Here is a 53,016-nt window from a genome sequence, read left to right on the forward strand (position 1 = left end):
GCCTTGCATGTCGACGCTGAGCCCCACCGCGGGGGTGTACCATTCGGGAAGCAGCGCCGCCTCGCGCTGATATTCGGCGCGGTCATAGGGCCGGATGTCCGCCGCGTCGTGCTGGCCGAGCCGGATCAGCAAATCGACCGCCTCCTCGTAGAAGCGCAGCTCGCTCTCGGGCGCGGCATCGACCGTCTCGCGCAGCCGCGCATCGCCGAAATCCTCGAGCAGGACGAGGCCGTGCTCGAGATTCTCCGAAAGGATCGCCGGCGCCGCGAAGCCATTGCCGGTCAGCCAGCGCGCGATCTTGATGAACGGGCGCGGATCCTCGTGCGGCGGCGGCGCGTCCATCAGGATCGCGCTGCGGTCGTGATGGACGACGCGGAAATAGCGGCGGAACGAGGCATCGCCGGCGAGCGGCCGGATCTCGGCCCCCTCCCATCCGGCGGCGATCAGGAAATCGGGCGCCGCGGCGGGCGGATTCATGTCGGTCAGGGGAGAGATTGGGGCCATCGATCCTTCCATGCCGCCGGCACCTTCGCTGTCAAGGCGCGCGCGCCGTCCGGCGTAAGTTCCAGGCTGAGCCACAGCGCATCGTGCCACCAGTGATCGCTGAGCCGCTCGGGCCATTCGACGAGCAGCAGCGAATCATGGCGGGCGTCGTCGAGCCCCAGCTCCCCCGCTTCCTCGGGATCCTCGATCCGGTACAGATCGACATGGAGCACCGGAAAGCGCACCTCGGGCGGCGCATAGGGCTGAACGATCGCGAAGCTGGGGCTCGGCGCCTCTTCCTCCAGCCCCAGAGCGGCGAGCAACCCCCGCGCGATGCTCGTCTTGCCCGCGCCGAGCGGACCCGAGAGCGCGATCACGTCGCCCGGCCGCGCGACCTCGGCCAGCCGCGCGCCGAGCGCGAGCGAGTCTTCGGGGGAAGCGAGCCGCACTCTACAATCCTCCCCCGGAGGGGGAGGGGGACCAGCGAAGCTGGTGGAGGGGTAGTAGCCACAGGCAATGCGCTCGCTTGTGGAGGCTACCCCTCCACCGCTGCGCGGTCCCCCTCCCCCTCCGGAGGAGGATCGCCTCAACGCAGCCCCTCACCGCGGCAGCTCCACGGTCACCAGCGTCCCCTCACCCGGCTCGGAAATCAGCTCGATCCGCCCGCCATGCGCCTCGACGAACTGCTTCGCCAGCGGCATGCCGAGCCCCAGCGCGCGCTCGCCGCTGCGCGAGATGCCGTGCTGGGCGAAGCTGTCGAATGCCTTGGCGACCGATTCCTTGCTCATCCCCGGCCCATTGTCCGAGACGATCACCCGCGCGACCTTCCTGTTGCCGTCGAGATGGAGCAGTACCCGCCCCTCCTCGGGCGTGCAGGCCACCGCGTGGCGCAGCAAATGCTCAATCACCTGGCGCAATCGCCGCAGATCGCCGGTCACCGTCCCCGCGGTCCCGGCGTCCTCGACGACCAGTTCGATCCTCTTGGCCTTGGCGAGGTGCGCGATCGCCTCCGCCGCGGCATTAGCGGCGAGCTCGAGATCGACCGGCATCTTCTCGAGCGGCGCCCCTTCGCTCTGGGTCAGGTCGAGCACGTCGTCGACCAGCGCGCTCAGCCGGTCGACCGAGACGAGGATCGCCTCGGTATATTCGACCGCGCTTTTGGTCAGCTTGCCCGCGAAGCCGCCGTGCAGCATCTCGGTGAAGCCCTTGATCGAGGTCAGCGGGGTGCGCAGCTCGTAGCTCATATTGGCGACGAACGCGGTCTTCACCCGGTCCGCCGCGACCAGCGCCTCGTTACGATCGCGCAGCGCGCTCTCGGCGCGGTGATGATCGGTGGTGTCGAGCATCGTCACCAGCGCATTGCCGTCGGGGAGCGGCACCGCGGTGAGGTCGAAGTGCCGCCCATCGGCGAAGGCCACCGTGCTGCCGCGCGTCTGGCGGTCCTTCGCCGCCAGCCGGATCAGATCGCCCAACACCTCGGCGCGGCCCGAATTGGTGAGCTTCGGCCCCGCCGCCTTGACCAGCTGGCCGATCTGCGGATGCCCGTCGAGGAAGCTGTCCTCGAAACCCCAGACCTGGCGGAACTTGCGGTTCCACAGCTGCAGCCGGCCCTTGCCGAACACTGCCACCGCCTCGGCGAGGCTCTCGAGCGTCGCGGTGCGCACCTGCTGCATCTCGCCATGCTCGCGCTGCAGCTCGAATTGCTGGGTGCGATCCTCGAAGATCAGCAGCAGCCCGCCCTCGGGGAGCGGCTGGGCGACGACGCGGAGATGCGCCCCGGCCACCGTCCACGTCTCCTCGACGGCGTCGGGCGAGGTGAACCATTCGCGTCGCTCGGCCTTCCAGGCCGGATAGTCGCGCACCTCGGGAAGCCGATTGGCCTCGCGCATCCGGTCGAGCACGCGGTCGAACTCGGGCCGGTCGGCCAGCCATTCGTTGCGCATCGCGAACATCCGCTGGAACGGCTGATTGCAAAAGGCCAGGCTGCGATCGGGCGCGAACTGCGCGACGCCCGCCGAAAGCCGGTCGAGCATCGCCCGCTGCGCCTCGCCGAAACGCTTGAGCCCACCACGCAGCTGCTCGAACTCCTCGATGTCGATCGCGAAGCCGGCGACGCCGCCGGTCGGCAGCGGCACGTCGTGGAGCCGCAGCATCCGCCGCGCCCCGCCCACCGTCGCGGGCATCGCCGCGGTCTGTGGCTCGCCGGTGTCGCGTGCGATCGCGGCATTGGCCAGCGGCCCGCCGAGCCCCGCGCCCTCGACCAGCTCGAGCCCGCGCGCGACCACGTCCTCGCTGTCGCTACCCTCCACCGCGCGGACATAGGCCGAATTGACCATCAGCAGCCTGAGATCGGGCCCGCGATACCACATCGGCATCGGCGCCGCCTCGATCAGCGCAGTGAGCGCATCGAACGCCGCGCGCAGCTGGCTGGCCTCGTGCTGGAGCCGCTGGATCTCGCTCTGGCTCTCGGTCGCGTCGAGGAACCACAGCACCACCCCGCCCGCGGCGCGCATCGTCCCCGGCGCACGCTCGCCGACGACGATCAGCGCGCGCTCGGATCCCTGCGCGCGAACCGCGAGGGTGAAGGGTTGCCCCGCCTTTTGCGCCGCGATCACCTGTGCCTCGAGCGCGGCCGCGTCGGCGGCAACCAGTCCGCTCTCGATCCCGGCAAGGTCGGCGAGCTCGCGCGGCAGCAAATCGAGCCCCAGCCAGTCGGCGAGCCGCTGCGGGACCTCGACCCGGCCGTCGGCGCGCACCAGCATCGCCTGTGCGGGCGAGCCTGCGATCAATGCATTCAGCCGGGCGTTGCGGTCCTCGGTCTCGCGCGCCGCGGCGCGGATCTTCAATCCGGAGAGCAGCATCCAAGTGGCGCCGAGCACCAGCAGCGCGAGAATGGCGCCGGCGCCAGTCGCGGCAGATTGCGGAATCTCGATCAAGCCGCTTCTCCGCGGCTTCGCTGCACCCTCATGGCGCAACCCTTAGGCAAAGCGCCGTCGATCGCAAAGCGGCTTACGCGCCGTCAAGCCTCCGCCGGGGTGCCGGCCCGGCCGAGCAGCCGCCGCAACAGCGGCCGCCGCCTCGGCGGCAGCGCCGCTTGCGGTGCGCCCGCGCCTTCATTCTCCAGCGGTTCGAGCGAGAGGCGCAGCATCAGCCGGCGCGTCTCGTCTTCCAGCGCCGCTTCGTCGGGCGCGCCCAAGGCCGAACGCAGGATCTCGCCGATCCGCTCACGCGCCGGCCCGGCATCGTGACTGGCTTCGATATTCCTCACAACTCAAGGATATAACGAAGCAACCTCCGCTTCCGGTGCCCCATCGGCGCGCGTAGCACGATGATCCGACGCAAACGCCAGATCGGTCGACTCCAGCGCCGTCGATTGCGGCGGAAGCGTCGGCTCCCACGCGGCCATGCGCGCTTGCCGATAGAATTGGAACGAGCCCGATTCGGTGTAATTGGCGAGGCCGATGCCGGCCATCGTCCCGCAGGCGCAAATGCCCACAAAGCCCAGCCCCAGCTTGGCAAAAAGTGCTGACCGCATCTCCGACTCCCTGTTGCCGCGACAACGTGAGAGCGGCACGGCGCGTTCCACCGCGGATCGCCGCGAGGCGAATGCGGTTGCGTCTCCGCCGCAGCCGCGCTTCACCGTTACGTGCGTCGGGCCCAGCCGCCCGCGAGCGCGAATGGGACGAGAGAAGCGGAAATGATCCTGTCGAAGGCTATTGCGGTCGCTCTGGTGGCTCTCGGCCTGATCGTCATCGCGGCAGTTCTCGTGCTCGGCGCGTTCTGGCTGATGATTCTCGCCCTCAGCGCCGACGCAGGGGAAGTTCAGCTGGCGCTCGCGCTCACCGTGGGCGCAGGCATTGGCGCGATCGCGGCCTTTACCTGCTGGATCATGCCGTTCGCCCGATCGCGGTGGAACGGCGCCTAGGCGCGCGATTATCCGACCGCCAAAGAAAAAGGGCCCGGCAAGCGCCAGGCCCCTCTCCTTCTTCGTCGTCCGCCTCAGAAGCTCGGCAGCTTCACCCGCGCGCCGACGAAGCCGAACCGGCCGATCGAGTTGACCGGATAGGTCTGCGTGCCGAGATCGGGCTTCTGGCCCCAGAGGTTGCGGACGCCGCCATAGATCTGGAACTGATCGTTGACGTCGTAGCTGGCGTAGATGTCGTGCTGCCAGCGCTCCTTGAGCCACATATATTCGGGCGCCACGATGTCCGGGTTACCGTCGACTTCCTGATTGGTGTAGCGCAGCGTCTTGCTGAGATACAGGATCCCGTAGTTCAGCGTCAGGCCGCCATTCTGCCAGGTCAGATCGGCGTTCACCGTATATTTCGGCGCCCGGTAGAGCGATTCGAGACGGCGATTGGTCACATCGGCACCCGGCGTGCCGACGAACTCGAGCCGAGCGAGATAATTGCCGACGATGCTCAGGTTGAACGTGCCCGCCGACGCGGTCCGCAGGCGATAGTTGAAGTTCACGTCGAGGCCCGCGGTGCGGAACTCGGCGACGTTCTGCGGGATCACCGTGAAGCCGGTGATCAGGCCCGGATTGGCGCCGCCATTGTTGCGCACGATGCCGGTGCAGAAATTGTTGTTCAGATCCGGCTGGTCGACGCAGAGCTGCGCGAGCTGCTCGGCGCTCACCTGATTGATCGCGTTCTTCAGCTTGATGTCATACCAGTCCGCGCGCAGCGACAGGCCGGGGATGAAGCTCGGCTGGATGATCGCGCCCGCGGTCCACGTCGTGGCTTCCTCTTCCTGCAGATTGGGGTTGCCGGCCTGGAAGCCCGGCAGGTTGGTCGAACGCGGATCGCGGTACGTCCCCGGATCGGCGACACCGAGCGAGGTGAGCAACGCCTGGCAGTTGGCGGCGCGATATTGGGTGCCGTTCTGCAGCTGGTTGGTGTTGCACGGATCGGTGATGAACTCGAAGGTCTGCGAGCTGCCCGAGAAGAGCTCGCCGATGTTCGGTGCGCGCACCGCCTTGGAATAGGTGCCGGTGAAGGTGATGTCGCGGATCGGGGCGAAAGCGCCGTCGACCTTCCACGACGTGGTGCTGCCGATCGTCGAATAGTCCGAATAGCGCACCGCGCCACCCACTTCGAGCCGGTGGACGAAGCCGTTCTGGATCAGCGGCACGCGCAGCTCGCCGAACACTTCCTTGACGTCGTACTCGCCGCTGTCGGCCGAGAGCGCGTTGGTGAAGGTCAGACCCTGCGCCGCCAGCGGATCGGGGGTGAAGCGGCTCTTCTCCTTGCGGTATTCCGCGCCGACCGAGAAGCCGACCGCGCCGCCGGGGAGCGTGAACAGCCCGCCGAGATCGCCGCTCAGATAGGCCGACGCGACGTGCTGCTCGATCCGCGAGCGATCGGTGGTGTCGGTCAGGATCCAGTCGAGCGCCGCCTGGCTGTTCTGGTCCTCGCCGAACAGGTTGATCGGCACGCACTGGCCGGGCTGGAACGTCGTCGGCGCATATTCCTCGCGCGTCGAGTTGTACGGCTGGTTCGGCGTCCAGGTCGGGTCGAGATTGACACGGCAGGTCGGGCCATTGGGGCCCTGCACCGCGTCGATCGCCGCGTAGAAGCGGTCGTCGAGGATGTCGTTGACGTAGCGGCTGCGCACATTGGTACGGCCATAGGTGTACGACGCCTCATAGTTGAGGTGGTCGCTCAGCTCGCCGCGCAGCCCGATCACGCCGCGCCACGTCTCGCGGCGGATGTCCTCGCCGCGCTGGCCGAAGTCGAAATTGTCACGATTGACGAGCACGCCGCCAAGGCCTTCCGCCGCGATCGCCGGACGCAGCGACGCGGGGATGTAGGGATTGTCCTCGGGGATCAGCAGATAATAGTCGAAGGTCGGCTGGGCGAGCGAATAGGCGCGGATATTGGCGTATTTGCCCTCGGCGAAGATCGTCACCGCATCCGAAACGTCGAAATGCGCGAGCGCGTTGACCACGTGGCGCTCGACCTTGGGCAGCAGATCGTTGCCGTAATCGGAGACGAGCGTGGCGTTGCCGCCCTGCTGGTAGAAATCGGGAACGAAGGTGCCCGGATCGAACGCGGTCACGGCGCCGTTCGCATTCACCAGATAGTCCGGGAAGCCGTCCTGATCGATGTCGATGCCGCCTTCGCGGTTGGTGTCGAAATAGCGGATGTTGCTCAGCGGAACCCGGTCCGGAATGCCGTTGTCGGGCCCGCCGGTGTAGTTGCCCTGGTTCTCCGGATCATCCGGGTTGAGATAGAAGCGCGTCGCATCGGTGCCGCGCAGCCGCGCGCGGTCGCGCGTCTGCAGACGGTCGTCGGCGCCATATTCATAAGAGATGGCGACGTTGCCGCGGCCGCCCGCGAAATTCTTGCCCGCGGTGATCGAGAAGAGCCGCTGCCCGGCATCGCCATATTCGGAAATGCCCGCCTGCGCGCGCGCGGTGATGCCGTCGAAGTTCTTCTTGAGGATGAAGTTGACCACGCCGGTCACGCCGTCGGCGCCGTAGATCGCCGAAGCGCCGCCGGTGAGCACTTCGATCCGCTCGACAAGGTCGTTCGGGATCGTGTTGATGTCGATCGCCGCGCTGCCCGGCACGCCCGCGACGTGGCGGCGGCCGTCGACCAGCACCAGCGTGCGCTCGGTGCCGAGGTTGCGCAGATCGAGCAGGTTGAGGCCGGTATAGCCGATGCCCGCGCGGTCGCCCGAATTGTCGCCCGAGGTCGACGAACCCTGCAGCGCCGGATAGCCGGTCAGGAAGTCGGTCAGGTTGGTCGTACCCGAGGCCTGCAGCGCTTCCGAGCCGAGCGAGACGACCGGGTTCGGCGTGTCGAAGCCCGGCGTGACGCGGATGCGCGAGCCCGTGACCACCACTTCATCGGCCGGCGCCTCGGCCTGATCGCTCTGGGCGTCGTTGGCGACGGTGGATTCGGGGACATTGTCGTCGGTCTGGCCCGGCGCCGCGGTCTGGGCATGGGCCGAAAGGCAGGCCAGCGACAGCGCCGCAGCGGAAACGGTGAGCAGTCCGCGTGAGCGGAAAACAGAATACGCCATATTACTTCCTCGCAATATACTCAGAGGCGCGGTTCTCCTGATACGTTTCCGGCTTATGTCCGATCCCTGATCTCCCCCGCTTCTGTGTCGGATTTCCCGCAGGTGTTACATGGCTGCAACACACAGGTTGCGGCTGAAACGAAAAGACCGCGCCTCCCGGGGGAGACGCGGTCCGTTGCGTACAGAGAGCGTACAGGCTCAGTAGCGATAATGGTCCGGCTTGAACGGCCCTTCGACCGGCACGCCGATATAGTCGGCCTGCTTCTGGCTGAGCTTCGAGAGCTTGACGCCCAGCTTCTCGAGGTGGAGCGCGGCGACCTTCTCGTCGAGGTGCTTCGGAAGCACATAGACTTCGTTCTTGTAGTTCTCGCCCTTGGTCCACAGCTCGATCTGCGCAAGCGTCTGGTTGGTGAACGAGGACGACATCACGAACGACGGATGGCCGGTGGCGCAGCCGAGGTTCACGAGGCGGCCCTTGGCGAGGATGATGATCTGCTTGCCGTCGGGGAACTTCACCAGGTCGGTGCCCGGCTTCACTTCGTCCCACTCATAGTTCGACAGCGCGGCGATCTGGATTTCGCTGTCGAAGTGGCCGATGTTGCAGACGATCGACATCGGCTTCATCGCGCGCATGTGATCGGCGGTGATCACGTCGGCGTTGCCGGTCGCGGTGCAGAAGATGTCGGCGCGCTTCACGGCCTCGTCCATCGTCACGACCTCGAAGCCTTCCATCGCCGCCTGCAGTGCGCAGATCGGGTCGATCTCGGTGACGAGCACGCGCGCGCCGCCGTTGCGGAGCGACTGGGCCGAGCCCTTGCCGACGTCACCGAAGCCGGCGACGCAGGCGACCTTGCCGGCGAGCATCACGTCGGTGGCGCGGCGGATCGCGTCGACCAGCGATTCCTTGCAGCCATAGAGGTTGTCGAACTTCGACTTGGTGACGCTATCGTTGACGTTGATCGCCGGGAAGGGAAGCTCGCCCTTCTTGGCGATCTCGTACAGGCGGTGGACGCCGGTGGTGGTCTCTTCCGAGACGCCCTTCAGGTTCTTGACGGTCTCGGTCAGATAGCCCGGATACTTCGCCACGAACGCCTTGAGCGCGCGCTGGAACTCGACTTCCTCGTCATTCTCCGGCTCGCCCAGCGTCGCGCCGGCTTCGAGCTTGGCGCCCCACAGCGCGAACATCGTCGCGTCGCCGCCGTCGTCGAGGATGATGTTGGCAGTGGTGCCGTCACCGTCGGCGCCCCAGTTGAAGATGTCGCCGACATAGTCCCAATAATCGGCCAGGCTCTCGCCCTTGACGGCGAACACCGGGATGCCCGCAGCGGCGATCGCGGCGGCGGCATGGTCCTGCGTCGAGAAGATGTTGCAGGTCGCCCAGCGGACGTCGGCGCCGAGCGCGGTCAGCGTCTCGATCAGCACCGCGGTCTGGATCGTCATGTGGAGCGAACCAGTGATGCGCGCGCCCTTGAGCGGCTGCGACGGACCGAATTCCTCGCGCAGGCTCATCAGGCCGGGCATCTCGGTTTCGGCGATTTCGATTTCCTTGCGGCCGAAAGCGGCGAGTTCGATGTCCTTGATGACGTAGTCGTTCTTGTCGAGCACGGTAGCCACGGGCTGCATCTCCAGCAGTGTAAAAAGGTCAGCGCGCCGGAATCGCCGGCCGCGATCCGGGCGCCCTACAGCGTCCGCCGGGAACGCGCAAGTCAGATATAAAGATATCTTTATATGTCTAGCCGACGAACCCGGCTGCGGTCAGCTTCAGGCTACGCAGATCAAGCTTCACATCCTTGCGAAACCGTGCCGCTGCGGCGTCCGAGAGCCGCGCGGTTGCGGCCGCATCACCCCGCGCGGCGGCGTCGGAAAAGGCCGATCCCTGCGCGACGAAGTTGAGCATGAAGGTCTCGGCCATCGCCTGCCGCTCGGCGTCGGCCATTTTCGCAAAGGCCGGGCTTGCGCCCAGCGACCGGGCGACCTGCCCGCGCACCGCCTGAACCTGCGCCCGGCTGGCGAAGGCGACCTTGTTGGCGATCTGCCAGTTCTGCACCCAATAGGCAGCCATCGCGTCAGCCACGTCGCCGCGCCGCAGCCCGTCGGTCGCGACATGCTTCTCCCACAGGCCGAGCAGGTCGTGCGCGGCGATCGTCTGGCGCAGCCGTTCGGCATGGGCCGGGTCGGCACGCGCGATGAAGTCGGCGAACTGCGCGCGGACCTTCGCCGACACCGCCGGCGCCCCGCGATAGCGCGTGCTGACGGGTGCCGCCGCCCGTGGCGGCGGACTCGCCGGGCGATCCGCGCTGCGGCCGCGCACCGTCGCGCCAAGCACGTTGTTCATCTGCCCGACCGAGGCCATCGACGCGCCGAAATCGATATATTGGTTGCCGATCGACGAGAAATCCTGCGCCGGCGCGGGCATGGCGAGGAGCGCAGCGAGCGCGACAGCAAGGCGGCGACGCATCGGGACGCTCCGTTCGGTCGGTCGGACGCGGCAATGCCTAGCCCGGATTTCGGACAAACCCACCACCGCTGCCTGCACCCCGCCGCGCGCAAGCGTCGTCGCGCCGCAAACCAGGCCACGGGCTCCAGAAATCGAATGGTCGCAAGCGATGGGCAGCGCGTCGCTCGCGTCTATGCGTTCGCGCGCTAACCCGGCTTCCGCCCGCCCGCGCAGCGCGTCAGGAAATATTGCCGCTTCAGGTCCACCGCGTCCTGACGCAGCGTCTCGAGCCGGCGGTGCTCGTCGAGCGCGCGCTGGCGGTCGTCGAGCGCGAGCTGCCGCAGCGACAGCTCCTGATCGGTCGCCGCCGCGCCTTCCGCCGTGCCGCCCTCGCGAAGCGCGCGGCGCTTGTCGGCGGTGGCGATGCGCTCCGCGGCGATCGCCGACTGCTCCTGATAAAAGCCGGTCACCGCCGCGCTGCGCCGATGCGCTTCGACTGCGAACACCGGCAGGATCTTGTCGCGCTCGCATTTCTCGATCGCGGCATCGAGCGCGGGAAAGTCGATCGGCTCGACGATCTGAAGCGACGTGACGGCCAGGGCAAGCAGGAGCATGCGCGGCCCTTATCCGATCCGCTGCGCCCTTGCGAGGGGCTCAGCGCACCAGCCGATAGCTCACGAACGCGACCTGCTTGCCGTCCGGCGACCAGCTCGGCACGTTGATCGTCCCCTGCCCGCCGAACAGCCGGGTCAACACCCTGGGCGGCGCGCTGCCGTCGGCGGGAATGATCTTGAGCGCCACATCCTGCCGGTTGGGTGGATGGTCGGTCAGCGCGACGTCGAGCCCGAACGAGACGAAGACGATCCACTTGCCGTCGGGCGAAAGATGCGGAAACCAGTCGCGCCGCTCGGGATCGTGGGTGAGCTGTACCGGTTCGCTGCCATCGGCCTTCGCCCGCCAGATCGCCATCGCCCCGCTGCGCGTCGAATTGAAGTAGAGATATTTGCCGTCGGGCGAATATTCGGGGCCGTCGTCGACGCCCGGCCCGGCGATCAGCGGCCGCGCCGGCCCGCCCGCGAGGTCCTTCGTCCAGATGTCGTAGCTGTCGTCATCGGTCCCCACCCGCACATAGGCGAGCGTCTTCCCGTCGGGGCTCCAGCCATGCCAGTAGGAGCGCGCTTTCGGGTCGCTCACCAGCACGCGCGGCGCGTCCGAACCGGCAAGCGGCAGCACATGGATGCGCGAGAGATTGTCGGGCTCGGACTGGTCGGAGATCACCAGGCTCTGCCCGTCGGGCGAGATGCCGTGATCATTGTTGTTCTTGACATGGCGGCCCGTGGCGATCGCCACCGGCTCGCCCCCTTCGACCGGAATCCGCCAGATCCGTCCATCGGCATTATAGACCAGGGCCTTGCCGTCGCGCGTCCAGTTGGGCGCCTCGATCTTGCCGTCGAAATGGCGTACCACCCGCCGGCTCTGCACGCCGTCGACTTCGATCGTCTCGAGCGTGCTCTCGACCCTGGCCGGATAGCCGGTGTCGGGCACATAGGCGAGGCTCGGCACCCCCAGTTCGACGTTCGAGAAGGTCGCGGTCTCGGTGACGCTGTCGTCGTGCGCCGACACCGCGAGCCCGACCAAAACCGGCGCCTGGAACGCGATGCGATAGCTGCCGCCGGCATGCGCCAGCCTGCCGTCCGGCCCCGCGACCGAGAAATAGACGAAGTCGCCCTCGCGCTCGAGCCGCACCCGCTTCGGATGCCACACCGCCGAGACGATCTGCCGCGTCGGGCCATCCTGCACATCGCGATATTGCAGCGAGACCATTCCGTCGCCATGCACCATCACATCGGCATAGGGCGAACCGGGCGTGCGGTTCTGCCGGAGCATCAGCCCCGCCTTGCGATGCGGGTCCTTGCCCTTGCCTTCCCACGCAATGTCGGCAGCGAGGTGGAGATCGCCAGAACGCTGCGTCCAGACATAGTGGAAGGCGTCCTTCTCGCCCCAGATATTCGCGCCGCTCGCGGTGACGCGGTAGCGACCCGCGTCATGGCGGACGCTTCCCGGCGTCGCGGTCGCGCCGATATCGGCGTGGTTTGCGAAGATCCCGACGGCCTGCGCCACGGCCGGGTTCGCCCACAGCGCCGCCGCGCATGCCAGCAAAAGCCTGATCATATGCCCCTCTCGCCTCCCCGCATTGCATAGCCGGGAAGATGTTAGCGCTAACTGAGATATCGGCGAAGCGTTTTCCGGGAGCGTCCCGCGGAAGGTTCAGCCGGTCGGCAATTCGCGCCCATTTCGCGTCTCGCCGGGCGGCTCGCGCCAACCAGCCTGCGCGGCGATCGAAGGGGAGCGCCAAAGCATTTTCGTCTCCGCGCATATCGCCTTATCCTGCGCGGGCATGACCGCCGACATCGCCCCCGTCCTCCGCGCGCTCGAAGCGCATGCCGAGGCCGCGGTGCGCGACGCGATGGGGCCGCGCTTCGGCATCGTCACGGCGGACCGCGTGCTCGGGGTGCGGATGGCGAACATCCAGGCCGTGGCCAAGCCGCTCGGCCGCGACTCCGCGCTTGCCGAGGCGCTCTGGCAGTCCGGCGTCTACGAGGCGCGGATGGCCGCATGCATGATCGACGATCCCGCGACAGTGACGCCCGAGCGGATGGATCGCTGGCGCGCGGATCTCGACAATTGGGCGGTCACCGACACCGCCTGCTTCAAGCTGTGGGATCGCACCCCGCACGCCTTTGCCGCGATCGATCGCTGGTCGAGCCTCAACGACGAATTCGGCCGCCGCGCCGCCTTTGCGCTGCTCGCCAGCTGTGCGGTGCATCGCAAGGGCACGGACGCCGATTATCTCGCGCGCCTGCCGCTGATCGCGGCCGCGTCGGGCGACGCGCGCAACTTCGTCAAGAAGGGCGTCAACTGGGCACTCCGCGCGATCGGCGGCAGGCAGAGCCCCACGCTCCGCGCCGCCGCGCGCGATTGCGCCGCCCGGCTGGCGGCCTCGCCCGACAAGACCGCGCGCTGGATCGGCAAGGACGCGCTGCGCGAGTTCACCAGGGCCGATGCGAAAAACGCAACCAAAGCTTAGTCTTGTCCGGCTAGCCCGTCGCCAATTTCGAAGAGGGCGCGATGCGATTTGCTTTACTTGCGGCGATGCTGATCCCCGCGGCCCCTGCCTTGGCCGCCGCGGACACGCCATGGACCGCCGCGCAGGCCGAACGTGCCGCCAGGGCGACCGCCACCTGCACTGGCAGCGAATATGAGACGCGACAGCGACATGCGCCGGAGATCGTCCGGTCGCTGCCAAAACCCGGCGAAACCGTCCTCCAGCTCAGCGACGAGCGCGCCACCGACATCTATACCGTTGCCGAGGCGCTGCTGAAGCCGGCCATCCCCGATCCCCAGCGCGCGCTCGATCCGACGAGCTTCATCACATGCCCGCGCGATCCCGCGCTCGGCGTCGAGCTGATGATGTTCCTCGCGGCCGACGGTCCGGCAAATCGGCGCGGCCCGAACAACATCTTCTACTGGCTGGGTCAGGCCTATCGTCACGGCGCGGATGTGACCCCGGATGCCCGGCGCGCCCGCCACTATTTCCTCGTCGACCGGGTCCTCGGCAATGTCCTGCTCACCAGCGAGGATTGGGGTGACAAACCGACCGACACGCTGATGGCAGTTCTCGCTCGTCCGGCCAATCGCGCCATGCTCGAGAGCGCCGCGAATGCGGGCCGTAGCGAGGCGCAATTGCTGCTCGCAGAGCTGCTGCTCCCCACCGACAAGGATCGCGCCCGCAAACTGCTTCGCGGTTCGGCCGAGCAGCACAATGCGCGCGCATCCCGCCGGCTGTCGGACCTCGAGGCGCAGGGCGCGTTCGGCGGGCGGCACTATGAGGAAGCCGTGCGCGTGCGCGCATGGCTCGCCGCTCCCGACAATGACGATTTGCGCGCGATGCTCGATGCGGCACGGGCGTTCAACGGCGGCGAGGTGCCGAGCATCGACCGCAAGCTCTCGATCGACGATCTCGGGGGCGCGCGGCTGCGGGCCGAAATGCAGGCGGTAGATCGCGACAGCATCGTCGGGCGCGTGCCGTCCCGGGCGCTGGTCGCTCCCAACGGGCGTATCCTCTACACCGAAGTGACCGACCCCGACGCCCGCGACTTCTCGGTGGGACGCAATACGCTGCGCGTATTGCGTCCCGAAAATCTCGACCCGCTCGCTCCCTATTTCGTGAACGGCAGAGCGCTGTTCGCGTGGGTTACGCTGCCGACGATCAACTGGCGCTGACTAGCGCCCTCAGGCCGTCCCGGTGCTGTTCGCCAGCAGCCGCGGGTCGATCCCCGCCGCCTCGAAACCCTTCGACCAGCGCCGCCCGGCATCGACCTCGTAGAGCAGACCGGTGTCGCCGCTGGTGCTGAACCAGCCGTGCCGGGTCATCTCCTCGTCGAGCTGCCCCTCGGCCCAGCCGGCATAGCCGAGCGCGACCAGCCAGCGGCTCGGCCCGGTGCCCTCGGCGATCGCGCGCAGCACGTCGATCGTGCCCGACAGCGCCCAGCGCCCGCCGACGTCGATCGTGTCCTGCCCGCCCCAGTCGGTCGAGTGGAGCACGAAGCCGCGCCGCGGCTCGACCGGGCCGCCGAAATGGACCGGCGCGTCGGGCGCGTCGCCGGGATCGATCTCGAACTGGCGGAGCAGCTCGTGCAGCCCCAGCCCGTCGATCGTCTCGCCGATCCCGATGCCGAGAGCGCCTTCCTCGTCATGCGCGCACATCGCGATCACCGCATGCTCGAAGCGCGGATCGCCGATGCCCGGCATCGCGAGCAGGAACTGGCCGGTGAGATAGGGGGTCGATTCCATGGATCGACAACTTATCGCTTCGGTTTCGGGTCCGTCACGCTTGAAAATGTCATCGACCGCGCCAATTGGTGCGCTGGCCTCAAAAGGAGACTTCCATGACCATCCAGGTTGGCGATCGCATTCCCTCGACTCCCCTCGTCAAGGTGACCGAAGAGGGTCCCGAGCAGATCGGTTCGGACGAGTATTTCGCCGGCCGCAAGATCGCGCTCTTCTCGGTGCCGGGCGCGTTCACGCCGACCTGCTCGGCCAAGCATCTGCCGGGCTTCGTCGAGAAGGCCGCGGATCTCGAGGCGAAGGGCGTCGACGAGATCGCCTGCACCGCGGTCAACGACGCGTTCGTGATGGGCGCCTGGGGCAAGGCCTCGGGGGTCGACGGTAAGGTGACGATGCTCGCCGACGGCAACGGCACCTTCGCCAAGGCGGTCGGGCTCGAGATGGACGGCAGCGGCTTCGGCCTCGGCACGCGCGGCAAACGCTATTCGATGATCGTCAACGACGGCGTCGTCGAGCAGCTCCATGTCGAGGCGCCGGGCCAGTTCGAGGTCAGCTCGGCCGATTATCTGCTCGCGCGGCTGTAAGCATCGGGGCCGTAACGGAACTGTGCCGCGGCTGCGGGAGTTGAGTCCAGGATTTTACCGAAAGGGAATATCATGGCCAACAGCAACAGCGACACGACCAACGGTTCCGGCAACGCCAGCAGCGCCAGCGAGACGCCGGGTGCGGAAAAGTCCTTCATCGCCAGCGCGCAGGAAGCGATCGGCGACGCCGCCGCCGCGACGGTGCAGGCCGTGAAGGACCATCCGGTAGCCGCGGCCGCGGTCGCCGCCGGTGCCGCGGCAGCGGTCGGCGGCGCGGTCTATGCTGCTACCCAGCTCGGTGGCGGCAACAGCGGCGGCGGCAAGGAGTCGTCGTCGAAGAAGTAAAGCCTCCGGCTCCCGCGCTCCGGCCGGGAGCCGATGGTCTTGCCAGAGTCATCTTGGCGCATTAGCGGTCCAAGATGACTCAAGCATCCGACATCGTCGCCGAGCTGGACCGCCTCTATCGCGCCTCGGTCGACCGGCTTCAGGCCGCCCTCAACCGCTATCTCACCGACGGCACGCCGCCGGCACCGTCGAGCCGCACCGACGGCTCCTTCGCCTATCCCGAGATCCGGCTCACCTATCGCGGCGGGCATGATCGCCCCGCCCCGCCCCGTTCGTTCGGCCGGCTGGTCGATCCCGGCGAGTATCGCATCTCGGTCACCAAGCCGGCGACCTTCTCCGATTATCTGATCGAGCAGCTAACCTTGCTGATCGAGGATTACGACGTCGAGGTCGACGCGACCACCGGGCGGCAGGAGATTCCCTTCGCCTATGTCCTCGATCCCGGCCATGCGCTGAGCCTCGACGAAGTTTCGGCGACCGAGCTTGCCCGGCATTTCCCCGCGACCGAGCTCGCCTTTATCGGCGACGAGATCGCCGACGGGCTGTGGATGTCCCCCAACGGCATCCGCCCGCTCGCGCTGTTCGACGGGCTGCGCACCGATTTCTCGCTGGCCCGGCTGCGCCACTACACCGGCACGCCGACCGAGCATGTCCAGCAGTATATCCTGTTCACCAACTATCACCGCTATGTCGACGAGTTCGTCCGCTGGGCCTGCGCGCAGCTCGGGCCGAATGAGCAAGGCGAGCCGAGCCGCTTCACCGGCGTCTCGGGCGCCGGCGGGATCGTCGTCGAGAGCGCCGAGGACATGGACCGGCTGATCTCGGACAGCGCGTGGCGCCGCCATCAGATGCCGGCCTATCATCTGATGGCGCCCGGCCGGACCGGGATCACGCTCGTCAATATCGGCGTCGGGCCGTCCAACGCCAAGACGATCACCGATCACCTCGCGGTGCTCCGTCCCGAGGCGTGGCTGATGATCGGCCATTGCGGCGGGCTGCGCCCCAGCCAGCGGATCGGCGATTATGTCCTCGCCCATGCCTATCTGCGCGACGACCATATCATGGACGACGTGCTGCCGCCGGAAATCCCGATCCCCGCGATCGCCGAGGTGCAGCTCGCGCTCGCCCGCGCCGCCGAGACCGTCTCGGGCCAGTCGGGCGACGAGCTCAAGCAGCGGCTGCGCACCGGCACGATCGTCACTACCGACGATCGCAACTGGGAGCTGCGCTACTCGACCACGGCGCTCCGCTTCTCGCTCAGCCGCGCGGTCGGCGTCGACATGGAGAGCGCCACGCTCGCCGCGCAGGGCTATCGCTTCCGCGTGCCCTACGGCACGCTGCTCTGCGTCTCGGACAAGCCGCTCCACGGCGAGCTCAAGCTCCCCGGCCAGGCCAATCGCTTCTACGAGCGTGCGATCAACGAGCATCTCCGCATCGGCATCGAGACCGTCGAGGAGCTCCGCCGCGAAGGCGCCAAGCTGCACAGCCGCAAGCTCCGCGCGTTCAACGAGCCGCCGTTCCGCTGAGGCGATCGACGGAGTCGCGCGTTGGGGCTGCGAGGAGACCCGCCATGCCCGACCCCGAGAACCAGCCCGCGCCCGAAACCGGCGAAGCCCCGCACGCGCACCAGCCCGACGGCACCGATTCCTCGGCCGAGTTCGCCGCGGGGATCGCGGACGAGAACACGATCCCCGACGCGCTGCCGGAATGAGTCCGGTCAGCGGCTGAGCTGGAATTCCACCACGAGGCTGGCGTTGACGGTCACCTGATCGACCCCGCCTTCCTTCTTCGGCACGACGATCGAGACCAGCTCGCCGATCAACGCGAGCGCGCCGGCGGTGGGGTCCTGCTTCTCGCTGACCTTGGTGATCGCGCTGCGCTTGAGCCCGAGCGTCGCGGCATAGGCATCGGCCTCGCCCTGCGCCTTCTTGATCGCCGCGGCCTTGGCCTGACGGGTTGGGCCGACATAGTCGGTGAGCAGCGGCAGCACATCGTCCTCGAGCTTGCCGCCATTGGCCTCGATCGGCGCACGAGCGCCGTCGACCGCCGCGCGGGTCGGCGCGTCGAAGACCAGCTTCTCGGTGGCGGTCGACTGCGGCGTGTCGTTGCTGTCTTCTTCGACGGTATCGAGGCTGAAGCTCGGCTTCGACTTGCCGGGCGCGAAGCTCATGAACAGGCTCATCAGCGAATTGGTCGTGCTGGTATCGGGCTGGGCCTCGCGCACATTGGCCGCGGCGAGCGCCTGGACGAGCCTGGCATGATTGGCCGCCAGCGCCGCGCCGGCCGCGGCATCGTCCTTGCCCTTGGCGGTGAGCGTCACCGAAAGGCGGTAGCGCTGCGCCGGAACCTGCACCTGCCCGGTCGATACGATCTCGACCGACACCGGCCCGGTCGCGGTCGTCTGGGCCTGCGCGGCGATCGGCGCCGCGAGCAGCGCCAGCGCGAAAGCAGTTTTCTTCATCTTCGAATCTCCCCCTTTGTTGCCCCGAGCCTAGCCGAGGCCGTGTCCGCTAGTCGATCCTCGCGCCGGGGCATTCGGCCACAGGCACCGCGCGGCGATCGCCGACATCGATGCGAAACGCCCCGCGACGCGCGATCGGGCTGCCGGTAGCGGCGCCCGGCGGCAGCCCCGATTCCTCGACCAGCACGCAAGTCGCCTCGCCCAGCCGGCCGAAGCCGATGCGCCGGTTCTCGATACTGCCGAGCCTCGGCATGCGCCGCGCCAGATTGCGATCGAGATCGCTCTGGATGCGATCGCCGCCCGCCTCGATCGGCCCCAGTGTGAAGGCATAGACCGAGGCGAAGCGGCTGGTGCGCTGCACCAGCAGCACGCTGCCCGGCTCTTGCGGCCATACCACGTCGATGCCGCGCGCGAAGCGCATCAGCTCGCGGTTGCGCACGCCGGGTCCGTTGAGCCGCGCGATCCCCGGCTGGCTCTCGGCGTCGGTATCGATCGCCGCGGCCCAGACCGTCCATTTGCCGTCGGGCGATTTCACCCGCCCGCCGGCAAAGGCGGTGATCGCGTCCGAGGCCGGCGCCGCGGCGAGCGCGAAGGCGAGCAGCAGCTTCACCACCCCTGCGGCTGGCCCTTGTTCTGCTGATCGAGCCACTTCTTGAGCGGCGCGAAATATTCCATCATCGGCTTGCCCGAGATCTCGCGGGTGCCGGTGAAGGCCTCGAGCGCATCGGGCCAGGGCCTGGACGCCCCCATTTCGAGCATCTTGTTCAGCCGCGCGCCGACTTGCTTGTTGCCGTAGAAGGAGCAGCGGTGGAGCGGCCCCTTCCATCCCGACTGATCGCATGCCGCCTTGTAGAACTGGAACTGGAGCAGCCGCGCGAGGAAGTAGCGCGTGTAGGGCACGCTGCCCGCGACATGGTATTTGGCGGCCGGATCGAAGCGCGTCTCGTCGCGCTGCGCGGGCGGCACGATGCCCTGATATTGCAGCCGCAGCTTGTCCCAACCCGCCTGATAGCCGCTGGCGGGAATGGCTCCCGAGAAGACGCTCCAGCGATATTTGTCGACCAGCAGACCGAAGGGCAGGAACGCGACCTTGTCCATCGCCTGACGCAGCAGCAGCCCGGTGTCCTTGTCGGCGCTCGGCACCTTGGCCCGATCGAGCAGCCCGATCTGGACGAGATAGTCGGGAGTGATCGACAGCGCGACGAAATCGCCGATCGCCTCGTGGAAGCCGTCGTTCGCGCCGTTGCGATAGAGCTGCGGCAGATCCTTGTAGGCGCGCTGATAATAATTGTGGCCGAGCTCGTGGTGGATCGTGACGAAATCGTCCGAATTCACCTTGATGCACATCTTGATGCGCAGATCGTCCTTCTCGTCGATGTTCCATGCCGAGGCGTGGCACAGCACCTCGCGATCGGCGGGCTTGAGGAACAGCGAGCGCTGCCAGAAGGTCTCGGGAAGCGGCGCGAAGCCGAGCGAGGAATAGAAGCCCTCGCCGGTCTGGACCATCTTCTTCCAGTCATAGCTCTTGGCGGTCAGCAGGTCGCCGATCTCGAAGCCGAGATCGCCGGCGCCGGGAGGTGCGACGACATCATAGATGTTGCCCCATTCCTGCGCCCACATGTTGCCGAGCAGGTCCGCGCGGATCGGCCCGGTCTTCGCCTGCACCGCATCGCCATATTTCTCGTTGAGCTTGCGGCGGACATAGGTGTGGAGCGCGACGTACAGCGGCTTCACTTCGTCCCACAATCTGTCGGTGAGCCTCGCGAACTCCTCGGGCGGCATGTCGTAGCTCGAGCGCCACAAGGCCCCGGTGTCGGCAAAGCCGAGATCGCGGGCGCCCTGATTGGCGATCGCGGTCATCTTCACATAGTCGCCGCGCATCGGCGCGCCGACCTGATCGTGCCAGCTCAGCCACATCTCCTTGAGCTCGGCCGGATTGCGGCTGGTGCCCATCGCCGCCTCGATGTCGCTGCCGTTGATCGGCTTGCCGTTCAGCGTGCCCTTGCCCTTGGCATAGAGCGAGCCGAGCCGCGTCGAGATATCCGACAGCGTCTGCGCGGCGCCGGGCGTCGCCGGCGCGGGCAGCGTGATCGCGCTGCGCAGCATGGTGAGCTGCCGCTTCTGCTCGTCGCTCAGCCCCGGCGCCTTTTGATAGCGCGCCGCCTCGGCGGCGTAGCGCACCGACATCTCGGTGCCGCGCGCGCCATATTCGGCGGCGAGCGCGTCGGTATCGTCGGTGATGAAGGTCGCGTTCACCCACGCCACGCGCTGCGCGATCAGATTGAACTCGGTCACTTCCTTCTGGGCGCGATCGAGAAATGCCTGCGCCTCGGCGGCGGTGGGGGTCGCTTGCGCGGCCGGTGCGGCCGGAAACGTGGTCTGCGAGAATGCCGGCGCCGCCAGGAATGCGGCGAGCGCGAGCATCGAAATGCCGGTACGGATCATGGTGTGAAGAGCCCCTGAGGATCTTTGGATGAGCGACAGTCGCGCGCTCCCCCAGCGCGGTCAAGCACCCGTATCGCCCAAAGGCGAGCGTCAGTCCGCCAGAAACGCCGCGATCGCGTCGCCCAGCTCGGGCTTCATCACCGCGCTCATATGGTTGCCGGGGATCTCGACAAAGCGGCCGTCGGGCAGCAGATTGGCGACTTCCTGCGCCGAGCCATTGTCGAAATCCTCGGCGCCGGTGACGACGAGCGTCGGCAGCTCGATCGCGGCGATCTCCGCCTCGCTCGTGTCGACGAAGGTCTGCAGAATGAGCAGCAGCGCCTCGGGGTCGCCCTTGACCGTCTTGAGGAATGCTTCGGTCAGCCATTCCTGGCTACCGCGCTCGAAGCTGCCGAGATTGGTGAGCACGCGCCGGAAATAATTCCCCCGCCCCTGGGTATCGACGAGCCCCTGCAACCCCATGCCGCACAGCACCGCGCGCCGCGGCGTGGCGCCGTTCACCAGCATGCGCAGCGTGGTCCGGCCGCCGAGCGAATAGCCGCCCAGATCATAGTCGGTGAGGCCGAGATGCACGATCAGCGCGAAACCGTCGCGCATCAGCACGTCGGGGGGATAGGCCGCGGGATCATGCGGACGATCGCTGAGCCCGTGTCCGCGCAGATCGGGCATGATCACCCGGAAGCCGCGCGCGGCGAGCTTGGCGGCATGGCCATATTTGATCCAGTTGACCTCCGCCGTCGAGAAATAGCCGTGGATCAGCACCACGGGGCGCGCGCTGGCATCCTTCGGGCCCATCTCGGTCCATGCGAGCTCGACGCCATCGAAGCTCCGGAAACGATGCGTCTCAATCGGGAAGTTTGCCAACGGACTTCATCCAGCGTTGCACGAGGCTCGGGTTCTGGTCGGTCCGTGAGGCGGGCAAGTGGCTGGTGTCAAGCCAGTCGCGGTGCCAGCTCTCGCAGCCCGAATGCTCGGTGGGCCGAAAGCCCCAGGGATCGTCGAAGCTGCCGACCGTCATGTCCATCCGATCGTGGCCGTGCGCCTCGTAGGTGAGTGGCGTGCCGCACGCCGCGCAGAAGCCGCGCTGCGCGATCGGCGAGGAAGCGTAGCGATCGGGCTCGGTCTCCCACACCACATCCTCCTTGTGAAGATTCTTGAACGCGATCGAGACCCCGCCTGTGGCGCGCTGGCACATCCGGCAATGGCAGAGATAGGCTTCGTCGTCATGGACGCTCGCGCGGTAGCGAATCCGTCCGCACTGGCATCCGCCCGTCATTTCCCCGGCCATCGGTTGCATCTCCTGCATCTGCGGTTGTTGCATTGCACAAAAATCAATCGCGTCCTTTATTGCAATCTATGAGTATGCTTATTATGTGCCCGGCTATGGCTGAAACCCTAGGCTTCCTGCTCAGCGATGTCTCGCGCCTGCTGCGCCGTCGGTTCGACGAGCGCGCCCGCGCGAGCGGCGCCAGCGTGGCCCAATGGCGGGTGCTAAAGATCCTCGAACGCCAGCCTGGCTTAAACCAGGGACAGATCGCCGAGTTGCTCGAGGTCGAGCCGATCACCTGCTGCCGGATGATCGACCGTATGGAAGAGGCCGGGCTGGTCGAGCGCCGCCGCGATCCCGCCGACCGTCGTGCATGGCGCATTCACCTTACCGAGTCCGCCGCGCCCGTGCTCGCCGATCTCCACATTCTCGCCGGCGAAATGATCGAAGACGCGCTTCACGGGTTGAGCCCCGCTGAGCGCGATGCGCTGATCGCGGCACTGCAGGCGATCCGTTCCAACCTGACCAACGCTCCGGAAAGCAAAGAGGCCGCCAATGGCTGACGCAGATCCCAAGATTCAGAAGCAGCCCGAAGAGGCGATCACGATCGAACAACCCGCCGTCGCGGAGGCGCCCGAAGTGGTGGAGGCCAAACCGCGGCGCAGCTGGCTGCGTGCGCTGCTGATGTTCGGCGTGCCGCTGCTCCTCATCGCGGTGGTCGGCTATTTCTACATGACCTCGGGCAAGAGCGTCTCGACCGACAACGCCTATGTCCAGCAGGACAAGGTGTCGGTCTCGACCGACGTCGCCGGCCGCATCGTCGCGGTCGGGGTCAGGGAGAATCAGCTCGTCCATGCCGGCGATCTGCTCTTCCGCATCGATCCCGAGCCCTATCGCATCGCGGTTCAGCAGGCGCAGGCGGCGATCGCCGCCGCGCAGGTCCAGCTCAACACCGACAAGGTGAGCTATCAGGGCACCGGCGCCGATATCGAGGCCGCCCGCTCGGCGGTCGCGCAGGCGCAGGAAACCTTCGGCCGCCAGGCTGCGCTGATGAAGCGCGGCTTCACCACCCGCGCCAATTACGACGCGTCGCAGCACGCGCTGGAGCAGGCCCAGGCCCAGCTCCAGAACGCCCGTTCCGATGCCGCAGAGGCGCGCGCCAAGCTCGCCACCGGCGCCGCGGTGCCCGGCGAGAATCCGGCGATCGCCGCTGCGCGCGTCCAGCTCGCCAAGGCCCAGCTCGATCTCGCCCGCACCGACGTGCGCGCCCCGATCGACGGCATCATCAGCCAGACCAAGAGCCTGCAGGTCGGCGCACAGATGATCACCGGCCTGCCCGCGGTGACGATCGTGTCGAACAAGCCCGCGTGGATTGACGCCAATTTCAAGGAAACCGATCTCGATCACATGCATGTCGGCCAGTGCGCGCTGGTCAGCTTCGACGCCTATCCGCACCTCAAGCTCAAGGGCCATGTCGAATCGATCGGCGCCGGCACCGGCTCCGAATTCTCGGTGCTCCCGGCGCAGAACGCCAACGGCAATTGGGTGAAGGTCACCCAGCGCGTGCCGGTGCGCATCGCGATCGACGGCAAGAGCCCGCGCGAGATGATCGCCGGCCTCTCCGCGGACGTCGACGTCAAGTTCGAAGGGGCCTGCGAATAACATGGCGACGGCAGCCACCGGCGGCGCCGGCAGGGCGCCGGCCGCCGCGCCTCCGGTCCCCACGGCCGGGGGCGCTGCCCTTCCCGTAAAGTACAAGGGCCTGCTCACGCTCGGCGTCATGATGGCGACGATCATGCAGATCCTCGACACCACGATCGCCAACGTCGCGATCCCGCACATGCAGTCGCAGCTCGGCGCGACGCGCGACACGATCAACTGGGTGCTGACCAGCTACATCGTCGCCTCGGCGATTGCGATCCCGATCACCGGCTGGCTGTCGGACCGGATCGGCTCGCGCAATCTGTTCCTGCTCTCGACGGTGGGCTTCGTCATCGCCTCGGCGATGTGCGGCGCGGCGCAGACGCTTGAGGAGATGGTCGCCTTCCGCATCCTCCAGGGCATCACCGCGGCGTTCCTCAACCCGCTCAGCCAGACCGTGATGCTCGACATCAACAAGCCGGCCGACCAGCCCAAGGCGATGTCGATCTGGGGCATGGGGATCATGGTCGGCCCGATCATGGGCCCGCTGATCGGCGGCTATCTCACCGACAATTTCAACTGGCGCTGGGTCTTCTACGTCAATCTGCCGGTCGGCGCGGTGTGCATCGCGATCCTGTGGTGGCTGCTGCCCTCGCGCCCGATCCGCAAGCGCAGCTTCGACGCCTTTGGCTTCTCGCTGCTCGCGATCGGCATCGCCTCGCTCCAGTTGATGCTCGATCGCGGCCAGGATCAGGACTGGTTCTCCTCCACCGAGATCTGGGTCGAGATGCTCGTCGCGGTGATCGCGCTGTGGATGTTCTTCGTCCATCTGTTCACCGCGAAGAACCCGATGTTCGAGCGCGAGCTGTGGCGGCACCGCAACCTCGTCACCGGCATCTTCTTCATGCTGGTGATCGGCCTCGTGATGATGGCGACGATGGCGCTGCTGCCGCCGATGCTGCAGAATCTACACGGCTATTCGGTGTTCCAGACCGGCATGCTGCTGATGCCGCGCGGCGTGGGCGTGGTGATCACCATGTTCGCGGGCGCGCAGCTGATCCAGCGCGGCTGGCTCGATCCGCGCTGGTCGGTCGGCATCGGCCTCGCCATCGCCGCCTTCTCGCTCTGGGAGATGTCCGGCTGGACGCTGATGATGGGCAGCACGCCCTTCATCATCTCCGGCTTCGTCCAGGGCCTCGGCCTCGGGCTGGTGTTCATGCCGCTCAACGGCCTCGCCTTTGCCGGCCTGCCCCCGCATTTCCGCACCGAAGGGTCGAGCCTGCTCAATCTGACGCGCAACATCGGCGCGTCGGTGGGCATCTCGGCGGTCAGCGCGATCCTCGCGCAGAACATCCAGCGCAGCCACCAATATCTTGGCGAACACGTCACCGAGAGCACGATGAACGGCGTCGGGGCGATCGCCAGGCAGCTCGGCGCCTCGGGCGCGATGGTCACCGGGATGATCGATGCCGAGGTCAACCGCCAGGCCGCGATGATCGCCTATCTCAACGACTTCTGGCTGATGGCGATCGTCACCGCGGTCAGCGTCCCGCTGGTGCTGCTGCTCCAGAAGCCCGGCGGCAAGGTCGAGAACGATCCGGCGGCCGCCGGGCACTGAGCCCTCACCCGGATAACCCTCTATAAGGAAAGCAAACCCTGCGCTCTTCCCGCGCATGCTTTCCTTCGAGGCCTCGATGTTCGCCAAGTTCAATACCCTGCCGCTCGCCTCCAAGACGACCGCGCTGACGATCGCCGCGCTGCTGGCGCTCGCGCTCACCGTCTTCGTGATCGCCGATCGCTCGATCATGGCGGAGGCCGGCCGGCAGGCCGCCGACCGGCAGGAAACCAACATGCGCGTCGCATGGGACGTGCTGCGCCGCGACGGCGCCGAGTTCCGCGCCGATGGCGACGCACTCTATGTCGGCGACCGGAAGCTCAACGACTGGACCCAGCCGGTCGATCTCGTGAAGACTCTCGTCGGCGGCACCGCGACGATCTTCCGCGGCGACAAGCGCATCACCACCAACGTCACCAAGCCCGACGGCACCCGCGCGGTCGGCACCAATCTCGCCGCCGGCCCCGCGCACGACGCCGTGCTCGGCAAGGGCGAGCCCTTTCGCGGCGACGCCGACATTCTCGGCCGCGCCTTCTTCACAGCCTATGATCCGATCAAGGACAAGGACGGCAACGTCATCGGCGTGCTCTATGTCGGCATCCCCAAGGACGAAGCGCTCGCTGCGGTCTCGTCACTGCGCTGGTCGATGGCGATCGGCGTGCTGCTCGCGACGCTGGTCATCGCCGGTGCGATCTTCGCTTTGAGCCGCGCGATGTTTCGTCCGCTCGGCACGATGAACGCGGCGATGCAGGATCTCGCAAAGGGCGCCACCACGATCGAGATCCCCGGCCGCGAGCGCCGCGACGAGATCGGCCACATGGCCGCGGCGCTGGGCAGCTTCCGCGACGCGGCGATCGCCCGCGCGCGCATCGAGGCGAGCAGCCGCGAAGCCGATGCCGAGCGCCAGACCGCGATGGCGGTGCTCAACCAGTCGCTCCGTCGCGTGTCCGCCGGCGATCTCGGCGCAACGATCGATGCCGGCTTCCCGGCGAGCTATGCCGAGCTGCGCACCAACTTCAACGATGCGCTGGGCAACCTCTCGGCGCTGGTCGGCACCGTGCTCGAGAGCACCGATGCGATCCGCAGCGGCTCGACCGAGATCGCCACGGCTTCGGAAGACCTCGCCCGCCGCACCGAAGGCGCCGCCGCCAGCCTCGAGCAGACCGCCGCCGCGGTCACCCAGATGAACGGCCGGATCGGCGAGACCGCCTCTGCCGCCACCCGAACCGTCGAGCGCGCCGACCGTGCCATCTCGGTGGTCGACACCGGCCGCGCAGTCGCCGACGACGCCGTTCAGGCGATGGGCCGCGTTGCCGAGAGCACCAAGGGCATCGACGGCGTGATCGAAGGGCTCGACAAGATCGCCTTCCAGACCCGCGTTCTCGCGATGAACGCCGCGGTCGAGGCCGGCCGCGCCGGCGAGGCGGGCCGTGGCTTCGCGGTCGTCGCCGATCTCGTCAGCGCGCTGGCGATGCGTGCCGAAGAGGAAGCCGGCCGGGCCCGCGACCAGCTCACCGCCACCCAGACCGACATCGTCTCCGCGGTCGACGCGGTCGAGAAGGTCGACTCGGCGCTGTCCGAGATCGTCGGCACGGTTGGCGAGGTCCACGGCCTGCTCGCGACGATTGCCACCGACAATTCGGCCCAGTCGACCGCGATCGGCGAGATCAGCACCGCGATCGGCGCGATGGACCGCTCGACCCAGCAGAATGCCGCGATGGTCGAACAGACCTCGGCAGCGGCGCGCAACCTCTCCGATCAGGTCGAGCGCCTCGCCGAGCACGCCCGCGCCTTCCGCGTGCAGGAAACGCGCGGCGTGCGCCGCGACGTCTTCGAAGTCGCCGGGCCGACGACGGCGCAGTAATTCTCCCCTCCTTGTAAGGGAGGGGTCAGGAGTGGGTGCGAGCCGAAGGCAAGCCCTCCGCCGCTTCGCCAAAGAAGAAAGGTCGGGGCATCGAGCCCCGACCTTTCTAACCCACCCCTTGATCCCTCCCTTGCAGGGAGGCGAAATTCGAGATCAGGCCGCCTTCTTCAGATGCCGCCGGCCGAGCAGCTCGGCGATCTGCACCGCGTTGAGCGCCGCGCCCTTGCGTAGATTGTCGCTCACGCACCACAGGCTCAGACCATTGTCGACGGTCGAATCCTCGCGGACGCGGCTGATATAGGTCGCATATTCGCCGACGCATTCGATCGGCGTGACGTATCCGCCGTCCTCATGCTTGTCGACGAGCATCACCCCCGGCGCCTCGCGCAGGATGCTCTTGGCCTTGGCGGCCGAGATCTCGTCCTCGAACTCGATGTTGATCGCCTCGGAATGGCCGACGAACACCGGCACGCGCACGCAGGTCGCGGTGACCTTGATCTTGGGATCGAGGATCTTCTTGGTCTCGACCACCATCTTCCACTCTTCCTTGGTCGAGCCGTCGTCGAGGAAGCTGTCGATGTGCGGGATCACGTTGAAGGCGATCTGCTTGGTGAACTTCTTGGGCTCGGCCTGATCGCCGACGAAGATGTTGCGGCTCTGCTCGAACAGCTCGTCCATCCCCGCCTTGCCCGCGCCGGAGACCGACTGATAGGTCGCAACGACGACGCGCTTGATCTTGGCGGCATCGTGGAGCGGCTTCAATGCGACCACCATCTGCGCGGTCGAGCAATTCGGGTTCGCGATGATGTTGCGCTTGGTATAGCCGTCGATCGCCTCGGGGTTCACCTCCGGCACGATCAGCGGCACGTCGGGGTCCATCCGGTAGAGCGACGCATTGTCGATCACCGTGCAGCCCGCCGCGGCGAACTTGGGCGCATATAGCTTGCTGCCCTCGGATCCGATCGCGAAGAGCGCGATGTCCCAGCCGGTCGGATCGAAATGCTCGATATTCTGGACCTTGAGCTTCTTGCCGGTCTCGCCGAAATCGATCTCGTCGCCCTGGCTGCGCGCGGAGGCGAGCACGGCGAGCTCGTCGATCGGGAATTCCCGCTCGGCGAGGATGTTCAGCATTTCGCGCCCGACATTGCCGGTGGCGCCTGCGACCACGACACGGTAGCCCATTTTCGTCCTTCCATCAGGGTCGTCGCACGTCCGGCGACGAAGGGTTCATTGGTGGTAGATGTGGTGGAATGCCAGCGCATTCCAGTTGCTTCGAAGCAAAGCTGTGCTTTGCGCGCCCGACGCTCAGGCGCGTTTGGTAATTCGCGTGCTAGTTCGCGTTTTTCGAAGCATGGCGCGCCCCTAACAGAACGAAAGCTGCGTGGCGAGGGGCAATCCGGATAATTTTCGGAAAGCGCGCCGGCCGTCGATTAAGACGACCGGCCTGCGCCTCAGTGCTTCGTCTCGCCGAGATGCCGGTCGAGGAAATCGAAGATCGTTCCCCAGAGATGTTCGCTGATTCCCGGCCCGCCGACCCGATGCGTGTGCCCCGGATAGAGCATCATCTCGAAGGGCACCTTCTGCTGCTGCAGCGTCGCGGTCATCGCCGTGGTGTTCTCGAGCACGACATTGTCGTCGGCCATGCCGTGGAGGATCAGCAGCGGATCGGTGATCTTCGCGGCATCGGCGATATTGTCCGACGCCTTATAGGCCTCCGGCACCTTGTTGGGATCGCCCATGTACCGCTCGGTATAGTGGGTGTCGTAGAGCTCCCATTTGGTCACCGGCGCGCCTGCGACCCCCGCGGCGAACACCCCCGGCGCCTTTTCGAGCATCTTGAGCGTCATGTAGCCACCATAGGACCAGCCATAGGTGACGATCTTGCCCGGATCGACGAAGTCGAGCGTCTTGAGATAATTGGCTCCGGCGACCTGATCCTCGACCTCGACCGAGCCCATCGCGTGCCAGATCGCGTCCTCGAACGCCTTGCCGCGATTGGCCGAGCCGCGATTGTCGATCTGGAACCAGATATAGCCGCGGTCGACGATATACTGCTGCAGCGCCCCGCCCCACGCCTTGCTCACCGTCTGCGAGTGCGGTCCGCCATAATGCTGGAAGAACACCGGGTAACGCTTGCCCGGCTCGCGCTTGGGGGTGACCATCTCCCAGTGGAGCGTGGTGCCGTCGGGGCCCTTGATCGTCCCGAAGGTGCGCTCGTGGTGGCCGGCGAGATAGGCGTTATAGGGGTGGTCCGCCGCGGTCACGGCGTTCTCGTTGACCCAGGCGATGCGCTTGCCCGCCGCGTCGGCGAGATAGACCTGCGTCGGCTGATCGGTGTTCGAGCGCGTGACGATCGCGCGCGTGCCCGCCGGATCCATCACCGCGCTGTTCCACCAGCCCGCCTCGGTCAACCGGGTCACCGCGCCCGGCTTGCGATAGCTCGCCACATAGAGATGGCGCTCGAGCACGCCGTCCCTGTTGCCGAGGAAGAACACCCGGCCATGGCCCTGATCGATCCCGACGACGTCGGGGGTGACTTCCCACGCGCCCTTGGTCAGCTGGGTCCATTTGCCCTTGGCGAGGCGATAGAGATGGCCATGGCCGTCGCGCTCGGACCACCAGATCAGGCTGCCGTCATCGAGCGGGGTCAGCGCGTTGGAGAGGTTTACCCAGCTTTTCGGCCCGGACTTCTCGCTGAACAGCACCGAGGATTTGCCCGTCACCGGATCGACCGCGAGCAGATCGAGTACCGTCTGGTCGCGGTTCTGGCGCTGGACATAGAGCGTCGTGCCGTCACGCGACCAGTCGACGCGGGCGAGATAGATGTCGGTCTCGCTGCCGAGATCGACCTTGACCTTCTCGCTGCCGTCGGGGCGCATCACATAGAGCGCGACCAGCGCGTTGGGCGTGCCGGCCTTGGGATAGCGCTGCTGGTAGATGTTGGTGCCCTCGGCGCCGATCGCGGCGCGCGTGACGATGCCGACCGGCGCCTCATCGAAGCGCTCGACCGCGACGCGGCTATCGTCGCGCGCCCACCAATGGCCGGTGAAGCGATCCATTTCCTCCTGCGCGACGAACTCGGCCTCGCCCCAATGGACGGTGTCGGCGCCGTCATCGGTCACGCGCTTCGGCGTGCCGGTGGCGAGGTCCATCACGAACAGATTCTGATCCTGGACATAGCTGGCGAACTTGCCGCCCGGGCTCACCACCGCGTTGAGCTTGGGACCCGCCGCGGCGGCGAGCCTCGTCGCCTGGCCGTCGAGCCGCGCGAGATACAGCTCGCCGTCGAGCGGAACGAGGATCGACTGCGAATCCGCCGACCAGTCATAGGAGACGATGCCCTTGGTCCCGCCGATGCGCGCGCGCTCGCGCTGCATCTTCTCGGCCTCGGAGAGCGCGGCGCCGGTGCCCAGCTTCTTCGAATCAACCAGCATCCGCCATTCGCCGGTGCGCGTGTCCATCGCCCACAGGTCGAAGCGCTCCTTGTCGTCGGCGCGGTTGCGCAGCAGCGTCACCCATTTGCCGTCGGGCGACAGCGTCAGCTTGCGCGGCGTGGTGCCGGCGAGATCGGGGCTGGCATAGACGCGCTCGAGCGTCAGCTCCTTGCCCTGCGCCATCGCCTCACTGGCCATCAGCGGTGCACCCAGCGCAACCAAAGCCAATCCCAGCACCCATCTACGCATTCCCGTTCTCTCCGGAGCTCGCGCCCGGCGGATGCGGGCGAACCCGCCTTATTGCGGGCCGCGGGCTTCGGGTAAAGGCCTGCGACTATTCGAGATTGAGCGCGACCTTGCGCGAGACGAGGATGAAGCGCGGCCCCGCCCCGTTCGCCGCCGCGCGATCATCGGGATTGTAGAGCGCGCATTTGCGCAAGGACAGACAACCGCAGCCGATGCAGCCGTCGAGATCGTCGAGCGTGCGCTGGAGCTGGGCGACGCGCGTCTCGATCACCTGCCGGAAGCCGCGGCTGATCCGCTTCCAGTCGGCCGCGCTCGGCGCGCTGCCCTCGGGAAGCTTACCCAACTCGGCGGCGATCTGCGGCAGGGTGAAGCCGAGCTGCTGCGCGATCAGCGCGAACGAGACGCGGCGGATATCGGCGCGCAGGAAGCGGCGCTGATTGCCCGAGGTGCGGATCGGATGGACCAGCCCCTTGCGCTCGTAGAAGCGCACCGCCGACACCGACAGTCCGGTGCGCGCCGCCAGCTCGCCGATCGTCAGCAACTCGTTTCCGCGGTTTCCCGGCACCGTGATTTTCCCGCTTGACCTAAACCTAGGTTGAGGTTGTAGCTGCTTGCGGCATGGCCTCCAACCGGGAAAGGGACTCCATGCCGCAGCCTTATATCGAGCACGTCAATCTCACGGTCCGCAGCCCCGAGCGCACCGCGAAGCTGCTCGCCGATCTGTTCGACTGGCATATCCGCTGGGAAGGCCCGGCGCGCGACAATGGCCGCACCATCCATGTCGGCGACGAACGCACCTATCTCGCGGTCTACACGCCGCCAGAGGCGCCCGACGATTCGGTCTTCGAGAAGGGCCGCCCGCTCAATCATGTCGGCATCCTCGTCGACGATCTCGACGCCATCGAGCGACGTGTGGTCGCGGCCGGGCTCGTGCCCTTCGCCCACGTCGATTACGATCCCGAGCGCCGCTTTTACTTCTTCGATCACGACGGCACCGAGTTCGAGATCGTCAGCTACGCATGAGCCGGACGCCGGACTGCCGCTCAGCCGCCGTCGCGCTTGCGGCGGCGGAATTCCGCCACCTTGGCCTTGTTTCCGCAGCCTTTCATCGAGCACCAGCGCCGGTCGCCGCCGCGCGACGTGTCGAGGAACAGCAATGCGCAGCCCTCCGCCTCGCATTGGCGGATCCGCGCGCGATCGCAGCCGCCGAGCAGCAACACCGCCTCGCGCGCGAGGAGCGCGAGCAGCGCCGCCGCATCGCCGTGCCAATGCGCCTTTTGCCGCGCGTCGAGCTGCGGCACCGCGGCGAGCGCGCCGGCGAGACGATTGAGCGTCGCGATGTCGTCCCCGCTCGGGGCCCTGCCTCCGATCTGCGCGTCGGCGAGCGCATAGATCGCCTCGCGCAGCGCCCGCGCCGCCATGAGCGCGTCAGGGGATACCTCTGGCAGCGCCTCCGCCATGCCCGCCGCCGTCAGCCAGCGCGCGAGATCCTCGGGCGTGGCGAGCAATTCGCGCGGATCCGGCTTCAGCCGGCGCGCGCGGGTCGCGGTGAAATCGAGCGCGACGTGCCCGCCGCGGAAGCGGAAACCGTCACGCAATTCGCCTTCGTTCGTGTCGCGCAGCGCCATGACACCTCGTTGACAGGTTACCACCAATGCTGCAAGCACGCTCGCGTAACCTACATAACAGGTTACTAGCAAAAATAGGAGTTGGCGGATGAAGATTGCTCTTTTGGCAGGGGCGCTGTCGCTCTCGGCAGCCGGCGGCGGCGCGGTTCCGCCCGCCGAGCCGTCCCTCTCGCTCGCCGGGACCTGGGCGCTCGATTCCGCCTATGAGATCCTCGCCGACGGGCGGCGCGTGACCCATTACGGCGCGCATCCGCGCGGCTTGCTGATCATCGATGCGGCGGGTCGCTACAGCCTGCAGATCTTTCGGCCAGACCGGGCGCGCTTCGCGGCCGGAGACAAGACCCGCGGCACCGCCGACGAATATCGCACCGCCGCGCTCGGCTCGAGCACGCATTATGGCCGGGTGCGCCTCGACCCGGCGAAGCACCAGATCATTTTCGCAATCGAGGCGGCATCGTTTCCCAACTGGGAAGGCCGCGAGCAGGTGCGCGACTATGAATATCGCGACGGCGTGCTGCGCTATGCCGTGCCCGCCAGCGCCTCGGGCAATGGAACCACCGCATTTTCGATCTGGCGCCGCGTCGCGGAACGGTGACGCAAGTTCAGCCGCCGGCCTCGCTTCGGTCGGGACCGTAACGATCGGGCCGCGCAGTCGCGCATAGCCCTTCGCAGCGGCGCGGCTTTCGCGTCGCCTATGGGGAGAATAACATGGCGGAGGATTTCCACGGGCCCGATTGGATCGAGCATCGGCAGCTGCTGTTCGACGCCCTTGACGGCCTGATCGACCGGATCTTTCGCAGGCAATGAAAAAGGGCGCGGTGACCATCGCCACCGCGCCCTTCCCTGTCTCGAAAAGCCGAAGCTTATTCGGCGGCCTCAACCTCGGTCGGGCGCACGTCGCGACGCTCGGCGATACGCGCCGACTTGCCGGTGCGGCCGCGCAGATAATAGAGCTTGGCGCGACGGACGACGCCGCGGCGGACGACCTCGATCGAATCGATGTTCGGCGAATAGAGCGGGAAGACGCGCTCGACGCCCTCGCCGAACGAAATCTTGCGGACGGTGAAGCTGCTGCCCATGCCCTTGTTGGCGCGCGCGATGCACACGCCCTCGTAGTTCTGGACGCGGGTGCGCTCGCCTTCGACGACCTTCACGCCGACCTTCAGCGTATCGCCGGGGCGAAATTCCGGAATCTTCTTCGCCTCGTTGAACTTGGCGATCTGCTCGGCTTCGAGCGTCTGGATGACGTTCATGACTTGTCGTTCCTGTTTCGTCGCCGCGCGCCAGAGGGAGGTTGAACCCGAGCGCCCTCATGGCGCTCCCAAAGGTCCGGCCTCCTTAGCCGTGTGTCGGTCTCGGCCTGAGCGCGTCGCCAGGCCTCGATCTTCGCATGATCCCCCGATCGCAGCACTTCGGGGATCGTGCGCCCTTCCCATTCAGCAGGTCGGGTATATTGCGGATATTCGAGCAGCCCCGTTTCGAAGCTCTCGTCCACACCGCTGGAAGGCGCGCCCATTACTCCGGGAAGCAGCCGAATGCAAGCATCGAGAAGCGTCAGCGCCGCCATCTCGCCGCCCGACAGGATATAATCGCCGATCGACACCTGTTCGATGGCGCGCGCCTCGAACAGCCGCTCGTCGATCCCCTCGAAGCGGCCGCACAAAATCGTGACGCCCTCGCCCGCCGCCAGCGCCCGCACACGCTCCTGGGTCAGCGGCGCACCGCGCGGGGTCATCGCCAGCACCGGACGGCCGGGCGCGACGCTGTCGAGCGCCGCCGCGATCACGTCGGCGCGCATCACCATGCCCGCGCCGCCGCCTGCCGGGGTGTCGTCGACCGAGCGGTGCCGGTCGGTCGCGAAGTCGCGGATCTGGACGGTCTCGAGCTCCCACCGCCCCTCGCGCAATGCCCGGCCGGCAAGCGAGATACCGAGCGGCCCCGGGAACATCTCGGGATAGAGGGTGAGGATCGTCGCAGCGAAAGCCATGCGCGCGTTTCGCGCCCATGCGCCGCTTTGGCAAGCGCTCAGCCGCGGCCGTCGCCGCTCTCGAAATGCGCCTTCATGCAGGCAAGCCCCTGCGCCATCATCGGCGAGACTCGCCCGGCGAGCGAATCGGGCAGCAGGTCGGCGGTCCAGACCACCTGCGTGCCCTCCGGCGCCTCGGTCACCTGCAGCACGCCGTTGTGGTGCTCGAATGCCTTGATCGCCCAGACCATCCGGCGGCGATCATCGTCGAGCGACACTATCGTCTCGTCGGCCACCGCGCCGCTGGCGAAGGTCACCCGGCGTACCGGCGCGCCCTCGACCGCGAGCATCTCGGTGGCGACGACGAAGCCGGGAACCAGCTGGTCGTGCAACCGGTCGATTGCACGCGCGGCGGCCCAGATCGTATCGGGATCGGCCCCGATGAACACTTCGTGATGAATCGATGCCATGATCGTCGCTCCGCTGCTGTCGCGCAATCGACTAGCGCGCCGCCGCCGGCCGCGCTGGCAGAAATCGGACGCGATCATCGCCGCCGAGCGACAAGCATCGCGACAGTGACTATGATGCCATCGATGACGCCCTCGATCGATCCGGAGCGCGACCTCGACTTCGCCCTGTGCGAGCGGGCGCGCCATGCGCGCGATCCGGCGTTCGACGGAGTGATCTTCATCGCCGTCAAATCGACCCGCATCTATTGCCGCCCGGTCTGCCCGGTGCGTCAGCCGCTGACCCGCAACGTCCGCTACTATCCGAGCGCCGCGGCGGCGGAGGCAGCCGGGTTCCGCCCCTGCCTGCGCTGCCGACCCGAGACCGCGCCGCACTCGCCCGCGTGGAACGGCACGCGCGCGACCGTCGACCGCGCGCTCCGCCTGATCGAGCAGGGCGCGCTCGACGAAGTCGGGGTCGAGGCACTTGCCGGCCGACTGGGCATGGGCGCGCGCCATCTCACCCGGCTGTTCCGCCGCTATCTCGACACCACGCCGATCGCCGCGGCACGAACCGCCCGCATCCAGCGCGCCAAGCGGCTGCTCGACACCACCGATCTGGGCATGACCGAAATCGCGCTGGCGGCGGGCTTCGGCAGCGTGCGATCGTTCAACGCCGCCTTCCAGCAAGTCTATCGCGCCCCGCCGGGTGCGCTCAAACGGCGCGGCCTGCGCTAGCACCCGTCCCGCGCTGAAGCCGCCGCGACCGGCTTCGTCGCGCCCTGCTGGTCTTCGTCGAATATCCGTTGGTTCACGCCCCTGCGCCGAAGCAGCACCGCGTCCAAAGCTTTCGACGGGAGCGAAGAATGCATCGCGCGAGATTGGTTCGGATAGTTCTGGTGGTTTTGGGGGCCATGCTCGGCACATGGGCGATCGCGCCCGCCGCCCAGCAACAGCCGACCCCCAACGTCCTCGAGGGTCACATCGTAGACGACAAGGGCAAGCCCATCGAAGGGGCCGAGGTCTACGCGACTTTTCAATCGAATCCCGGCCAGCACGTCAGCAGACAATTGTCGACCAAAAGCGGCCCCGACGGCTACTATTCCATCACGTTCAATTCCAGTCACCCCGTAGGCACATGGTCGGCAAGTGCCCAGGCGGATTACGGAAACTGGCGACTTTCGCTGCTCCCGAGCAGCGACGCGGTTTTTGCCGGAAACGCCGGCGCGATCCGCGACTTCAGGCTCGCCTTCGTGGAGAAGGCGCCGGGCTTTCCCTATGGGATCGGCGGCAAGGTCCGCATCGACCACGGCATCAATCAGTTCTTCAAGTTCGAAAATGTCACGCTCACGCTTCAGCCCGTTGGCGGCGGACAAGCGGTCACGCGTACGCTCCGCGAAATGGACTCTTCGGGCTTTGCGACGGGCCTGCGTCCCGGGCCATACAAGATATCGGCGGCAATCGGCGCATCGCCAGTGCTGTTGAGCACCGATCTCTCCGATGGCAATTTCAAGAGCAGCTACACGGGCGACTTCACCCCCGTGATGTCGGATATCTACGAGATTCACCTCTACGCCAAAGCAAGCTCCGGCGGATCCGCGCCGCCACCGGGCGATCCTGCGCCGGTGCCGTTTCCCGATACGGACGACGGCTTCACCCGGACCGGCGTGCCGCCTCAGGATCTCGGCAACTGGCAGGTGCGGTCGACGCGTGTCTTCTATCGCCCGACGGAAGACGGCACCACGCCCAATGTCGTCGTCGCGTTCTACGCGAGGAACAATGCTCTGCTACCACAGATTGTCGATAGTTCGTTCCGTCTCGCGCTCAACGGAGCGAGCACCTATGCGCCCACGGGCATGCAGTATCAGACAAACGCCGTCACTCGGTCTCCCGCACCGGCCGCTCTGATCTCCTCGATTGTTCCCCTCACGCCCCAGAGCCGCTCGCTCAAAATCGGCGAGGAAGTGGCGGTCTATGCGTCGTTCCGCGTCGATCCCGCAGCCCTCCCCGCGCTCAAATCGGCCAAGATAACCGCTATCAGCAAGGCAGGGCCGCTTCTGAAGGTCAACGAGACGAGCACGACCATCGCATTGCCGGCGGCGCCCCCAACCAGCGGGCAAAAGCCGAGGGAAACGCCAACCCCGGCCCCTGCCCCGACACCGCCCCCCGCACCAACGCCAACCCCTACCCCCGCGCCGACGCCCGCCCCAGCGCCCACGCCGGACACCTCCGGTGACCCCATCCCGGTCCAGGGGTCGGTCTCCAATCTCGGGCGCTGGTCGGTGCGGGTCACCGAAGTGCACTACAAGACACCTACGAGCATGACCGTCAGCATCACGGCGAGGAACAGGTCGGTTACGTCGCTGTCGCCTTTGTCCGTGCTGGACTTCACGCTCCAGGGCCGGGGAGCGACCGCCGCGAAGCACGTCACCTATGGCCAGACGTTCCCGGTCAAGGCGCTGCAGGAAGTCGTCATGACCGCGTGGTTCGATCTCCCGCGGGCCGATCAGGAAGCGGTCAATGCGATCCTCGTCAAGGAACTCGCCCAGCCCAAGCAGGGACTGTTGGTGAAGGCGCAACCCGAGACGAGCGTTCGCATCCCGGTCCAGCCGCGCGCCAAAGCGAGCACGCCGCCGGACGCGGGGAAGACGAGCACTCCGGCCCCGGCGCCCGCACCCACGCCCACACCGGCGCCTGCGCCCACACCGGCGCCCCGGCCGACGCCTGCGCCGGCCAAAGAGACGACGACGACGGTCGGCGGCGGCTTCCGCAACACCGGCTATCTCTTCACCCGGCTCGATGCGGTCCGGCGCGGCGCCGACGGCGCGGTGGAGGTCACCTTCACGATGCGGAACGATCAGAATGTTCGCCGCAGCATATGGAACAACGACAATAGCTGGACTCTGATCGGCTCCGACGGCCTGTCCTACAAATTTGACGGCAACGACTATGGCCGGGACAGCTCCGATCGGCGGACGACCTCGACCTGGCTGGAAAAGGGTGATGCCAACGTCATCACCTATGTCTATCGGAAGGTCCCCGCCGGGGTGAAACCGGCGCGTCTGATCGTGCGCGACTATTATGGAAAGATCATCACCGAATACGACCTTGCTTCGGGGGTGGGCACGCCCTGATTTCGACGCGCCCGCTTTCTCCGTTCGCGGGGAAAGCGGGCCGCGGGCGATCCATCGACGCCGTCGCGCGCTAAATCGGCGCAACGTGCGTTAAGACGCCCCATGGACGACTGCATCATCATCGGCGCGGGCCCCGCCGGCCTCACCGCGGCGATCTATCTCGCCCGTTTCCATCTCCGCATCCGCCTGTTCGATTGCGGCTCGAGCCGCGCCGCGCTGATCCCGTGCACCCACAATCACGCCGGCTTTCCCGATGGCATCTCGGGCAAGGAGCTGCTCGCCCGCATGGCCGAGCAGGCCGAGAAATATGGCGCCGAACGCGAGCTCGCCGAGGTCACCGCGCTCCGCCCCGCCGAGACCGGCTTCATCGCCCGTGTCGGCGCGCGCGACTATCCCGCCCGCGCGATCCTGCTCGCCACCGGCGTGGTCAATCATCGCCCTGCGATGGACGACGCGCTCCACGCGGAGGCGCTGCGGCGCGGGCTGCTGCGCTATTGCCCGATCTGCGACGGCTATGAAGTCACCGACAAGCGCGTCGGCGTGATCGGCACCGGCGATCGCGGCACCAACGAGGCGCTGTTCCTGCGGGGCTATTCGACCGACGTGACCCTGATCGCGCCCGAAGCCGAGCACGACCTGCCCGAGGACCGCACCGCCGAGCTCGATGCCGCGGGCATTGTCCGCGTCGACGGCCCGTGTGGCAACTATGCGATCGAAGGCGATCGGCTCGCCTTCGACACCGCGCAGGGCCGCATGGCGTTCGACAGTGTCTATCCCGCGCTCGGCTCGCGCATCCGCTCGGGCCTCGCGATCCAGGCGGGCGCGCGCGCTGCCGAGGACGGGTGCCTCGAGGTCGACGACCACCAGCGCACCTCGGTCCCCGGGCTGTTCGCGGCGGGCGACGTCGCCAAGGGGCTCGACCAGATCAGCCATGCGATGGGCGAGGCCGGCGTCGCCGCCACGACGATCCGCAACATGCTCGCCGAGCAACGCCCGCTGCGGCGCTAGCCGCCGCAGCCGCCGCAGCCCCCGCCGCCGCACCCGCCTCCCCCGCTGCCGCCATCGCCTCCCCCGCTCGAGCCGCTGTCGTTGCTCGCCATGCGCATGCGGTGGAAATCGCCCCAGGCCGAGCCGACCAGCACCGTCGTGCCGAACAGCGCCACGGCGAGATCGGTCTCGCCGCGCGCCGGGGCGCGGCGCATGCGTTCGGAACGGGCGCGCTCGCCGGCAAGGAGCTCGCGTCCGGCCCGCGTCGCCCGCTCCACCGCGACGAAGCGGATCACCGCGAACACCGCAGTGACGAGCAGCAGCATCGTGAGATACCCGACCGGCCGCCCGCGCGCCTCGCCGATCTGAAGCTTGGTCCAGCCGAAGGCGAGCAGCAGGAAATAGGGCGAGGTCTGCCAGAAACGCAGTTGCAGCGCGGTCCAGCCATCGATCAGCAATCCGTCGGCGATCAGCCGCGCGCGGATGGGATCGGCATGGCGTCCCACGGCGCGGGCGACTTGCCCCCAGCTGGCGGGTTGGGGAAGCGCGAGCACGCTGCGCTCGGCGGGGCTGCCGGCACCCAGCCCGCCCGCGACGAACTTGTCCTTGCCGTCCATCGCCAGCTGGCGGTTCTCGAGCAGACGGGTGGTCACCGCGTCGGCCAGCCGCGCGCTGCCGCCGGCGAGGAAGGCGATCTGATCGGTATCGGTCTTGCGCGGCACCCTGCCCTCGGGCCTGAGCCAGCGCGGAATGAGGAAGCCGGCGATGATGGTGAGAACCAGCAGCAGACCGTAGAGTTGGAGAAACGGCCCGCCGGTAAGGTCGAAGGGTCCGAGCGACATAAAGTCCTAGCTCCTCAGCAAGAGAACTCCCAGCGCCAGCACCGACAGCACTGCGAGCAGCAGCGCGATCGGGACCAGCTTGCGGGAGACGATGATCGCGTCGCGCGGATGCACGCGGCGCGCCTTGTGGTCCTCGTTCAGCCGCCGCGCCGCGTCGGGCCACAGATCCGCGGGCGGCGGGCCGAAGACGCGCTCATAGCTTCGCAGCGTCTCGGCATATTGAGTGAAGTAGCGATGCTGCTCGTCGCTGCCCCCGGCGGTCGGGCCGTGGTGCAGCGCGCGGCCGAGCACTTCGGGGCAGAAACGCTCCCAATAGTCCCGGCTATAGGTGAGATGGAGGTGCCACGCCTGGTCGACCTGATCGGAGGGCGTGACCGGATGCCCCGCGGTGACGGCGAGGAAGCAGAAGCGCTTATACTCCTCGATCACGCGCTCGGCCTCGGCCCGGCTCCAGCCATTCTCGCGCGCCAGCCGCGCGGCAAAAGGCAGCGCCGCGTCCTGGGGTCCGATGGAGTAACGGGAGAGCGCCGACCAGATCGGGTGGTCCAGCGTGTCGGCGGGAAGACCAGAGGCCTTGCGCATCTAAATACCCATTAACACGATGGGTATTAAATTGCAAGAAATATCGTTCGGGACCGCGTCATGGCTTGCCGGTCAGCAGCGCCCGCGCCCAGTCCTCGCGGCCTTCGCGCCCGGCCTTCGCAGCGGCGGCGGCATGATCATAGTCGACGCCACGGAAGCGGACCTCGACGCCCTCGACGATCGCATAGCGGGCGCGCGGATCTTCGCCTTCGACGACATAGGGCAAGGGGTGATCGTCATGAAATCCCTGCAGCCCCACGCTGCCGGGATTGGCCACGCATCGGCCGTCGGCGAGCCGCTCCAGCCCCGGAATATGCGAATGCCCGCACAGCGTCAGCAGCTCGCGCCGATCGCCCAGCCGCTCGGCAATCTCCGCCGCGGTTGCGCGGCGAAGGCCATCGGCGTCGACCGTCTCGAGAAAATGCTCGACGTCGCTGCGCGGCGTGCCGTGGCACAGGAAGAGCCCGTCGAGCGTCAGCGTCTCGGGCAGCGCGGCCAGCCACTTGTGTTGCGCCTCGGACAGTCGCGGCAGGGTGAATGCGTCGGACGCGTTCATCCGCTCGGGCGCGACGTGGAGCAGTTGCCGCTCGTGATTGCCGGCGATCGTCGGCCAGCCGCGCGCGATCAGCCAGTCGGCGGTCTCCGCCGGCCAGAGCGGACCCGACAGGCTGTCGCCGAGATTGAGGAAACGGGTGCACCCCTGCATCGCGGCATCGGCGGCGACCGCTTCCAGCGCGGGCAGATTGCCGTGGATATCGGACAGGACCGCGACGCGGCTCACGCGATGAACCCGGAATCCACCACCAGCCGCGCATCGTTCCACTCGGGCACCGCCTCGGGCCGCATCGGCACCATGAAGCGCTTGCCGTCGAGTCGCTCGATCTCGAGCACGTCACCGGCGCCGTAGTTGTCGATCGCCACCACCGAACCGATCGCATCGCCGTCGGTCGAGGTCACGGCGAGGCCGAGCAGATCGACATGATAATATTCGCCCTCGCCGAGCGGCGGCAGCGCCGAGCGCGGGACGGTGAGCGCGGTACCGCGCAGCGCCTCGGCGGCGTTGCGGTCGGCGACCTCGGCGAAGCGCGCGATCGCGCCATTGGCACCGTGCCGCACGCTCTTCAGCGTCAGCGCCCCGCCGTTGAACGTCTTGTACGCGCCGATATCGTCGGCGAAGACCTTGAGGCGGACCTCGCCGGCGATGCCGTGCGCGCCGATGATCGCGGCAAGCGTGACGGGGCGCTCGCTCATCGCCGCCCCGCCGCGCCGGGCTCAGCCCTCGGGCGAGCCGGGCTGGTGTGACGGCGCGTCGTCGCCGCCTTCCGCAGGCGCGTCGGCAGACGCACCTGCAGGGTTGGTCCGGGTGTCGCCGGGGTTCTCACGATCCTCGGTATCCGGACCGGTTTCGGGTTTGCTGGCCATCGCGCTTTCCTTGGGACGGATCTGGTCCGACAGAACGCACGATGGCCGGCAAGTGCCTCAGCCTTCCGACTTTTCTTCGGCGGCTTCGGCCGGAGCCTCGGCAGCGGCTTCCGCGGCGGGAGCCTCTTCCGCAGTCGCTTCGGCGGCCGGAGCCTCCTCGGCGGCAGGCGCGGCTTCCTCGGTCACTTCGGCGGGAGCCTCGGCAACTTCCTCGGCGGCCGGAGCGGCTTCCTCGACGGCGGGCTCTTCAGCGACCGGCTCGGGCGCCGGCGCGGCGGCTGCCTCGGCAGCGGCTTCCTCGGCGGCCTTGGCCTTCTCGGCACGCTCTTCAGCGCGCTCGACGGCCTTCTCGCCCGGCTTGCCCTTGTTGGGGTTGTTGCGCGCGGTGCGCTCCTTGACGCCGATGACGTCGAGGAAACGGGCGACGCGGTCGGTCGGCTGCGCGCCGACGCTCAGCCAATGCTTGGCGCGATCGCCGTCGAGCACGACGCGCTTCTCGTCGTCCTTGCCGAGCAGCGGGTTGTAGGTGCCGATCTTCTCGATGAACTTGCCGTCACGCGGCGAACGCGCGTCGGCGATCACGATCCGGTAATAGGGACGCTTCTTCGAACCGCCGCGCGAGAGACGCATAGAGAGTGCCATTACAAATCTTCCTTCTTACAATCTGAGTTCAAGTTACTTTTTTTTCAGGAAATTCTCGAAACCGGGCGGGAGGTTGGCGCCGCCGGGAAGCCCCGGGAGGCCGCCGCCCATCTTGCCCATCATCTCGCCCATCTCGGCGCCGCCGAGCGCGTTGCCGACACCCGAGAGCCCGCCACCGGGGCCGCCCTTGCCGAGCATGCCCAGCATGCCCTTCAGGCCACCCATCTTCTTCAGCCGCTTCATCGCCGTCTGCATCTCCTGATGCATCTTGAGCAGCTTGTTGACGTCCTGGACGGTGGTGCCGCTGCCCTTGGCGATGCGGATCTTGCGCTTGGCGTTGAGCAGCTCGGGCTTGGCGCGCTCCTTGGGCGTCATCGAAGTGATCATCGCGTCCATGCGCAGCAGGATCTTCTCGTCGACCGCGCCCGATGCCATCGCCGCCTGCGCCTTCTTCATGCCGGGGATCATCCCCGCCAGCGCGCCGAGCCCGCCCATCCGGCGCATCTGCGCCAGCTGCGCGCGCAGGTCGTTCATGTCGAACTGGCCCTTGGCGAGCCGGCTCGCCATGCGCTCGGCATCTTCCTGCTGGATCGCCTCGGCGGCGCGCTCGACCAGCGACACGACGTCGCCCATGCCGAGGATGCGGCCGGCGACCCGCTTGGGATGGAAGGGCTCTATCGCGTCGAGCTTCTCGCCGACGCCGGCGAACTTGATCGGCTTGCCGGTCACCGCGCGCATCGACAGCGCCGCGCCGCCGCGCGCATCGCCGTCCATCCGGGTGAGGATCACGCCGGTGAGCGGCACCTGCTCCGAGAAGCTCGATGCGACATTCACCGCGTCCTGGCCGGTCAGGCTGTCGACGACGAGCAGGATTTCGGCAGGGTTGGCGATATCCGCCACTGCCTTCATCTCGTCCATCAGCGCCTGATCGACGTGGAGGCGGCCGGCGGTGTCGAGCATCAGCACGTCGAAGCCCTGCAGCTTCGCGGCGCTCAGCGCGCGCTTCGCGATGTCGACCGGCTGCTGCCCCGCGACGATCGGCAGCGTCGTCACTTCGGTCTGGGTGCCGAGCACCGCCAGCTGCTCCTGCGCCGCCGGACGATTGACGTCCAGCGAGGCCATCATCACCTTCTTGCCCTGCGCCTTGGCGAGCAATTTGGCGAGCTTGGCGGTGGTGGTGGTCTTGCCCGAGCCCTGCAGACCGACGAGCATGATCACCGCCGGCGGCGTGACGCCGATCTCGAGCTCGGCGGTGTCGCTGCCGAGCATGTCGACCAGCGCGTCGTGGACGATCTTGACGACCTGCTGACCGGGGGTGACCGAGCGCAGCACCTGCTGGCCGATCGCCTGCTCAGTGACCTTGTCGACGAAATCGCGCGCCACCGGCAGCGCGACATCGGCCTCGAGCAGCGCGATCCGCACTTCGCGCATCGCGGTGCGGACGTCGCCCTCGTTGAGCGCGCCACGCCCGCGCAGCCGCTCGAAGACGCCGCCTAGCCGATCGCTCAGACTGTCGAACATGGGACCCAGATCACTCCAAATTCACGAGCCGACCCGCCAAACGCAAAACGCGCCGGCGGACGAAACCTCGTCGGCCGGCGTCACCTCGATGGGTGGCATCGTTTCGCGTTCCGTGGGAACGGTCGGGGGCGCACATAACGACAGATGACGGGCAACGCAACCTCGCAGGCGGCGACGCGCGCCGAATCAGGCCGGTAAGGTTTCGGAAAGCTCCGTATTTAACCTGATTTACACCCTCAAAAGCGAAAACGGTGCGTCAATTAGGGGGCGTGCGTCTGGTCATGTCGCTGGATCTCGAGGAAGACATGATGCAAGTCCGCGCGCCGCGCCCCAGCCTGCTCACCGGCGCGATCAGCGTGGCGGCGATCCTGCTGTTCGTCGGGATCGGCAGCTCGGTCCTCTCGCAAACGCTCCAGCATCACTTCCAGGGTGGCGAGCCCGCCAGCCAGCCGCTGGTCATCGCGCTGCTGCTCAACGTCGCGCTCATCCTGTTCGGCTGGCGCCGCCACTCGGCGCTCAGCCACGAGCTCGAGATCCGCGCCGCCGCCGAGGAGCGTGCCCAGCAGCTCGCCAGCCGCGATCCGCTGACCGGCTTCCTCAATCGCCGCAGCCTCGCCGAGGAAGGCGCCGCGATGTTCACCCGCGCCCAGCGCCGCCGCCGCGCGATGGCGCTGGTGATGCTCGATCTCGATCACTTCAAGACGATCAACGACATGCACGGCCACGCCGTGGGCGACGCGCTGCTGCGCGCCGTCGCCAGCGAGATCGCGCATTTCATGCCGCCGATCGCGCTCACCGCGCGGCTGGGCGGCGACGAGTTCGCCTGCGGCTTCCTGTTCGATCCCGCCGAACCGGTCACCGTCGAGCGCATCGCCGAGAAGCTGGTCAGCCGCATGGCCCAGCCCTTCGAGGCCGAGGGCCTGCGGCTGCACATCAGCTGCTCGCTCGGCATCGCCCGGTCGGACTTCGATTGCACCGGCATCGACGCGCTGATGCGCGCCGCCGATATCGCGATGTACCAGGCCAAGAAAACCGGCCGCAACCGCTTCGCCTGGTTCGATCAGTCGATGGAGCGCGAGCTGCAGGTGCGCAACGAGCTCGAGAGCGGGCTGCGCCTCGCGATCCCGCGCCAGGAAGTCGTCCCCTATTTCGAGCAGCAGATCGATCTCGCCACCGGCCGGCTCCACGGCTTCGAGGTGCTCGCGCGCTGGGAGCATCCGACCCGCGGCACGATCAGCCCCGAGCTGTTCATCCCGATCGCCGAGGAAACCGGCATGATCGGCGATCTGTCGCTGTCGATCATGCGGCAGGCGCTGCTCGCCGCGCGCGATTGGGATCCCGGCCTGCGGCTGTCGATCAACGTCTCGCCGTGGCAGCTCCGCGACGCGTGGCTCGCGCAGAAGATCATCAAGGTCCTCACCGAAACCGGCTTCCCCGCCAACCGGCTCGAGGTCGAGATCACCGAGAGCGCGCTGTTCGACAACCTCGCGCTCGCCCAGTCGATCGTCGGCAGCCTCAAGAATCAGGGCGTCCATCTCGCGCTCGACGATTTCGGCACCGGCTATTCGTCGCTCGCGCATCTCCGCGCGCTGCCCTTCGACCGGATCAAGATCGACAAGAGCTTTATCATGTCGCTCAACGAGAGCGCCGATTCCGCCGCGATCGTCAATGCGATCGTCAGTCTCGGCGAGAGCCTCAACCTGCCGATCACCGCCGAGGGCGTCGAGGATGCCGAGATCGAGGCGCGGCTGCGCGCGCTCGGCTGCGCCAAGGCGCAGGGCTGGCACTATGGCAAGCCGCTTTCGATCGCAGGCGCACGCCGGCTGCTCGCCGAACGCCGCCTGCTCCGCGGCGCCGTCGCCACCGAAACCCCGGTCCAGGTCAGCGGCCAGCGCCTCGCCGGCTGATCACCACCCTGCACCCGGCTGGCGCAGATATTCCTCTTCCTCCGGCGTCGGCGTACGCCCGAGCGCCGCGTTGCGGCTCGGAAACCGCCCATAGCGCGCGATCACCTCGGCATGCTGGCGGGCATAGTCGAGCGCTTCTTCCTGCCCCAGCGATGCGTAGCAGCTCAGGCTGACCGCCTGTAGCTCGCGGTTCTCGGCATGCTCGAAGGGCAGATAGAGGAACTGGCGCTGCGGCTCGGTCATGTCGCGGTCCCAGCCGCGCTCGACCGCGAGGCTCGCCAGCTCCTGCGCCACCGGATCCGCGGCGAACGCCTCGGGCGTGCCGCGATGGACGTTGCGGCTGAACTGGTCGAGCAGGATCACCGCGGCGAGCAAGGTGCGCGGCTCGTCGCGCCAGCCGGCGGCGCGGCTGGCGAGCACCTCGCGCCGCAGCGCCTCGAACCGCTCGCCGATCATGCGATCGAGCTCCTCCGACCCCGCGAACCATTGTTCGGGCATCAGGCCCTCGAACCAGAAGCCGAGCACTTCCTCGGCCTTCACATGGACTTCCGACGCCGCGGCTCCTAGATCGCTCGCCAATGCCCGTCTCCTCTCCGCAGATCATCAATATGGGTTGCCGCCTCAACCTTGCCGAGGGCGAGTCGATCCGTGCGTTGCTGGCGGGACGTGACACGATCGTGATCAACAGCTGCGCGGTGACCAACGAAGCCGTCAAGCAGACCCGCCAGGCGATCCGCCGCGCACGCCGCGAAAAGCCCGACGCCGAGCTGGTCGTCACCGGCTGCGCCGCGCAGATCGATCCCGCCAGCTTCGCGGCGATGCCCGAGGTCAATCGCGTGATCGGCAATGCCGAGAAGCTCAAGTCCGAAGCTTGGGAAGCTTACGACGCGGTCCTCGTCCAGGACATCATGGCGGTGCGCGAGACCGCGCCGCATCTCGCGGCGAGCTTCTCGACGCATGCCCGCGCGTTCGTCGAGGTCCAGAATGGCTGCGACCATCGCTGCACCTTCTGCGCGATTCCCTATGGCCGCGGCAACAGCCGCTCGGTCCCCGCCGGCGCGGTGATCGATCGCGTCGCCGCGCTCGCCGCCAATCATGGCGAGGTGGTGCTCACCGGGGTCGATCTGACCAGCTACGGCCCCGACCTTCCCGGCAGCCCCAGCCTCGGCCAGCTCGTCGAGCGCATTCTCCACCACGTGCCGCAGCTCCGGCGCCTCCGCCTGTCGTCGCTCGACGGCGTCGAGATCGACGATCGGCTGTTCGCGCTGCTCACCCAGGAACCGCGGCTCCAGCCGCATGTCCATCTCTCGCTCCAGGCCGGCGACGACATGGTGCTCAAGCGGATGAAGCGCCGCCATGGCCGCGCCGAGAGCGTCGCGCTGGTCGAGCGGCTCAGGGCCGCGCGCCCCGAGATCGCGATCGGCGCCGATCTGATCGCCGGCTTCCCCACCGAGGACGAAGCGATGTTCGCCAACACCCGCGCGCTGATCGACGATTGCGACATCGTCCACGCGCATATCTTTCCCTACAGCCCGCGCGCCGGCACCCCCGCCGCGCGGATGCCGCAAGTCGAGCCGGCGATCGTCAAGGCGCGCGCCGCCCGGCTGCGCGAAGCCGCGGCCGCGCGCCGTTCGCGCTGGCTGCAAAGCCTGATAGGCAGCGCCCAGCAAGTGCTGGTAGAGCGCCCCGGCGATCGCGGCCATGCCGGCAATTTCGCCGAGGTTCGCGTGCCGCCTTCCGAAACTGGAGAAATCGTGACTGTGACCATCAAGGCCGTGCAGGAGGGGAAGCTGATCGCATGAGCACCAATCCCTCGTGGCACAACAAGCTGCTCGGCGGTTTCAAGAAGACCTCGGACCGGCTGCTCGGCAATCTCGCCGGCCTCTCCGGCGCGCGGCTCGACGATGCGACGCTCGACGATATCGAGGAAGCGCTGATCGCCTCCGATCTCGGCCCCGGCACCGCCGCCAGGGTTCGCGCCCGCCTCGCCGAGGGGCAATATGAGCGCAACATGGAGGAGCTCGGCATCCGCCTCGTCGTCGCCGAGGAGATCGAGAAGGCGCTCGCTCCGGTCGCGAAGCATCTCGAGATCGAGGCCTTCCCCCGCCCGCAGGTGATCTTGGTCATCGGCGTCAACGGCAGCGGCAAGACCACGACGATCGCCAAGCTCGCCAATCTGCTGATCGAGCAGGATTACGGCGTGATGCTCGCCGCCGGCGACACCTTCCGCGCCGCGGCGATCGGCCAGCTCAAGACCTGGGCCGAGCGGATCGGCGTGCCGATCGTCACCGGCCCCGAAGGCGGCGACGCCGCGGGGATCGTGTTCGAGGCGGTCAAGCAGGCGACCGCCACCGGCATCGACGTGCTGATCGTCGACACCGCCGGCCGGCTGCAGAACAAGCGCGAGCTGATGGACGAGCTCGCCAAGATCCGCCGCGTGCTCGGCCGGCTCAACCCGGCCGCGCCGCACGACGTGGTCCTCGTCCTCGACGCCACCACCGGCCAGAACGCGCTCAGCCAGATCGAGGTGTTCAAGGAAGTCGCCGGCGTCACCGGGCTCGTCATGACCAAATTGGACGGCACCGCGCGTGGCGGCGTCCTCGTCGCCGCGGCCGAGAAATACGGCCTGCCGATCCACGCGATCGGCGTCGGCGAGAAGGTCGACGATCTCCGCCCGTTCGACGCCAGCGAAGTCGCCCGCATCATCGCCGGGGTGGACGAGCTCGTCTCGCCGCGGTCGCGCTGAGCCTGTTATGGAAACCCCGATGAACCAGACCGCTCCCCGCACCCCGCTCGCGCCCGGCCTGCGCATGCTGATCGATTTCGGCCCGCTCGCGGTGTTCTTCCTCGTCAACAGCTATGCGCCCGGCCTCCAGATCCAGCGGATCATGACCGCGACGGTGGCCTTCATGGTCGCGATGGCGGTGGCGATGGGGCTCAGCTGGTGGAAAGCGCGGCATATCTCGCCGATGCTGTGGATCACCGGGGCGCTGGTGCTCGTGTTCGGCAGCCTGACGCTCTGGTTCCACGACCAGACCTTCATTCAGATCAAGCCGACGATCGTCTACACGATGTTCGCGGTGATCCTCGGCTATGGCCTGATCGCCAGGAAGCCGCTGCTGCAGATGCTGCTCGAGACCGCCTATCCCGGCCTTTCCGCCAAGGGCTGGCGGCTGCTGACGATCAACTGGACCGGCTTCTTTGTCGCGATGGCGACCCTCAACGAAGTGATGCGCCAGGTGCTGAGCTGGGACCAGTGGGTCACCTTCAAGACCTGGGCAGTGATCCCGCTGACCCTGGTCTTCGCGATGCTCAACATCCCGATGCTGCTCAAGCATGGGCTCCAGCTCGACAAACCCGAAGACACACCGCTCCCGCCGGAGGGGTAATCCCTCTCCCATCGGGAGAGGGAGGGAGCCGCGAAGCGGCGGAAGGGTGAGGTTCGATACCAGCCCTCACCCTTCCCACGCGCTTCGCGCGCGGGCCCCTTCCCGCTCCCGACGGGAGCGGGAGAAGCAATCAGCCCTGATCCGCGCGGCTCACGCCGGCGCCGTCGAGATTCTGCGCGACGAAGTCCCAGTTGATCAGGTTCGCCGAGACGGCGTCGAGATAGGCCGGACGCGCGTTGCGATAGTCGACGTAATAGGCATGTTCCCACACGTCGATCGTCAGCAGCGGCTGCATGCCGTCATAGACCACCGGGGTGTCGGCATCGTGCAGCGACGTGACCTTGAGCTTGCCGCCGTCGAGCACCAGCCAGCCCCAGCCGCTGGCGAAATGGTTGGTCGACTCGGTCACCAGCTGCTTGACCAGCGCATCGGCCGAGCCGAAGCCGTCGTTGATCAGATCGGCGAGCTTGCCGGTCGGCGCCTGCTTCTCGGGCGAGAGGCACTGCCAGAAGAAGCTGTGATTCCACACTTGCGCGGAGTTGTTGAACAGCCCCTTGTCGCCGGTTTCCTTGGCCTTCTTGATCACCTCGGAGAGCTTCAACCCGTCGAGACCCTTTTCGGTGACGAAGCCGTTGGTTTTGTCGACATAGGCCTTGTGATGCTTGCCGTGATGGAACTCGAGCGTTTCCGCGGACATGTGCGGGGCCAGCGCGTCCTTGTCGTAAGGCAGCGGGGGAAGTTCGAAAGCCATGGGGCATACTCCGTCGGCGAAAGGGTTCGCCCGCCCAACGATCCTTGGCGGGTTGCGGTCCCCCTAACCCCGAAAAACCTCGCTTGTCCCGCAAATTTCATTGCGGACGACAAACGAAAATTCCGATCTTAAGCTGCCGCGCGCAGGCGTCGCGGGCAATCAGCGCCGCCAACGGAGGGGAACCGTCGCATGGACAAGTTTCTCGGCAATCTGCACGCCGTGCTCGCGATCAGCCTCGTGCTCGCGATCGGCCTGATGTTCGCACCCTGGTTCGCGCCGCCGCTCGGGGTGTGGAACGGCGTGTTCCAATGGCTCCACGTCTTCTTCGGGATCACCTGGGTCGGGCTGCTCTATTATTTCAATTTCGTCCAGATCCCGACGATGCCGAGCATCCCCGCCGAGCTGAAGCCGGGCGTCTCGAAATATATCGCGCCGAGGGCGCTGTTCTTCTTCCGCTACGCCGCCTTGCTCACCGTGGTCACTGGCTTGATCCTCGCCTGGCTCTACGACGAGCTCGACGACGCGCTGCTGCTGCGCGAGAACGCCCGGCTGATCGGCATCGGCATGTGGCTGGCGCTGGTGATGGCGGCCAATGTCTGGTTCGTCATCTGGCCGAGCCAGAAGAAGGTGCTCGGGCTGGTCGAGGCCGATGATGCGGCGAAGGCAAAAGCCGCCAGGCTGGCGATGATGGCCTCGCGCACCAACGTCCTGCTATCGCTGCCGATGCTGCTGGCGATGACCAACTATCATTGAACCAGCCAAATCCTCCCTCGCCCAAGCGAGGGAGCTGGCGCGGGGGCGCCGGAGGAAGGTCAGCCGCCCACTCCGAGCAGCTCGTGCCGCTTCAGCGCGTGGCGCAGTTGGTCATAGGTCAGCCCGAGCGCCTCGGCGGTCGAGCGCTGGTTGTAGCGATGCTCGGCGAGCGCGCGCGACAATAGCTGGCGCTCGAACGCGTTCACCCGCGACTTGAAATCGGTGCCGCCGTCGAACGCCGCCACCGGCTCGGAGCGCTCGGCAGGCGGGGGTGCCGCGGGCGCCGGAGCGGGCGTCGCCGCCGCGGAGGACGACATCGGCCGCGGCCGGAACGGCGACTGGAACGGATCGATCTCGATCGAATCCACCGGCCCCTCGCGCTCCCAGCGATAGACCGCGCGCTCGACGACGTTGCGCAGCTCGCGGACATTGCCCGGCCAGGCATGGTTGAGCAGCGCGTCGAGCGCGTTGGGCCCCCAGCCGGGCCAGTCGATCAGCCCGATCTCCGCCGCCATGCGCCGCCCGAAGAAATCGGCGAGCACTTCGATGTCGCCGCGCCGCGCCCGCAGCGGCGGCAGCGTCACCACCTCGAACGAGAGCCGATCGAGCAAGTCGGCGCGGAAGCTTCCTTTCTCGACCTTGTCGGGCAGATGTTCGTTGGTCGCCGCGACGATACGGACATCGACGTTGAGCGGCCGCGACGAACCGATCCGCGTCACCTCGCCATATTCGACCGCGCGCAGCAGCCGGTCCTGCGCCGCCATCGACAGCGTGCCGAGCTCGTCGAGGAACAAGGTGCCGCGATGCGCCTCCTCGAAGCGCCCCGCCCGCGTCTTGGTCGCGCCGGTGAAGGCACCGGCCTCGTGCCCGAACAATTCGGCCTCGATCAGCGTCTCGGGCAGCGCGGCGCAGTTCATCACCACCAGCGGCTGGTCCCAGCGCGGGCTCAGGCGGTGGAGGCGCTCGGCGACGAGTTCCTTGCCGGTCCCGCGCTCGCCGATGACGAGCACCGGACGATCCAGCGCGGCGGCGCGGCTGGCGCGCTCGAGCGCGTCGAGAAAGGCTCCGGATTGGCCGATGACTTGGGTTGCGCGCTCCATGCCGAACCTTTGGTGTATTTCACTAACTCTTGGCAAGCATTAAGTTGCAGCTGAACGCCCTATGAACAGCAAAAATGGCGGATTTCTGCCATTTTCGAGAATTGGCACGCCTTCTGCAAAGATGTGAGCAAGCCCGGACAACGGGCCAACGAAAACACCAGGTTCAGGGAAAAGATCATGACCTACGAAGCAGCCAATCTCCGCAATGCCTTTGTCGCAGTCGCCATCGCCTTTCTCGCCAGCGCCGTCCTGATGGCCGGTGCGGTGGGTCCGGCAGTCGCCTGAGGCCACGAAGTCTCCCCGCTCACCTGCCCCGGTGAGCGGAAACCCGCCGGGAGGGACACCCCCTAGTCTCTCCCGGCGGATCCCAAAACGAAGGAGTGTTAGAATGGGTATCTTCTCGCGAACCCGCGACATCATCGCCGCCAACGTCACCGACCTGCTCGACAAGGCCGAGGACCCGGCCAAGATGATCCGCATGATCATCCTCGAGATGGAAGAGACGCTGGTCGAGGTTCGTGCCTCCGCCGCCCGCACCATCGCCGACCAGAAGGAAATGCGCCGCCACATCGCCAAGCTCGAGAAGCTCCAGGAGAGCTGGACCGAGAAGGCCGAGCTGGCGCTGAGCAAGGGCCGCGAGGACCTCGCCAAGGCCGCGCTGGTCGAAAAGCAGAAGGCTGCCGACATGTGCGAGCAGCTGGGTGAGGAGATCGCCGTGCTCGACGAGGCGCTCAAGGCTTCGGAAGAGGACATCACCAAGCTCCAGAACAAGCTGCGCGAGGCGCGGGTTCGTCAGAATTCGGTGGTCGCCCGGCTGGAGAGCGCGAACAACCGCACCCGCTTGCGCGAGATGACCAATGGTTCGAAGATGCAGGACGCGTTCTCGCGGTTCGACGTCCTCGAGCGCCGGGTCGACTTCGCCGAGGGCCGCGCCGAGGCGGCGGGCCTGGGCAGCGTCCCGAAGACTCTCGAGGAAGAGATCGCCGAGCTGCGTTCGTCCGAGAAGGTCGATGCCGAGCTCGAAGCGCTGAAGGCCCGCCTGAACAAGGGAGCGTAAGCGATGGAAGAGGTTTTCCTGCCCATCGTCATCGTCGGGATCCTCTTCGTCGGCCTTCCCTGGGTGATCATGCACTACATCACCCGGTGGAAGACGGCGGCAACGATCACCGGCGAGGACGAGAAGCTCCTCGACGAGCTCTACTACACCGCTCGCCAGCTCGAGGAGCGACTGCTCACCGTCGAACGCA

Annotated in this window: 56 protein-coding genes (2 of these 56 running past the window's edge); 23 read left to right on the forward strand and 33 right to left on the reverse strand. The window is 67.3% G+C overall.

Translation table 11 applies throughout. The features are described from left to right. From E5A74_RS06835 to E5A74_RS06855, 5 genes are all read right to left on the reverse strand, one after another. Window positions 1–477, reverse strand: partial view of an aminoglycoside phosphotransferase family protein gene (locus tag E5A74_RS06835; protein ID WP_206365808.1) — the start only. Its footprint begins 498 nt before the window's first position; the window shows 477 of its 975 coding nt (coding positions 1–477); it begins with the start codon at window positions 475–477; its stop codon lies off the left edge, out of view. Between the two features lie 5 nt (window positions 478–482). Then, the gene (tsaE, locus tag E5A74_RS06840) at window positions 483–932 is read right to left on the reverse strand and encodes a tRNA (adenosine(37)-N6)-threonylcarbamoyltransferase complex ATPase subunit type 1 TsaE (protein ID WP_135983505.1); all 450 of its coding nucleotides are present in this window, start codon (window positions 930–932) and stop codon (window positions 483–485) included. Between the two features lie 150 nt (window positions 933–1,082). After that, a complete protein-coding gene (locus E5A74_RS06845) occupies window positions 1,083–3,419 on the reverse strand; it encodes a PAS domain-containing sensor histidine kinase (RefSeq protein WP_240699706.1) in 2,337 nt (778 codons plus the stop codon). 83 nt (window positions 3,420–3,502) lie between these two features. Continuing rightward, window positions 3,503–3,751, reverse strand: a complete 249-nt coding sequence (locus E5A74_RS06850) for a hypothetical protein (RefSeq protein WP_135983506.1) — start codon at window positions 3,749–3,751, stop codon at window positions 3,503–3,505. Between the two features lie 3 nt (window positions 3,752–3,754). After that, window positions 3,755–4,018 carry a hypothetical protein gene (locus E5A74_RS06855; protein ID WP_135983507.1) on the reverse strand — a complete coding sequence of 88 codons (264 nt, stop codon included), beginning with the start codon at window positions 4,016–4,018 and terminating at the stop codon, window positions 3,755–3,757. A gap of 162 nt (window positions 4,019–4,180) precedes the next feature. Between E5A74_RS06855 and E5A74_RS06860 the strand changes: the two genes are divergently transcribed. Then, window positions 4,181–4,408, forward strand: coding sequence for a hypothetical protein (locus E5A74_RS06860; protein WP_135983508.1), 228 nt, complete (start codon window positions 4,181–4,183; stop codon window positions 4,406–4,408). 74 nt (window positions 4,409–4,482) lie between these two features. Here E5A74_RS06860 and E5A74_RS06865 read toward each other — a convergent pair whose 3' ends face one another. The 5 genes from E5A74_RS06865 to E5A74_RS06885 all read right to left on the reverse strand — a co-directional run bounded on the left by E5A74_RS06865 (window position 4,483) and on the right by E5A74_RS06885 (window position 12,121). Then, window positions 4,483–7,512 carry a TonB-dependent receptor plug domain-containing protein gene (locus E5A74_RS06865; RefSeq protein ID WP_135983509.1) on the reverse strand — a complete coding sequence of 1,010 codons (3,030 nt, stop codon included), beginning with the start codon at window positions 7,510–7,512 and terminating at the stop codon, window positions 4,483–4,485. Window positions 7,513–7,710: 198 nt separating this feature from the next. Then, window positions 7,711–9,135 carry an adenosylhomocysteinase gene (gene ahcY, locus E5A74_RS06870; protein ID WP_208411771.1) on the reverse strand — a complete coding sequence of 475 codons (1,425 nt, stop codon included), beginning with the start codon at window positions 9,133–9,135 and terminating at the stop codon, window positions 7,711–7,713. 109 nt (window positions 9,136–9,244) lie between these two features. Continuing rightward, window positions 9,245–9,970, reverse strand: coding sequence for a DUF6683 family protein (locus tag E5A74_RS06875; RefSeq protein WP_135983510.1), 726 nt, complete (start codon window positions 9,968–9,970; stop codon window positions 9,245–9,247). Between the two features lie 185 nt (window positions 9,971–10,155). After that, a complete protein-coding gene (locus E5A74_RS06880; protein WP_135983511.1) occupies window positions 10,156–10,563 on the reverse strand; it encodes a hypothetical protein in 408 nt (135 codons plus the stop codon). A 40-nt stretch (window positions 10,564–10,603) separates the two neighbouring features. After that, window positions 10,604–12,121 carry a TolB family protein gene (locus E5A74_RS06885; protein ID WP_135983512.1) on the reverse strand — a complete coding sequence of 506 codons (1,518 nt, stop codon included), beginning with the start codon at window positions 12,119–12,121 and terminating at the stop codon, window positions 10,604–10,606. Window positions 12,122–12,347: 226 nt separating this feature from the next. Here E5A74_RS06885 and E5A74_RS06890 point away from each other — a divergent pair, with 226 nt between their 5' ends. Next, window positions 12,348–13,037 (forward strand): DNA alkylation repair protein, encoded by a 690-nt coding sequence (locus E5A74_RS06890; protein ID WP_135983513.1) that lies wholly within the window; start codon window positions 12,348–12,350, stop codon window positions 13,035–13,037. A 65-nt stretch (window positions 13,038–13,102) separates the two neighbouring features. Continuing rightward, window positions 13,103–14,233 (forward strand): SEL1-like repeat protein, encoded by a 1,131-nt coding sequence (locus E5A74_RS06895; RefSeq protein ID WP_135983514.1) that lies wholly within the window; start codon window positions 13,103–13,105, stop codon window positions 14,231–14,233. A gap of 9 nt (window positions 14,234–14,242) precedes the next feature. On the opposite strand, the gene E5A74_RS06900 is transcribed toward E5A74_RS06895, so the two are convergent. Then, window positions 14,243–14,803 carry a YqgE/AlgH family protein gene (locus E5A74_RS06900; protein WP_135983515.1) on the reverse strand — a complete coding sequence of 187 codons (561 nt, stop codon included), beginning with the start codon at window positions 14,801–14,803 and terminating at the stop codon, window positions 14,243–14,245. A 95-nt stretch (window positions 14,804–14,898) separates the two neighbouring features. On the opposite strand from E5A74_RS06900, the gene E5A74_RS06905 reads away from it, so the two are divergent. The 4 genes from E5A74_RS06905 (at window position 14,899) to E5A74_RS20855 (ending at window position 17,437) form a co-directional block, all read left to right on the forward strand. After that, window positions 14,899–15,381, forward strand: coding sequence for a peroxiredoxin (locus tag E5A74_RS06905; protein ID WP_135983516.1), 483 nt, complete (start codon window positions 14,899–14,901; stop codon window positions 15,379–15,381). A gap of 72 nt (window positions 15,382–15,453) precedes the next feature. After that, complete coding sequence (locus tag E5A74_RS06910) at window positions 15,454–15,726, forward strand: hypothetical protein (protein ID WP_135983517.1); 273 nt, start codon at window positions 15,454–15,456, stop codon at window positions 15,724–15,726. Between the two features lie 74 nt (window positions 15,727–15,800). Continuing rightward, entirely contained in the window at window positions 15,801–17,252 is a 1,452-nt protein-coding gene (locus tag E5A74_RS06915; RefSeq protein WP_135983518.1) for an AMP nucleosidase, read from the forward strand. 44 nt (window positions 17,253–17,296) lie between these two features. Beyond that, on the forward strand, window positions 17,297–17,437 hold the full coding sequence (locus E5A74_RS20855) for a hypothetical protein (protein WP_166745679.1): 141 nt from the start codon (window positions 17,297–17,299) through the stop codon (window positions 17,435–17,437). A 6-nt stretch (window positions 17,438–17,443) separates the two neighbouring features. Here the strand turns inward: E5A74_RS20855 and E5A74_RS06920 are convergent, their stop codons facing one another. From E5A74_RS06920 to E5A74_RS06940, 5 genes are all read right to left on the reverse strand, one after another. Further along, complete coding sequence (locus tag E5A74_RS06920; RefSeq protein ID WP_135983519.1) at window positions 17,444–18,187, reverse strand: SIMPL domain-containing protein; 744 nt, start codon at window positions 18,185–18,187, stop codon at window positions 17,444–17,446. A gap of 49 nt (window positions 18,188–18,236) precedes the next feature. Continuing rightward, window positions 18,237–18,797 (reverse strand): hypothetical protein, encoded by a 561-nt coding sequence (locus E5A74_RS06925; RefSeq protein ID WP_135983520.1) that lies wholly within the window; start codon window positions 18,795–18,797, stop codon window positions 18,237–18,239. Continuing rightward, a complete protein-coding gene (locus tag E5A74_RS06930; protein WP_135983521.1) occupies window positions 18,794–20,632 on the reverse strand; it encodes a M2 family metallopeptidase in 1,839 nt (612 codons plus the stop codon). Before E5A74_RS06930 ends, E5A74_RS06925 begins: the two co-directional genes overlap by 4 nt. A 90-nt stretch (window positions 20,633–20,722) precedes the next feature. Continuing rightward, a complete protein-coding gene (locus E5A74_RS06935) occupies window positions 20,723–21,496 on the reverse strand; it encodes an alpha/beta fold hydrolase (protein ID WP_135983522.1) in 774 nt (257 codons plus the stop codon). Then, window positions 21,477–21,920 (reverse strand): GFA family protein, encoded by a 444-nt coding sequence (locus E5A74_RS06940; protein WP_135983752.1) that lies wholly within the window; start codon window positions 21,918–21,920, stop codon window positions 21,477–21,479. Before E5A74_RS06940 ends, E5A74_RS06935 begins: the two co-directional genes overlap by 20 nt. Window positions 21,921–22,015: 95 nt before the next feature. Between E5A74_RS06940 and E5A74_RS06945 the strand changes: the two genes are divergently transcribed. From E5A74_RS06945 to E5A74_RS06960, 4 genes are read left to right on the forward strand one after another with little or no spacing between them, the layout of a single operon-like run. Beyond that, window positions 22,016–22,462 carry a MarR family winged helix-turn-helix transcriptional regulator gene (locus E5A74_RS06945; RefSeq protein WP_135983523.1) on the forward strand — a complete coding sequence of 149 codons (447 nt, stop codon included), beginning with the start codon at window positions 22,016–22,018 and terminating at the stop codon, window positions 22,460–22,462. Beyond that, the gene (locus E5A74_RS06950; protein ID WP_135983524.1) at window positions 22,455–23,561 is read left to right on the forward strand and encodes an HlyD family secretion protein; all 1,107 of its coding nucleotides are present in this window, start codon (window positions 22,455–22,457) and stop codon (window positions 23,559–23,561) included. The genes E5A74_RS06945 and E5A74_RS06950 overlap by 8 nt, the downstream gene beginning before the upstream one ends. A gap of 1 nt (window position 23,562) precedes the next feature. Continuing rightward, the gene (locus tag E5A74_RS06955; protein ID WP_135983525.1) at window positions 23,563–25,158 is read left to right on the forward strand and encodes a DHA2 family efflux MFS transporter permease subunit; all 1,596 of its coding nucleotides are present in this window, start codon (window positions 23,563–23,565) and stop codon (window positions 25,156–25,158) included. 55 nt (window positions 25,159–25,213) lie between these two features. Then, window positions 25,214–27,019, forward strand: a complete 1,806-nt coding sequence (locus E5A74_RS06960; RefSeq protein WP_240699707.1) for a methyl-accepting chemotaxis protein — start codon at window positions 25,214–25,216, stop codon at window positions 27,017–27,019. A 153-nt stretch (window positions 27,020–27,172) separates the two neighbouring features. Here E5A74_RS06960 and E5A74_RS06965 read toward each other — a convergent pair whose 3' ends face one another. From E5A74_RS06965 to soxR, 3 genes are all read right to left on the reverse strand, one after another. Beyond that, entirely contained in the window at window positions 27,173–28,201 is a 1,029-nt protein-coding gene (locus tag E5A74_RS06965; RefSeq protein ID WP_135983526.1) for an aspartate-semialdehyde dehydrogenase, read from the reverse strand. Window positions 28,202–28,470: 269 nt separating this feature from the next. Next, complete coding sequence (locus tag E5A74_RS06970) at window positions 28,471–30,702, reverse strand: S9 family peptidase (RefSeq protein WP_135983527.1); 2,232 nt, start codon at window positions 30,700–30,702, stop codon at window positions 28,471–28,473. Window positions 30,703–30,787: 85 nt separating this feature from the next. Next, the gene (soxR, locus tag E5A74_RS06975; protein ID WP_240699708.1) at window positions 30,788–31,264 is read right to left on the reverse strand and encodes a redox-sensitive transcriptional activator SoxR; all 477 of its coding nucleotides are present in this window, start codon (window positions 31,262–31,264) and stop codon (window positions 30,788–30,790) included. Window positions 31,265–31,344: 80 nt separating this feature from the next. Between soxR and E5A74_RS06980 the strand changes: the two genes are divergently transcribed. Continuing rightward, window positions 31,345–31,722 carry a VOC family protein gene (locus tag E5A74_RS06980; RefSeq protein ID WP_135983529.1) on the forward strand — a complete coding sequence of 126 codons (378 nt, stop codon included), beginning with the start codon at window positions 31,345–31,347 and terminating at the stop codon, window positions 31,720–31,722. Window positions 31,723–31,742: 20 nt separating this feature from the next. On the opposite strand, the gene E5A74_RS06985 is transcribed toward E5A74_RS06980, so the two are convergent. Next, the gene (locus E5A74_RS06985) at window positions 31,743–32,327 is read right to left on the reverse strand and encodes a CGNR zinc finger domain-containing protein (RefSeq protein ID WP_135983530.1); all 585 of its coding nucleotides are present in this window, start codon (window positions 32,325–32,327) and stop codon (window positions 31,743–31,745) included. Between the two features lie 88 nt (window positions 32,328–32,415). Here E5A74_RS06985 and E5A74_RS06990 point away from each other — a divergent pair, with 88 nt between their 5' ends. Then, window positions 32,416–32,922, forward strand: coding sequence for a lipocalin-like domain-containing protein (locus E5A74_RS06990; RefSeq protein ID WP_135983531.1), 507 nt, complete (start codon window positions 32,416–32,418; stop codon window positions 32,920–32,922). Between the two features lie 268 nt (window positions 32,923–33,190). Here the strand turns inward: E5A74_RS06990 and rplS are convergent, their stop codons facing one another. From rplS to E5A74_RS07005, 3 genes are read right to left on the reverse strand one after another with little or no spacing between them, the layout of a single operon-like run. Further along, window positions 33,191–33,580 (reverse strand): 50S ribosomal protein L19, encoded by a 390-nt coding sequence (gene rplS / locus E5A74_RS06995; protein ID WP_135983532.1) that lies wholly within the window; start codon window positions 33,578–33,580, stop codon window positions 33,191–33,193. Then, on the reverse strand, window positions 33,577–34,314 hold the full coding sequence (trmD, locus tag E5A74_RS07000; RefSeq protein ID WP_135983533.1) for a tRNA (guanosine(37)-N1)-methyltransferase TrmD: 738 nt from the start codon (window positions 34,312–34,314) through the stop codon (window positions 33,577–33,579). Before trmD ends, rplS begins: the two co-directional genes overlap by 4 nt. 38 nt (window positions 34,315–34,352) lie before the next feature. Continuing rightward, complete coding sequence (locus E5A74_RS07005) at window positions 34,353–34,763, reverse strand: SRPBCC family protein (RefSeq protein WP_135983534.1); 411 nt, start codon at window positions 34,761–34,763, stop codon at window positions 34,353–34,355. Window positions 34,764–34,877: 114 nt separating this feature from the next. Here E5A74_RS07005 and E5A74_RS07010 point away from each other — a divergent pair, with 114 nt between their 5' ends. From E5A74_RS07010 to E5A74_RS07020, 3 genes are all read left to right on the forward strand, one after another. Further along, on the forward strand, window positions 34,878–35,477 hold the full coding sequence (locus E5A74_RS07010; protein ID WP_240699709.1) for a bifunctional transcriptional activator/DNA repair enzyme AdaA: 600 nt from the start codon (window positions 34,878–34,880) through the stop codon (window positions 35,475–35,477). A 128-nt stretch (window positions 35,478–35,605) separates the two neighbouring features. Beyond that, entirely contained in the window at window positions 35,606–37,873 is a 2,268-nt protein-coding gene (locus E5A74_RS21115) for a carboxypeptidase-like regulatory domain-containing protein (RefSeq protein WP_135983536.1), read from the forward strand. 102 nt (window positions 37,874–37,975) lie between these two features. Further along, window positions 37,976–38,881 carry an NAD(P)/FAD-dependent oxidoreductase gene (locus E5A74_RS07020; protein WP_135983537.1) on the forward strand — a complete coding sequence of 302 codons (906 nt, stop codon included), beginning with the start codon at window positions 37,976–37,978 and terminating at the stop codon, window positions 38,879–38,881. On the opposite strand, the gene E5A74_RS07025 is transcribed toward E5A74_RS07020, so the two are convergent. Genes E5A74_RS07025 through ffh form a run of 7 tightly spaced genes read right to left on the reverse strand, consistent with a single transcriptional unit; the run spans window position 38,878 to window position 43,869 of the window. Beyond that, complete coding sequence (locus E5A74_RS07025; protein ID WP_135983538.1) at window positions 38,878–39,702, reverse strand: TIGR04222 domain-containing membrane protein; 825 nt, start codon at window positions 39,700–39,702, stop codon at window positions 38,878–38,880. The two genes, E5A74_RS07020 and E5A74_RS07025, sit on opposite strands and share 4 nt — an antisense overlap. 6 nt (window positions 39,703–39,708) lie before the next feature. Beyond that, complete coding sequence (locus E5A74_RS07030) at window positions 39,709–40,284, reverse strand: glycine-rich domain-containing protein (protein WP_135983539.1); 576 nt, start codon at window positions 40,282–40,284, stop codon at window positions 39,709–39,711. A gap of 58 nt (window positions 40,285–40,342) precedes the next feature. Next, window positions 40,343–41,065 (reverse strand): metallophosphoesterase family protein, encoded by a 723-nt coding sequence (locus E5A74_RS07035; RefSeq protein ID WP_135983540.1) that lies wholly within the window; start codon window positions 41,063–41,065, stop codon window positions 40,343–40,345. Continuing rightward, window positions 41,062–41,535: a ribosome maturation factor RimM gene (gene rimM / locus E5A74_RS07040; RefSeq protein ID WP_135983541.1), complete on the reverse strand. Its 474-nt coding sequence runs from the start codon at window positions 41,533–41,535 to the stop codon at window positions 41,062–41,064. Before rimM ends, E5A74_RS07035 begins: the two co-directional genes overlap by 4 nt. Before the next feature lie 21 nt (window positions 41,536–41,556). Then, window positions 41,557–41,706, reverse strand: coding sequence for a hypothetical protein (locus tag E5A74_RS20870; protein ID WP_166745680.1), 150 nt, complete (start codon window positions 41,704–41,706; stop codon window positions 41,557–41,559). Between the two features lie 57 nt (window positions 41,707–41,763). Then, window positions 41,764–42,348, reverse strand: coding sequence for a 30S ribosomal protein S16 (gene rpsP, locus E5A74_RS07045; RefSeq protein ID WP_135983542.1), 585 nt, complete (start codon window positions 42,346–42,348; stop codon window positions 41,764–41,766). A gap of 33 nt (window positions 42,349–42,381) precedes the next feature. After that, a complete protein-coding gene (gene ffh / locus E5A74_RS07050) occupies window positions 42,382–43,869 on the reverse strand; it encodes a signal recognition particle protein (protein WP_135983543.1) in 1,488 nt (495 codons plus the stop codon). A gap of 281 nt (window positions 43,870–44,150) precedes the next feature. On the opposite strand from ffh, the gene E5A74_RS07055 reads away from it, so the two are divergent. After that, window positions 44,151–45,776 (forward strand): putative bifunctional diguanylate cyclase/phosphodiesterase, encoded by a 1,626-nt coding sequence (locus tag E5A74_RS07055; protein ID WP_135983754.1) that lies wholly within the window; start codon window positions 44,151–44,153, stop codon window positions 45,774–45,776. Here the strand turns inward: E5A74_RS07055 and E5A74_RS07060 are convergent, their stop codons facing one another. Further along, window positions 45,777–46,355, reverse strand: a complete 579-nt coding sequence (locus E5A74_RS07060) for a DUF924 family protein (RefSeq protein ID WP_135983544.1) — start codon at window positions 46,353–46,355, stop codon at window positions 45,777–45,779. Between E5A74_RS07060 and mtaB the strand changes: the two genes are divergently transcribed. From mtaB to E5A74_RS07075, 3 genes are read left to right on the forward strand one after another with little or no spacing between them, the layout of a single operon-like run. Further along, window positions 46,355–47,578, forward strand: coding sequence for a tRNA (N(6)-L-threonylcarbamoyladenosine(37)-C(2))-methylthiotransferase MtaB (gene mtaB / locus E5A74_RS07065; protein ID WP_135983545.1), 1,224 nt, complete (start codon window positions 46,355–46,357; stop codon window positions 47,576–47,578). The two genes, E5A74_RS07060 and mtaB, sit on opposite strands and share 1 nt — an antisense overlap. After that, window positions 47,575–48,522: a signal recognition particle-docking protein FtsY gene (ftsY, locus tag E5A74_RS07070; RefSeq protein WP_135983546.1), complete on the forward strand. Its 948-nt coding sequence runs from the start codon at window positions 47,575–47,577 to the stop codon at window positions 48,520–48,522. The genes mtaB and ftsY overlap by 4 nt, the downstream gene beginning before the upstream one ends. A gap of 19 nt (window positions 48,523–48,541) precedes the next feature. Then, window positions 48,542–49,165 (forward strand): septation protein A, encoded by a 624-nt coding sequence (locus tag E5A74_RS07075; RefSeq protein ID WP_135983547.1) that lies wholly within the window; start codon window positions 48,542–48,544, stop codon window positions 49,163–49,165. A 130-nt stretch (window positions 49,166–49,295) separates the two neighbouring features. Here the strand turns inward: E5A74_RS07075 and E5A74_RS07080 are convergent, their stop codons facing one another. Further along, the gene (locus E5A74_RS07080) at window positions 49,296–49,916 is read right to left on the reverse strand and encodes a superoxide dismutase (protein WP_135983548.1); all 621 of its coding nucleotides are present in this window, start codon (window positions 49,914–49,916) and stop codon (window positions 49,296–49,298) included. A gap of 189 nt (window positions 49,917–50,105) precedes the next feature. On the opposite strand from E5A74_RS07080, the gene E5A74_RS07085 reads away from it, so the two are divergent. After that, complete coding sequence (locus tag E5A74_RS07085) at window positions 50,106–50,669, forward strand: urate hydroxylase PuuD (protein ID WP_135983549.1); 564 nt, start codon at window positions 50,106–50,108, stop codon at window positions 50,667–50,669. A gap of 59 nt (window positions 50,670–50,728) precedes the next feature. Here E5A74_RS07085 and pspF read toward each other — a convergent pair whose 3' ends face one another. Then, complete coding sequence (gene pspF / locus E5A74_RS07090) at window positions 50,729–51,769, reverse strand: phage shock protein operon transcriptional activator (RefSeq protein ID WP_135983550.1); 1,041 nt, start codon at window positions 51,767–51,769, stop codon at window positions 50,729–50,731. A 388-nt stretch (window positions 51,770–52,157) separates the two neighbouring features. Between pspF and pspA the strand changes: the two genes are divergently transcribed. Both pspA and pspB read left to right on the forward strand, forming a co-directional pair. After that, window positions 52,158–52,826 (forward strand): phage shock protein PspA, encoded by a 669-nt coding sequence (gene pspA / locus E5A74_RS07095; protein WP_135983551.1) that lies wholly within the window; start codon window positions 52,158–52,160, stop codon window positions 52,824–52,826. 3 nt (window positions 52,827–52,829) lie between these two features. Further along, window positions 52,830–53,016 carry the 5' portion of an envelope stress response membrane protein PspB gene (gene pspB, locus E5A74_RS07100; protein WP_135983552.1) on the forward strand. It continues 86 nt past the right edge of the window, so 187 of the gene's 273 nt are visible here — the first part of the coding sequence; the start codon lies at window positions 52,830–52,832; its stop codon lies beyond the right edge, outside the window.

Origin of the sequence: Sphingomonas naasensis, from assembly GCF_004792695.1 — a bacterium.
Lineage (GTDB): Bacteria > Pseudomonadota > Alphaproteobacteria > Sphingomonadales > Sphingomonadaceae > Sphingomonas > Sphingomonas naasensis.

What these genes read in the sequence shown, in the direction of transcription:
- E5A74_RS06855 (WP_135983507.1), bottom strand. Translation starts at nt 4,018, where the DNA reads ATGCGGTCAGCACTTTTTGCCAAGCTGGGGCTGGGCTTTGTGGGCATT.
- E5A74_RS06860 (WP_135983508.1), top strand. Translation starts at nt 4,181, where the DNA reads ATGATCCTGTCGAAGGCTATTGCGGTCGCTCTGGTGGCTCTCGGCCTG.
- E5A74_RS06865 (WP_135983509.1), bottom strand. Translation starts at nt 7,512, where the DNA reads ATGGCGTATTCTGTTTTCCGCTCACGCGGACTGCTCACCGTTTCCGCT.
- ahcY (WP_208411771.1), bottom strand. Translation starts at nt 9,135, where the DNA reads ATGCAGCCCGTGGCTACCGTGCTCGACAAGAACGACTACGTCATCAAG.
- E5A74_RS06875 (WP_135983510.1), bottom strand. Translation starts at nt 9,970, where the DNA reads ATGCGTCGCCGCCTTGCTGTCGCGCTCGCTGCGCTCCTCGCCATGCCC.
- E5A74_RS06880 (WP_135983511.1), bottom strand. Translation starts at nt 10,563, where the DNA reads ATGCTCCTGCTTGCCCTGGCCGTCACGTCGCTTCAGATCGTCGAGCCG.
- E5A74_RS06885 (WP_135983512.1), bottom strand. Translation starts at nt 12,121, where the DNA reads ATGATCAGGCTTTTGCTGGCATGCGCGGCGGCGCTGTGGGCGAACCCG.
- E5A74_RS06890 (WP_135983513.1), top strand. Translation starts at nt 12,348, where the DNA reads ATGACCGCCGACATCGCCCCCGTCCTCCGCGCGCTCGAAGCGCATGCC.
- E5A74_RS06895 (WP_135983514.1), top strand. Translation starts at nt 13,103, where the DNA reads ATGCTGATCCCCGCGGCCCCTGCCTTGGCCGCCGCGGACACGCCATGG.
- E5A74_RS06900 (WP_135983515.1), bottom strand. Translation starts at nt 14,803, where the DNA reads ATGGAATCGACCCCCTATCTCACCGGCCAGTTCCTGCTCGCGATGCCG.
- E5A74_RS06905 (WP_135983516.1), top strand. Translation starts at nt 14,899, where the DNA reads ATGACCATCCAGGTTGGCGATCGCATTCCCTCGACTCCCCTCGTCAAG.
- E5A74_RS06910 (WP_135983517.1), top strand. Translation starts at nt 15,454, where the DNA reads ATGGCCAACAGCAACAGCGACACGACCAACGGTTCCGGCAACGCCAGC.
- E5A74_RS06915 (WP_135983518.1), top strand. Translation starts at nt 15,801, where the DNA reads ATGACTCAAGCATCCGACATCGTCGCCGAGCTGGACCGCCTCTATCGC.
- E5A74_RS20855 (WP_166745679.1), top strand. Translation starts at nt 17,297, where the DNA reads ATGCCCGACCCCGAGAACCAGCCCGCGCCCGAAACCGGCGAAGCCCCG.
- E5A74_RS06920 (WP_135983519.1), bottom strand. Translation starts at nt 18,187, where the DNA reads ATGAAGAAAACTGCTTTCGCGCTGGCGCTGCTCGCGGCGCCGATCGCC.
- E5A74_RS06930 (WP_135983521.1), bottom strand. Translation starts at nt 20,632, where the DNA reads ATGATCCGTACCGGCATTTCGATGCTCGCGCTCGCCGCATTCCTGGCG.
- E5A74_RS06940 (WP_135983752.1), bottom strand. Translation starts at nt 21,920, where the DNA reads ATGGCCGGGGAAATGACGGGCGGATGCCAGTGCGGACGGATTCGCTAC.
- E5A74_RS06945 (WP_135983523.1), top strand. Translation starts at nt 22,016, where the DNA reads ATGGCTGAAACCCTAGGCTTCCTGCTCAGCGATGTCTCGCGCCTGCTG.
- E5A74_RS06950 (WP_135983524.1), top strand. Translation starts at nt 22,455, where the DNA reads ATGGCTGACGCAGATCCCAAGATTCAGAAGCAGCCCGAAGAGGCGATC.
- E5A74_RS06955 (WP_135983525.1), top strand. Translation starts at nt 23,563, where the DNA reads ATGGCGACGGCAGCCACCGGCGGCGCCGGCAGGGCGCCGGCCGCCGCG.
- E5A74_RS06960 (WP_240699707.1), top strand. Translation starts at nt 25,214, where the DNA reads ATGCTTTCCTTCGAGGCCTCGATGTTCGCCAAGTTCAATACCCTGCCG.
- E5A74_RS06965 (WP_135983526.1), bottom strand. Translation starts at nt 28,201, where the DNA reads ATGGGCTACCGTGTCGTGGTCGCAGGCGCCACCGGCAATGTCGGGCGC.
- E5A74_RS06970 (WP_135983527.1), bottom strand. Translation starts at nt 30,702, where the DNA reads ATGCGTAGATGGGTGCTGGGATTGGCTTTGGTTGCGCTGGGTGCACCG.
- E5A74_RS06980 (WP_135983529.1), top strand. Translation starts at nt 31,345, where the DNA reads ATGCCGCAGCCTTATATCGAGCACGTCAATCTCACGGTCCGCAGCCCC.
- E5A74_RS06985 (WP_135983530.1), bottom strand. Translation starts at nt 32,327, where the DNA reads ATGGCGCTGCGCGACACGAACGAAGGCGAATTGCGTGACGGTTTCCGC.
- E5A74_RS06990 (WP_135983531.1), top strand. Translation starts at nt 32,416, where the DNA reads ATGAAGATTGCTCTTTTGGCAGGGGCGCTGTCGCTCTCGGCAGCCGGC.
- rplS (WP_135983532.1), bottom strand. Translation starts at nt 33,580, where the DNA reads ATGAACGTCATCCAGACGCTCGAAGCCGAGCAGATCGCCAAGTTCAAC.
- trmD (WP_135983533.1), bottom strand. Translation starts at nt 34,314, where the DNA reads ATGGCTTTCGCTGCGACGATCCTCACCCTCTATCCCGAGATGTTCCCG.
- E5A74_RS07005 (WP_135983534.1), bottom strand. Translation starts at nt 34,763, where the DNA reads ATGGCATCGATTCATCACGAAGTGTTCATCGGGGCCGATCCCGATACG.
- E5A74_RS07010 (WP_240699709.1), top strand. Translation starts at nt 34,878, where the DNA reads ATGCCATCGATGACGCCCTCGATCGATCCGGAGCGCGACCTCGACTTC.
- E5A74_RS21115 (WP_135983536.1), top strand. Translation starts at nt 35,606, where the DNA reads ATGCATCGCGCGAGATTGGTTCGGATAGTTCTGGTGGTTTTGGGGGCC.
- E5A74_RS07020 (WP_135983537.1), top strand. Translation starts at nt 37,976, where the DNA reads ATGGACGACTGCATCATCATCGGCGCGGGCCCCGCCGGCCTCACCGCG.
- E5A74_RS07025 (WP_135983538.1), bottom strand. Translation starts at nt 39,702, where the DNA reads ATGTCGCTCGGACCCTTCGACCTTACCGGCGGGCCGTTTCTCCAACTC.
- E5A74_RS07030 (WP_135983539.1), bottom strand. Translation starts at nt 40,284, where the DNA reads ATGCGCAAGGCCTCTGGTCTTCCCGCCGACACGCTGGACCACCCGATC.
- rimM (WP_135983541.1), bottom strand. Translation starts at nt 41,535, where the DNA reads ATGAGCGAGCGCCCCGTCACGCTTGCCGCGATCATCGGCGCGCACGGC.
- E5A74_RS20870 (WP_166745680.1), bottom strand. Translation starts at nt 41,706, where the DNA reads ATGGCCAGCAAACCCGAAACCGGTCCGGATACCGAGGATCGTGAGAAC.
- rpsP (WP_135983542.1), bottom strand. Translation starts at nt 42,348, where the DNA reads ATGGCACTCTCTATGCGTCTCTCGCGCGGCGGTTCGAAGAAGCGTCCC.
- ffh (WP_135983543.1), bottom strand. Translation starts at nt 43,869, where the DNA reads ATGTTCGACAGTCTGAGCGATCGGCTAGGCGGCGTCTTCGAGCGGCTG.
- E5A74_RS07055 (WP_135983754.1), top strand. Translation starts at nt 44,151, where the DNA reads ATGTCGCTGGATCTCGAGGAAGACATGATGCAAGTCCGCGCGCCGCGC.
- mtaB (WP_135983545.1), top strand. Translation starts at nt 46,355, where the DNA reads ATGCCCGTCTCCTCTCCGCAGATCATCAATATGGGTTGCCGCCTCAAC.
- ftsY (WP_135983546.1), top strand. Translation starts at nt 47,575, where the DNA reads ATGAGCACCAATCCCTCGTGGCACAACAAGCTGCTCGGCGGTTTCAAG.
- E5A74_RS07075 (WP_135983547.1), top strand. Translation starts at nt 48,542, where the DNA reads ATGAACCAGACCGCTCCCCGCACCCCGCTCGCGCCCGGCCTGCGCATG.
- E5A74_RS07080 (WP_135983548.1), bottom strand. Translation starts at nt 49,916, where the DNA reads ATGGCTTTCGAACTTCCCCCGCTGCCTTACGACAAGGACGCGCTGGCC.
- E5A74_RS07085 (WP_135983549.1), top strand. Translation starts at nt 50,106, where the DNA reads ATGGACAAGTTTCTCGGCAATCTGCACGCCGTGCTCGCGATCAGCCTC.
- pspF (WP_135983550.1), bottom strand. Translation starts at nt 51,769, where the DNA reads ATGGAGCGCGCAACCCAAGTCATCGGCCAATCCGGAGCCTTTCTCGAC.
- pspA (WP_135983551.1), top strand. Translation starts at nt 52,158, where the DNA reads ATGGGTATCTTCTCGCGAACCCGCGACATCATCGCCGCCAACGTCACC.